Source organism: Georgenia satyanarayanai (genome assembly GCF_023715365.1).
Classification (GTDB): domain Bacteria; phylum Actinomycetota; class Actinomycetes; order Actinomycetales; family Actinomycetaceae; genus Oceanitalea; species Oceanitalea satyanarayanai_B.
On the sequence record NZ_JAMBNZ010000003.1, the window covers coordinates 277,943 to 335,129 of the forward strand.

49 protein-coding genes and 4 pseudogenes (2 of these 53 cut by a window edge) are annotated in these 57,187 nt (G+C 71.1%); 31 read left to right on the top strand and 22 right to left on the bottom strand.

Annotation, left to right across the window (positions count from 1 at the left end; genetic code table 11):
• The 5 genes in view from M3148_RS05505 to M3148_RS05525 are tightly spaced (at most 38 nt apart) and all read left to right on the top strand, a layout consistent with a single transcriptional unit that may run on beyond the window.
• Window positions 1–436 carry the final stretch of a GntP family permease gene (locus tag M3148_RS05505; RefSeq protein WP_251303787.1) on the top strand. Its footprint begins 938 nt before the window's first position, so 436 of the gene's 1,374 nt are visible here — the last part of the coding sequence; its start codon lies off the left edge, out of view; it ends in the stop codon at window positions 434–436.
• Between the two features lie 8 nt (window positions 437–444).
• On the top strand, window positions 445–1,218 hold the full coding sequence (locus tag M3148_RS05510; protein ID WP_251303682.1) for a glucose 1-dehydrogenase: 774 nt from the start codon (window positions 445–447) through the stop codon (window positions 1,216–1,218).
• A gap of 11 nt (window positions 1,219–1,229) precedes the next feature.
• Entirely contained in the window at window positions 1,230–2,243 is a 1,014-nt protein-coding gene (locus M3148_RS05515) for a zinc-binding dehydrogenase (protein ID WP_251303683.1), read from the top strand.
• Window positions 2,244–2,281: 38 nt separating this feature from the next.
• On the top strand, window positions 2,282–4,330 hold the full coding sequence (locus tag M3148_RS05520; RefSeq protein ID WP_251303684.1) for a S9 family peptidase: 2,049 nt from the start codon (window positions 2,282–2,284) through the stop codon (window positions 4,328–4,330).
• A gap of 24 nt (window positions 4,331–4,354) precedes the next feature.
• Window positions 4,355–5,536, top strand: coding sequence for a PP2C family protein-serine/threonine phosphatase (locus tag M3148_RS05525; RefSeq protein ID WP_251303685.1), 1,182 nt, complete (start codon window positions 4,355–4,357; stop codon window positions 5,534–5,536).
• A 60-nt stretch (window positions 5,537–5,596) separates the two neighbouring features.
• On the opposite strand, the gene M3148_RS05530 is transcribed toward M3148_RS05525, so the two are convergent.
• The 4 genes from M3148_RS05530 to M3148_RS05545 all read right to left on the bottom strand — a co-directional run bounded on the left by M3148_RS05530 (window position 5,597) and on the right by M3148_RS05545 (window position 9,922).
• Window positions 5,597–7,003, bottom strand: coding sequence for a dihydrolipoamide acetyltransferase family protein (locus M3148_RS05530; protein ID WP_251303686.1), 1,407 nt, complete (start codon window positions 7,001–7,003; stop codon window positions 5,597–5,599).
• A gap of 8 nt (window positions 7,004–7,011) precedes the next feature.
• On the bottom strand, window positions 7,012–8,028 hold the full coding sequence (locus tag M3148_RS05535) for an alpha-ketoacid dehydrogenase subunit beta (RefSeq protein WP_251303687.1): 1,017 nt from the start codon (window positions 8,026–8,028) through the stop codon (window positions 7,012–7,014).
• Window positions 8,025–9,170, bottom strand: coding sequence for a pyruvate dehydrogenase (acetyl-transferring) E1 component subunit alpha (gene pdhA / locus M3148_RS05540; protein WP_251303688.1), 1,146 nt, complete (start codon window positions 9,168–9,170; stop codon window positions 8,025–8,027). Before pdhA ends, M3148_RS05535 begins: the two co-directional genes overlap by 4 nt.
• A gap of 320 nt (window positions 9,171–9,490) precedes the next feature.
• Complete coding sequence (locus tag M3148_RS05545) at window positions 9,491–9,922, bottom strand: GNAT family N-acetyltransferase (protein WP_251303689.1); 432 nt, start codon at window positions 9,920–9,922, stop codon at window positions 9,491–9,493.
• 434 nt (window positions 9,923–10,356) lie between these two features.
• Between M3148_RS05545 and M3148_RS05550 the strand changes: the two genes are divergently transcribed.
• Window positions 10,357–10,578: a YlcI/YnfO family protein gene (locus M3148_RS05550; RefSeq protein ID WP_251303690.1), complete on the top strand. Its 222-nt coding sequence runs from the start codon at window positions 10,357–10,359 to the stop codon at window positions 10,576–10,578.
• Window positions 10,579–10,860: 282 nt separating this feature from the next.
• The gene (locus M3148_RS05555) at window positions 10,861–11,337 is read left to right on the top strand and encodes a hypothetical protein (protein ID WP_251303691.1); all 477 of its coding nucleotides are present in this window, start codon (window positions 10,861–10,863) and stop codon (window positions 11,335–11,337) included.
• Window positions 11,338–11,689: 352 nt separating this feature from the next.
• Here the strand turns inward: M3148_RS05555 and trxB (M3148_RS05560) are convergent, their stop codons facing one another.
• The 5 genes from trxB (M3148_RS05560) to M3148_RS05580 all read right to left on the bottom strand — a co-directional run bounded on the left by trxB (M3148_RS05560) (window position 11,690) and on the right by M3148_RS05580 (window position 16,889).
• Complete coding sequence (gene trxB, locus M3148_RS05560; RefSeq protein ID WP_251303692.1) at window positions 11,690–12,727, bottom strand: thioredoxin-disulfide reductase; 1,038 nt, start codon at window positions 12,725–12,727, stop codon at window positions 11,690–11,692.
• A 6-nt stretch (window positions 12,728–12,733) separates the two neighbouring features.
• Window positions 12,734–13,123, bottom strand: a complete 390-nt coding sequence (locus M3148_RS05565; RefSeq protein ID WP_110853543.1) for an arsenate reductase ArsC — start codon at window positions 13,121–13,123, stop codon at window positions 12,734–12,736.
• A gap of 32 nt (window positions 13,124–13,155) precedes the next feature.
• Window positions 13,156–13,830, bottom strand: coding sequence for an arsenate reductase/protein-tyrosine-phosphatase family protein (locus tag M3148_RS05570; RefSeq protein ID WP_251303693.1), 675 nt, complete (start codon window positions 13,828–13,830; stop codon window positions 13,156–13,158).
• Between the two features lie 49 nt (window positions 13,831–13,879).
• Complete coding sequence (locus tag M3148_RS05575; RefSeq protein WP_251303694.1) at window positions 13,880–15,337, bottom strand: arsenic transporter; 1,458 nt, start codon at window positions 15,335–15,337, stop codon at window positions 13,880–13,882.
• A gap of 163 nt (window positions 15,338–15,500) precedes the next feature.
• Entirely contained in the window at window positions 15,501–16,889 is a 1,389-nt protein-coding gene (locus M3148_RS05580) for an FAD-dependent oxidoreductase (protein WP_251303695.1), read from the bottom strand.
• Between the two features lie 117 nt (window positions 16,890–17,006).
• On the opposite strand from M3148_RS05580, the gene M3148_RS05585 reads away from it, so the two are divergent.
• The gene (locus M3148_RS05585) at window positions 17,007–17,384 is read left to right on the top strand and encodes an ArsR/SmtB family transcription factor (RefSeq protein ID WP_251303696.1); all 378 of its coding nucleotides are present in this window, start codon (window positions 17,007–17,009) and stop codon (window positions 17,382–17,384) included.
• Between the two features lie 153 nt (window positions 17,385–17,537).
• Here M3148_RS05585 and M3148_RS05590 read toward each other — a convergent pair whose 3' ends face one another.
• Window positions 17,538–17,915: an ArsR/SmtB family transcription factor gene (locus M3148_RS05590; RefSeq protein ID WP_251303697.1), complete on the bottom strand. Its 378-nt coding sequence runs from the start codon at window positions 17,913–17,915 to the stop codon at window positions 17,538–17,540.
• Between the two features lie 135 nt (window positions 17,916–18,050).
• On the opposite strand from M3148_RS05590, the gene M3148_RS05595 reads away from it, so the two are divergent.
• From M3148_RS05595 to M3148_RS05620, 6 genes are all read left to right on the top strand, one after another.
• Window positions 18,051–19,418 (top strand): NAD(P)-binding domain-containing protein, encoded by a 1,368-nt coding sequence (locus M3148_RS05595; RefSeq protein WP_251303698.1) that lies wholly within the window; start codon window positions 18,051–18,053, stop codon window positions 19,416–19,418.
• A 174-nt stretch (window positions 19,419–19,592) separates the two neighbouring features.
• Complete coding sequence (locus M3148_RS05600; protein WP_440136902.1) at window positions 19,593–21,041, top strand: arsenic transporter; 1,449 nt, start codon at window positions 19,593–19,595, stop codon at window positions 21,039–21,041.
• A gap of 48 nt (window positions 21,042–21,089) precedes the next feature.
• The gene (locus M3148_RS05605; protein WP_251303700.1) at window positions 21,090–21,764 is read left to right on the top strand and encodes an arsenate reductase/protein-tyrosine-phosphatase family protein; all 675 of its coding nucleotides are present in this window, start codon (window positions 21,090–21,092) and stop codon (window positions 21,762–21,764) included.
• 32 nt (window positions 21,765–21,796) lie between these two features.
• On the top strand, window positions 21,797–22,186 hold the full coding sequence (locus M3148_RS05610) for an arsenate reductase ArsC (protein WP_251303788.1): 390 nt from the start codon (window positions 21,797–21,799) through the stop codon (window positions 22,184–22,186).
• 6 nt (window positions 22,187–22,192) lie between these two features.
• Entirely contained in the window at window positions 22,193–23,227 is a 1,035-nt protein-coding gene (gene trxB / locus M3148_RS05615) for a thioredoxin-disulfide reductase (protein WP_251303701.1), read from the top strand.
• Window positions 23,228–23,291: 64 nt separating this feature from the next.
• Window positions 23,292–24,275, top strand: a complete 984-nt coding sequence (locus M3148_RS05620) for an arsenic resistance protein (RefSeq protein ID WP_251303702.1) — start codon at window positions 23,292–23,294, stop codon at window positions 24,273–24,275.
• A 40-nt stretch (window positions 24,276–24,315) separates the two neighbouring features.
• On the opposite strand, the gene M3148_RS05625 is transcribed toward M3148_RS05620, so the two are convergent.
• The 3 genes from M3148_RS05625 to M3148_RS05635 all read right to left on the bottom strand — a co-directional run bounded on the left by M3148_RS05625 (window position 24,316) and on the right by M3148_RS05635 (window position 25,806).
• Window positions 24,316–24,912 carry a cadmium resistance transporter gene (locus M3148_RS05625; RefSeq protein WP_251303703.1) on the bottom strand — a complete coding sequence of 199 codons (597 nt, stop codon included), beginning with the start codon at window positions 24,910–24,912 and terminating at the stop codon, window positions 24,316–24,318.
• A complete protein-coding gene (gene cmtR / locus M3148_RS05630; RefSeq protein ID WP_251303704.1) occupies window positions 24,909–25,268 on the bottom strand; it encodes a Cd(II)/Pb(II)-sensing metalloregulatory transcriptional regulator CmtR in 360 nt (119 codons plus the stop codon). Before cmtR ends, M3148_RS05625 begins: the two co-directional genes overlap by 4 nt.
• Window positions 25,269–25,416: 148 nt before the next feature.
• Window positions 25,417–25,806, bottom strand: coding sequence for a heavy metal-responsive transcriptional regulator (locus M3148_RS05635; RefSeq protein WP_251303705.1), 390 nt, complete (start codon window positions 25,804–25,806; stop codon window positions 25,417–25,419).
• Window positions 25,807–25,910: 104 nt separating this feature from the next.
• Between M3148_RS05635 and merA the strand changes: the two genes are divergently transcribed.
• Window positions 25,911–27,311 carry a mercury(II) reductase gene (gene merA, locus M3148_RS05640; protein ID WP_251303706.1) on the top strand — a complete coding sequence of 467 codons (1,401 nt, stop codon included), beginning with the start codon at window positions 25,911–25,913 and terminating at the stop codon, window positions 27,309–27,311.
• Window positions 27,312–27,559: 248 nt separating this feature from the next.
• Here the strand turns inward: merA and M3148_RS05645 are convergent.
• Window positions 27,560–27,646: pseudogene (locus tag M3148_RS05645) on the bottom strand (helix-turn-helix domain-containing protein); the annotation flags it as partial.
• A 39-nt stretch (window positions 27,647–27,685) separates the two neighbouring features.
• On the opposite strand from M3148_RS05645, the gene M3148_RS05650 reads away from it, so the two are divergent.
• Window positions 27,686–27,982 carry a GNAT family N-acetyltransferase gene (locus M3148_RS05650; protein ID WP_251303707.1) on the top strand — a complete coding sequence of 99 codons (297 nt, stop codon included), beginning with the start codon at window positions 27,686–27,688 and terminating at the stop codon, window positions 27,980–27,982.
• Window positions 27,886–28,224: a GNAT family N-acetyltransferase gene (locus M3148_RS05655; protein WP_285883289.1), complete on the top strand. Its 339-nt coding sequence runs from the start codon at window positions 27,886–27,888 to the stop codon at window positions 28,222–28,224. Before M3148_RS05650 ends, M3148_RS05655 begins: the two co-directional genes overlap by 97 nt.
• A 21-nt stretch (window positions 28,225–28,245) precedes the next feature.
• Here the strand turns inward: M3148_RS05655 and hisC are convergent, their stop codons facing one another.
• Complete coding sequence (gene hisC / locus M3148_RS05660; protein WP_251303709.1) at window positions 28,246–29,334, bottom strand: histidinol-phosphate transaminase; 1,089 nt, start codon at window positions 29,332–29,334, stop codon at window positions 28,246–28,248.
• A gap of 51 nt (window positions 29,335–29,385) precedes the next feature.
• On the opposite strand from hisC, the gene M3148_RS05665 reads away from it, so the two are divergent.
• On the top strand, window positions 29,386–29,760 hold the full coding sequence (locus M3148_RS05665) for a phage holin family protein (RefSeq protein ID WP_251303710.1): 375 nt from the start codon (window positions 29,386–29,388) through the stop codon (window positions 29,758–29,760).
• 1 nt (window position 29,761) lies between these two features.
• On the opposite strand, the gene M3148_RS05670 is transcribed toward M3148_RS05665, so the two are convergent.
• Together M3148_RS05670 and M3148_RS05675 are read right to left on the bottom strand one after the other, a co-directional pair.
• Window positions 29,762–31,288, bottom strand: a complete 1,527-nt coding sequence (locus M3148_RS05670; RefSeq protein WP_251303711.1) for a hypothetical protein — start codon at window positions 31,286–31,288, stop codon at window positions 29,762–29,764.
• The gene (locus M3148_RS05675) at window positions 31,285–31,566 is read right to left on the bottom strand and encodes a hypothetical protein (RefSeq protein WP_251303712.1); all 282 of its coding nucleotides are present in this window, start codon (window positions 31,564–31,566) and stop codon (window positions 31,285–31,287) included. The genes M3148_RS05670 and M3148_RS05675 overlap by 4 nt, the downstream gene beginning before the upstream one ends.
• Before the next feature lie 152 nt (window positions 31,567–31,718).
• Here M3148_RS05675 and M3148_RS05680 point away from each other — a divergent pair, with 152 nt between their 5' ends.
• From M3148_RS05680 to M3148_RS05705, 6 genes are all read left to right on the top strand, one after another.
• Complete coding sequence (locus M3148_RS05680) at window positions 31,719–32,219, top strand: low molecular weight protein-tyrosine-phosphatase (RefSeq protein ID WP_251303713.1); 501 nt, start codon at window positions 31,719–31,721, stop codon at window positions 32,217–32,219.
• A 67-nt stretch (window positions 32,220–32,286) separates the two neighbouring features.
• Entirely contained in the window at window positions 32,287–33,786 is a 1,500-nt protein-coding gene (purB, locus tag M3148_RS05685; RefSeq protein ID WP_251303714.1) for an adenylosuccinate lyase, read from the top strand.
• A gap of 122 nt (window positions 33,787–33,908) precedes the next feature.
• Window positions 33,909–34,535, top strand: coding sequence for a vitamin K epoxide reductase family protein (locus M3148_RS05690; protein WP_251303715.1), 627 nt, complete (start codon window positions 33,909–33,911; stop codon window positions 34,533–34,535).
• Between the two features lie 69 nt (window positions 34,536–34,604).
• Window positions 34,605–34,886, top strand: coding sequence for a metal-sensitive transcriptional regulator (locus tag M3148_RS05695; RefSeq protein WP_152188789.1), 282 nt, complete (start codon window positions 34,605–34,607; stop codon window positions 34,884–34,886).
• A 27-nt stretch (window positions 34,887–34,913) separates the two neighbouring features.
• The gene (locus tag M3148_RS05700; protein WP_251303716.1) at window positions 34,914–35,168 is read left to right on the top strand and encodes a heavy-metal-associated domain-containing protein; all 255 of its coding nucleotides are present in this window, start codon (window positions 34,914–34,916) and stop codon (window positions 35,166–35,168) included.
• A 22-nt stretch (window positions 35,169–35,190) separates the two neighbouring features.
• Window positions 35,191–37,575: a heavy metal translocating P-type ATPase gene (locus M3148_RS05705; protein ID WP_251303717.1), complete on the top strand. Its 2,385-nt coding sequence runs from the start codon at window positions 35,191–35,193 to the stop codon at window positions 37,573–37,575.
• A 72-nt stretch (window positions 37,576–37,647) separates the two neighbouring features.
• Here the strand turns inward: M3148_RS05705 and M3148_RS05710 are convergent, their stop codons facing one another.
• Genes M3148_RS05710 through M3148_RS05720 form a run of 3 tightly spaced genes read right to left on the bottom strand, consistent with a single transcriptional unit; the run spans window position 37,648 to window position 40,177 of the window.
• A complete protein-coding gene (locus tag M3148_RS05710) occupies window positions 37,648–38,499 on the bottom strand; it encodes a MetQ/NlpA family ABC transporter substrate-binding protein (protein ID WP_251303718.1) in 852 nt (283 codons plus the stop codon).
• Between the two features lie 23 nt (window positions 38,500–38,522).
• Window positions 38,523–39,200, bottom strand: a complete 678-nt coding sequence (locus tag M3148_RS05715; protein ID WP_251303719.1) for a methionine ABC transporter permease — start codon at window positions 39,198–39,200, stop codon at window positions 38,523–38,525.
• A complete protein-coding gene (locus tag M3148_RS05720; RefSeq protein WP_251303720.1) occupies window positions 39,197–40,177 on the bottom strand; it encodes a methionine ABC transporter ATP-binding protein in 981 nt (326 codons plus the stop codon). The genes M3148_RS05715 and M3148_RS05720 overlap by 4 nt, the downstream gene beginning before the upstream one ends.
• A gap of 360 nt (window positions 40,178–40,537) precedes the next feature.
• Between M3148_RS05720 and M3148_RS05725 the strand changes: the two are divergent.
• From M3148_RS05725 to M3148_RS05745, 4 genes and pseudogenes are all read left to right on the top strand, one after another.
• Window positions 40,538–41,270 (top strand): annotated as a pseudogene (locus M3148_RS05725) (transposase); the annotation flags it as partial.
• Window positions 41,271–41,463: 193 nt separating this feature from the next.
• Window positions 41,464–42,057 (top strand): annotated as a pseudogene (locus M3148_RS05735) (transposase); the annotation flags it as partial.
• 62 nt (window positions 42,058–42,119) lie between these two features.
• On the top strand, window positions 42,120–43,136 hold the full coding sequence (locus M3148_RS05740) for an IS30 family transposase (protein ID WP_285883429.1): 1,017 nt from the start codon (window positions 42,120–42,122) through the stop codon (window positions 43,134–43,136).
• Window positions 43,133–43,960, top strand: a pseudogene (locus tag M3148_RS05745) (IS1380 family transposase); the annotation flags it as partial. The gene M3148_RS05740 and the pseudogene M3148_RS05745, both read left to right, overlap by 4 nt.
• Window positions 43,961–44,191: 231 nt before the next feature.
• On the opposite strand, the gene M3148_RS05750 reads toward M3148_RS05745, so the two are convergent.
• Window positions 44,192–44,419, bottom strand: a complete 228-nt coding sequence (locus tag M3148_RS05750; protein ID WP_251303724.1) for a hypothetical protein — start codon at window positions 44,417–44,419, stop codon at window positions 44,192–44,194.
• 1,119 nt (window positions 44,420–45,538) lie between these two features.
• The gene (locus M3148_RS17755) at window positions 45,539–52,657 is read right to left on the bottom strand and encodes an RHS repeat-associated core domain-containing protein (RefSeq protein ID WP_308203215.1); all 7,119 of its coding nucleotides are present in this window, start codon (window positions 52,655–52,657) and stop codon (window positions 45,539–45,541) included.
• A 68-nt stretch (window positions 52,658–52,725) separates the two neighbouring features.
• On the opposite strand from M3148_RS17755, the gene M3148_RS05765 reads away from it, so the two are divergent.
• The 3 genes in view from M3148_RS05765 to M3148_RS05775 are tightly spaced (at most 46 nt apart) and all read left to right on the top strand, a layout consistent with a single transcriptional unit that may run on beyond the window.
• Window positions 52,726–53,490, top strand: coding sequence for a CPBP family intramembrane glutamic endopeptidase (locus M3148_RS05765; protein WP_251303725.1), 765 nt, complete (start codon window positions 52,726–52,728; stop codon window positions 53,488–53,490).
• 46 nt (window positions 53,491–53,536) lie between these two features.
• Complete coding sequence (locus M3148_RS05770; protein WP_251303726.1) at window positions 53,537–56,167, top strand: lysylphosphatidylglycerol synthase domain-containing protein; 2,631 nt, start codon at window positions 53,537–53,539, stop codon at window positions 56,165–56,167.
• A protein-coding gene (locus M3148_RS05775) for a DUF2079 domain-containing protein (RefSeq protein WP_251303727.1) crosses the window boundary here: on the top strand, window positions 56,164–57,187 show its 5' portion. Its footprint extends 380 nt past the window's final position; the window shows 1,024 of its 1,404 coding nt (coding positions 1–1,024); the start codon lies at window positions 56,164–56,166; its stop codon lies off the right edge, out of view. Before M3148_RS05770 ends, M3148_RS05775 begins: the two co-directional genes overlap by 4 nt.

Sequence of the window (57,187 nt, forward strand, 5' to 3'; positions counted from 1 at the left end):
CCCGGTCGCCTCCGTCATCCTCATCACCGGCGCCGGTGGCATGTTCGGCGGGATCCTGCGCCTGTCCGGCATCGGTGACGCCCTCGCCGACGTGCTGGGCGACACCGGCATCCCGGTCATCCTCGCCGTGTGGCTCATCGCCGTCATCCTGCGCGTCGCGCAGGGCTCGGCGACGGTCGCGCTCGTCACCGCGGCGGGCCTCATGGCGCCCGCCGTCCTCGCGGGCGGCTTCAGCGAGATGCAGATCGTCGCGATCACGCTGGCGACGGCGGCCGGCTCGGTCTTCGCCAGCCACGTCAACGACTCCGGGTTCTGGCTCGTCGGGCGGCTCATGGGGATGGACGTCAAGACGACCCTCAAGACGTGGACGGTCCAGCAGACCCTCCAGTCCGTCGTCGGCTTCCTCTTCGCCCTCGCCGTCTTCGCGATCTTCTAGGGCTCGCCATGAGCAGCTCCCTGTTCGACATCACCGGCCGGCTCGCGCTCGTCACCGGCTCCTCCCGCGGCCTGGGCCTCGCGCTGGCCACCGGCCTGGCCGCGCACGGGGCCCGGGTGGTCCTGCACGGGCGCAACCACGAGGCGCTGGCCCGTGCCCGCCAGCAGGTCGCCACCGCCGGGGACGCTGCCGAGGTGCCGGCCGTCAGCTTCGACGTCACCGACCCCGCCGCCGTGCGGGAAGGTGTCAGCGCGCTCGTGGCCGAGCACGGTGTGCCCGACATCCTCGTCAACAACGCCGGGATCCAGCGCCGAGCGCCGTTCAACGACTTCGACCCGGACGACTGGGACGACATCGTCGCCGCGAACCTCAGCAGCGCGTTCTACGTCTCCCAGCAGGTGACCCGCGGGATGGCCGAGCGCGGCTCGGGCAAGGTCGTCAACATCGGCTCGGTCCAGTCCCAGCTCGCCCGGCAGACCATCGCGCCCTACTCGGCGACGAAGGGCGGGCTCGTCATGCTCACCAAGGGCATGGCGGCCGACCTCGCCCGCTTCGACATCCAGGTCAACGCCATCTCCCCCGGCTACTTCGCCACCGAGATGAACCGGGCGCTCGTCGAGGACGAGGACTTCACCCGCTGGGTCGTGGACCGCACACCGGCCCGCCGCTGGGGCCGCGTCGAGGAGCTCGTCGGGACCCTCGTCTACCTGTGCTCGGACGCCGCGAGCTTCGTCTCGGGCCAGAACGTCTTTGTCGACGGCGGCATGACCGCCGTCGTCTAGGAGGGAGTCTCGTGCGCGCGATCGTCATCAGGGGCAGGGAGGACCTCAAGCTCGTCGAGGTCCCCACGCCTCAGCCCGGTCCCGGGGAGGTCCGCCTGCGGATGGCCTACGCCGGCATCTGCGGCTCGGACCTCCACTACTACTACGACGGCGCGAACGGGGCCTTCGTCGTGCGCGAGCCCCTCGTGCCGGGCCACGAGGTCTCCGGGACCGTGGACCTCGACCCCGCCGGCGAGCTCTCCCCGGGCACGCCGGTCACCGTCCACCCCGCGACCTTCGGCGAGGTGCGGCCCGGCGTGGAGGACCGCCCGCACCTGTGGCCGGGCGGCGCCTACCTCGGCAGCGCCTCGACCTGGCCGCATACCCAGGGCGGGATGAGCGAGTACCTCCTCGTCGACCGGTCGATGGTGCGGCTCCTGCCCGCGTCGCTGCCGCTGCGGCGCGCGGCGCTGGCCGAGCCGCTCGCCGTCGGGATGCACGGGATCGCGCTGGCCGGCGGCGTCGCGGGCCAGCGGGTCCTCGTCACCGGCGCCGGACCGATCGGGCTGCTCACCGCTGCCGCGGCCCTCGCCGGGGGCGCCGCCGAGGTGACGGCCACCGACGTGCTGCCCGGGCCGCTGGGGCGCGCCCGGTCACTCGGCGTGCACGCCACCGTCGACGTGAGCCGGGAGGAGGTGCCGGCGGAGGCCTACGACGTCGTCCTCGAGTGCTCGGGCGTGCCCGCGTCGATCAACGCGGCCTTCCGCGCGGCCCGCCGGGCCGGGGTGCACGTCCAGCTGGGGATGGTGCCGGACGAGCCGAAGGGCCTCAACCTCGCGCCGGTCATCTCCAAGGAGCTCACCGTCCACGGCTCCTTCCGCTTCCGGGACGAGATCGACGCCGCGGTCGCGCTGCTCGACGCGCAGCCCGGCATCGAGCAGGTCGTCACCCACGAGCTGCCCGCCGACCAGGCGCTGGAGGCCTTCGCCGTCGCCCGCGACTCCGAGGCGTCCGGCAAGGTGCTCGTCACGCTGTGGCCCGAGTAGCGTGCGGGGTGGCACGGGTCACGTGATAGGACAGGTCCGTGAGCGACACTCCCTTCCACGACCTCGACGACTACATCGCCCTGCCCCGCCTCGGCGGGCTGGCGATCTCCCCCGACGGGCAGCGCCTCGTCACCACGGTGAGCGCCCTCAACGAGGACCGCACGACGTACCAGCCGGCCCTGTGGGAGGTGGACCCGGCCGGCGAGCGCCCGGCCCGCCGTCTCACCCACGGCCCGAGCGGGGAGTCCCAGCCGACCTTCACCGCCGGCGGTGACCTCCTCTTCGTCGCCAAGCGCGGCACCGACGACGACGCGCGTCCCGCCGTGTGGTCCCTGCCCGCCGCGGGCGGCGAGGCGAGCATGGTCGCCGCACATCCCGGCGGGGTCTCGGGCGTGAGCGCGGCCGCGCGGGCCGCCGTCGTCGTCGTCATGGCCGACGCGCTGCCCTCCGCCGGGGACGTCGACGAGGACCACCGCCTGCGCAAGGAGCGCAGCGAGCGCAAGGTGAGCGCGATCCTCCACAGCGCCTACCCGGTGCGGTACTGGGACCACGACCTCGGCCCGGACCTGCCGCGGCTCTACTCGGCCGAGCCCACCGACGCGGACCCCGCGAAGGACGCCGCGCCCCGCGGCAGCCACGCACTGCGCGAGCTCACCCCCGCCGCGGGCGCCGCGCTCACCGAGGCGTCCACGGACCTCGCGGTAGACGGCAGCTTCCTCGTCACGACGTGGAACGTGCCCGTGGCGCGCGGCGCCGTGCGCACCCAGCTGTGCCGCGTGGACCTTCCCGACGGCGCGCGCACCGTCCTCGTCGACGACACCGAGGCGGAGGTGGGCGGCCCGCGGGTCAGCCCCGACGGCCGGCTCGTCGCCTACGTGCGCGAGACGCTCAGCACCGCCGAGCAGGCGCCGCGGATGTGGGTCGAGGTCGTCGACGCGGTCGGGGGCGAGTCCCGCGCCCTCACCCGCGAGTGGGACCGCTGGCCCGCGCAGCTGCGCTGGCTGCCCGACTCCTCCGGCCTGCTCGTCGTCGCCGACGACGACGGCCGCTCGCGCCTCTTCCACGTCGCCCTGGACACCGGTGCCGTCACCCGGCTCACCGACGAGGGCGCGCTCAGCGACGTCGTCGTCGCCCCGGACGGGACGGCCGCCTACGCGTTGCGCGCCTCCTACGAGTACCCCGCCGAGGTCGTGCGCATCGACCTGGGCGACCTCACCGGCGAGGCGGAGGTGACGGCGCTGCGCGGTCCCGCCGAGCGTCCCGCACTGCCCGGCACGCTCACCGAGGTGGAGACCACCGCCGCCGACGGCACGCGGGTGCGGGCCTGGCTCGCCCTGCCCGAGGGCGCGAGCGCGGACGCCCCGGCGCCCCTGCTGCTGTGGATCCACGGCGGGCCACTGGGCTCGTGGAACTCGTGGTCGTGGCGGTGGAACCCGTGGATCATGGTCGCCCGCGGCTACGCCGTGCTGCTGCCGGACCCGGCGCTGTCGACCGGCTACGGGCAGGACTTCGTCCAGCGCGGCTGGGGCGCGTGGGGCGAGGCGCCCTACACCGACCTCATGGCGGTCACCGACGCCGTGGAGGAGCGCGCGGACGTCGACGCCTCCCGCACCGCCGCGATGGGCGGCTCCTTCGGCGGGTACATGGCCAACTGGGTGGCCGGGCACACCGACCGCTTCCGCGCCGTCGTCACCCACGCGAGCCTGTGGGCGCTGGACGCCTTCGGCCCGACGACGGACGCCGCCTGGTACTGGGGCCGGGAGATGTCCCCGGAGATGGCGCTGGCCAACTCCCCGCACCTGCACGTGGGCAGCATCCGCACCCCCATGCTCGTCATCCACGGGGACAAGGACTACCGCGTGCCGATCGGCGAGGGCCTGCGGCTCTGGTACGAGCTGCTCTCCCGGTCCGGGCTCCCGGCGGACGAGGACGGCGCGAGCCCGCACCGATTCCTCTACTTCCCCGACGAGAACCACTGGATCCTCACGCCCCAGAACGCCAAGGTCTGGTACGAGGTCAACCTCGCCTTCCTCGCCGAGCACGTCCTCGGTGCGGAGCCGGGGCACCTGCCGCGCACCCTGGGCTGAGGCGCACCCCCGTAAGGTGGGGGCGTGAGTACCGACGACGACCTGGGCGCCGCACTGCGCTTCCTCACCTCCCTGCTGGACGGTGCGCACCGGGCGACGCCGGACGAGCTCATCGGCGCCGTCTCCCGGGCAGGACTCACGATGGGCTGGGAGGTCGACATCCACCTCGTCACCTTCGACCAGCTCCGGCTCGTCCCCCTCACACCCGAGCGGGAGGAGCTGGGCCTGGACACCCCCGCCGGTGAGGCGTTCCGCACCATGCGCGCGGTCCACGACGGCGACACCTCCTGGGTGCCGCTCGTGGACGGTGTCGAGCGGCTGGGCGCGCTGCGTGCCGTCGCCCTGACGCCCGACCGTCGCCCGTCCGAGCACCCCGAGACGCTGCGCTGGGCGTCGATACTCATCGGTCACCTCGTCGCCGTCGTCACGCCCTACGGGGACGTCATCACCCGGGTCCGCGGCGGCGCGAACCGCACCGTGGAGGCCGAGCTGCTGTGGAACCTCCTGCCGCCGCTCACCTACGCGACCAACGACGTCGTCATCGCCGGGCTCCTGGAGCCGAGCGAGAAGGTAGCCGGGGACGCCTTCGACTACGCCGTCGAGGACGGCTGCGCCGACATCGCGCTCTTCGACGGGACGGGCCACGACCTCAGCTCCGGCCTGCTCACCTCGGTGGCGCTGGCCACCTACCGCAACCAGCGGCGTCGCGGCGCAGACCTCATCGACTGCGCCCGGGAGATCGACCGCGTCCTGCTCGAGCACACCGACGCCGCCGGGTACGCCACCGGGGTGCTGGCCCGGCTCGACATCGTCACCGGCGTCCTCGACTACCTCAACGCCGGGCACCCTCACCCTCTCCTCGTGCGCGACGGGACGGTGCACGAGGCGCTCGACCACTCCGGGCGTCCCCTCTTCGGCCTCGGCGGCCGGGAGGCGACGGCCGGCCGGCTCCAGCTCGAGCCCGGCGACCGGGTGCTTCTGTACACCGACGGCATCACCGAGGCACGCGACTCCGACGGCACGTTCTTCGGGGTGCCACGTCTCGTGGCACTGCTCGAGGAGCACGGGGGCACGCCCGCGCCCGAGACGCTGCGCCTCGTCGTGCGCGACGTCCTCGCCCACCAGCGCGGCGTTCTCCAGGACGACGCGACCCTGCTCCTGCTCGAGTGGTCCCCCGGCGGCGGTCTGGACCTCCTGCCCGTCTAGGACGTGCGCCCTGGACGGGCGGCCGTCCCGACCACGACGACGGTGCGATGGGGACCTGGGTCAGCTCCAGACGAGGCCCATGTCGGGGTTCTCCAGGAGGCGGGCCACGTCCGCCAGCACTCGCGCACCGAGCTCGCCGTCGACGAGCCGGTGGTCGAAGGACAGCGCGAGCTGGGTGACCCAGCGCGGCTTCACCTTGCCCTTGTGGACCCACGGCTGCTTGCGGATCGCCCCGAAGGCCAGGATCGCCGACTCCCCCGGGTTGAGGATCGGGGTGCCGGTGTCGATCCCGAAGACGCCGACGTTCGTGATCGTCACGGTGCCGTCGGTCATGTCCTGCGGGGTCGTGCGCCCGGCCCGCGCGGTGGCGGTGAGCCCCGCGATCGCCGTCGCCAGCTCGTGCAGGTCCAGGCGGTGGGCGTCCTTGATGTTGGGCACCACGAGGCCACGGGGCGTGGCCGCGGCGATGCCGAGGTTGATGTAGTGCTTGTAGACGATCTCCTGGCTCTCGTCGTCCCACGAGGCGTTGATCTCCGGGTGGCGGCGCACCGCGAGGAGCAGCGCCTTGGCGGCGAGGAGGAGCGGGGTGACTCGGACGTCAGCGAAGGCGCGGTCCTCCTTGAGCCTCGCGACGAGCGTCATCGAGCGGCTGACGTCGACCGTGTGGAACACCGTGACGTGCGGGGCGGTGAAGGCCGAGCTCACCATCGCCTCGGCGGTGCGGCGGCGCACCGAGCGCACCGGCACGCGGGTCTGGCGCCCGTTGGCGGACACGACGCCGTCGGCGAGCCACGGCTTGTCGTCGTCCGGGTAGGTCGCCAGCTCCTGCGCCTCCGAGCGCTTGGTGTGGGCGAGGACGTCCTCGCGGGTGACGATCCCGCCGGGGCCCGTCGCCGCGACGGCGGTGAGGTCGACGCCGAGGTCCTTGGCGAGCTTGCGCACCGGCGGCTTGGCCAGCACCGCGGGCGAGACGGCCGCGCGGCTCGCCGCGGGCGTGCCCTGGCCGCGGTCGGGACGCGCGGCGGGCGCGGTCGCGGCGGGCGGGGCCTGCGGGGCGGGGACGCCCGGGGCGGCCGCGGGGTCCTGGGCCGCCGGCTCTGCGGCGGGGGCGGAGCGGCGGCGACGGCGGGTGGTGGAGCCCTCCTTCGTCCCCGAGCCCACGAGCACGTCACCGCTCGCCGACGACGCGGCGGGAGCGCCGTCGTCGGCGGCCGCACCGCCGGGGTCGACGTCGATGACGACGATCGGCGTGCCCACCGGCACGGTCTCGCCCTCGCGGACGAGGAGCTCGGTGACGACGCCCGCCCACGGGACCGGCAGCTCGACGAGGGACTTGGCCGTCTCGATCTCGACGATCACGTGGTTGACGTCGACGGTGTCGCCGACGGCGACCCGCCACTCGGCGACGTCGGCCTCGGTGAGGCCCTCACCGACGTCGGGCAGCTTGAACTGCTGGTACTTCGGCACCGGTCCTCCTAGTACGCCAGGGCGCGGTCGACGGCGTCGAGCACCCGGTCGAGCCCGGGGAGGAACTCCTCCTCGTGCGCCGACGCCGGGTAGGGCGTGTGGAAGCCGCCGACGCGGAGCACCGGTGCCTGGAGGCTGTAGAAGCACTCCTCGGTGACGCGGGCGGCCAGCTCGGCGCCGGGGCCGAGGAAGGTCGTGGCCTCGTGGGCGACGACGAGGCGGCCGGTGCGGCGCACCGACTCGGCGACGGTGGGGACGTCGAGCGGGGACAGCGAGCGCAGGTCGAGGACCTCGAGCTGCTGCCCGTCGGTCGCCGCCACGTCCGCGGCCCGGAGCAGGGTCTTGACGGTGGGGCCGTAGCCGACGAGCGTCGCGTCCCGGCCCGCGCGCACCACCCGGGCGCCGTGCAGGCCGGTCGTGATGCCGGCGGCGCTGAGGTCGACGGGTGCCTCGACGTCGACGTCCTCCCGGTCCCAGTACCGGGCCTTGGGCTCGAAGAAGAGGACGGGGTCCGGCGAGGCGATGGCCTGCTGGATCATCGTGAAGGCATCGGCGGCCGTGGCGGGCGCGACGACCCGCAGCCCGGGGGTGTGCGCGAAGAGCGCCTCGGGGGACTCGCTGTGGTGCTCGATGGAGCCGATCCCGCCGCCGAAGGGCACCCGGATGACGACCGGCACCTCGACCCGGCCGCTCGACCGGTAGCGGAGCTTGGCCAGCTGCGTGGTGATCTGGTCGAAGCCGGGGAAGATGAAGCCGTCGAACTGGATCTCGCAGACGGGCCGGTAGCCGGCCATCGCCAGGCCGATCGCCGTGCCGACGATGCCGGACTCGGCGAGCGGCGTGTCGACGACGCGCTGGGAGCCGAACTCCGCCTGCAATCCGTCGGTCACGCGGAACACCCCGCCCAGGGCGCCGATGTCCTCGCCCATGAGCATGACCGTCGAGTCACGCCGCATGGCCGCGCGCAGCCCCGCGTTGACGGCCTTGGCGAGCGGGAGCGGGGTGGCGGTCGTCGTCGCCGTCATCGGTCGGCCTCCGCGAAGGACTGCTGGTAGTCGGTGAACCAGGCGCGATCGGCCTCGACCTGCGGATGGGGGGCGCCGTAGACGTGGTCGAACATCGTCTCCGGGCCGGAGGGAGTGAGCGCGCGGCAGTACTCGCGGGTCGACTCTCCGAGCTCGTCGGCCGCGACCGCGACCTCGGTGAGGAAGTCCTCGTCCGCGTGGCCCTGCTCGGTGAGGTAGGTGCGCAGGCGGGCGATCGGGTCGCGCTCGCGCCAGTAGTCCTCCTCCGCGCTCGTGCGGTAGCGCGTGGGGTCGTCGGCGGTCGTGTGCGCGCCCATCCGGTAGGTGTAGGCCTCGATGAGGGTGGGCCCGCCGCCGCTGCGCGCGCGCTCGAGGGCCTCGGCGGTGACGGCGTAGCTGGCGAGGACGTCGTTGCCGTCGACACGCACGGAGGGGATGCCGACGCCGGTGCCGCGGCGGGCGAGCGGGACGGTGGTCTGGCCGCTCGCGGGCACGGAGATCGCCCACTGGTTGTTCTGGCAGACGAAGACGACCGGTGCCTTCGTCACGGCCGCGAAGACCATGGCCTCGTGGACATCACCCTGGGAGGTGGCGCCGTCGCCGAAGTAGACGACGACGGCGCGGTCCCGCTCGGGATCCCCGGTGCCGACGTCGCCGTCGCGCTGGGCACCCATGGCGTAGCCGGTCGCGTGGAGCGTGTGGGAGCCGATGACGAAGGTGTAGAGGTGGAAGTTGTGGGTGGCCGGGTCCCAGCCACCGTGCTCGACGCCGCGGAAGACCCGCAGCAGCTCGCGCATGTCCATGCCGCGCGCGTGGGCGACGGCGTGCTCCCGGTAGGAGGGAAAGGCGAAGTCCTGCGAGCGCATGGCTCGGCCGGAGCCCACCTGCGCAGCCTCCTGGCCCAGGCTGGGGGGCCACAGGCTGAGCTCACCCTGACGCTGGAGCGCGGTGGCCTCCGCGTCGAAGCGGCGGGCCAGCACCATGTCGCGGTAGAGCCCCCGCAGCTCGGCGGGGCCCAGCCCGGCGACCCACCGGTCGTAACGGCTGTGGTCGAGGCGACGACCCTCCGGGTCGAGAAGCTGGACGAGCGTGTCGGGATCTGCCGGGCTGCTCGCCTCAGGCCGCGGTGTCAGTGTGTCCATGGTGGTGACCACCTCCATCGGTCCTGCCTCCTCTGCGCCGGGGGTCGGCCCCGAACCTACGCCAGCGTAGGCTACGGAACCGTAACTTACGCTTGTAGGGGGTCTACAGAACCCCGGCTCGGCGGTTGTGCGCGGCCCGCGAGGCCGCTGCCGAGGACGATAACGGTTGAGCACCGGACGTCCGGCAGCTGCCGGACGTCGCAGCGACTGAGGACCGACGGCGGTCGTTCAGCCTGGGCGCGCTCATTGGTCTCATCGCCTGGCGTGACCGCCGCAGACGGCACCACCAGGGGATCGCCCACCTGGACGTGCTTCGCCGGTCAGCCGTCGAAGCGAACGAATGCTCGCAGGGAGCCAGCGCCGTGGTCTCGGGTTTCCTCGTACCCCAGGGACTCGTAGAAGGCGCGTTGCCCGGGCTCGTCATCGGTCAGCAGGACCTTCTGGCGAACCGAGCCGTACGGTTCTAAGGCGGCGAGGACAAGGGCGCGACCCACACCGGCCCGCTGGGCGTCAGGGTGAACGAGTACGTCTTGCAGGTAGCAAATGGTGGCTCCGTCAGAGATCACTCGCGCCAGCCCGATGAGGCGCCCATCGCGCCGAGCCGCCACGACGTGTGACGAGCCGGCCAGAGCTGCCTCGAGTGTCACGACATCGTCGGCGTACGTCGTCCAGCCAACCTCGCGGTAGAGCGCTTCGACCTCGTCCATGCTGAGCGCCGGCGATGCTTCCACGGTGTTCCCTGCGGTGTGCATGTCGACCACAGTAGAGGGCGTGAGCCGTCCACCGATGCCCGACGTCGAACCGCGCCACAAAGGGGATCCACGACCGCACACTGCTGTAGTCATCGGTGAGTGGTTGTATTACGATGTGTGCGTGGACAGGTTCGACGTCGATCGGCTCGATGACGACTGGCCGCTCGAGATCGATCGGCAGGCCAGTCACCTCTTCAAGCATCCCCACCTGGGGTTGGATGACGTCAACGATGTCTGGACCAGCGAGCCCTTGTTCTATCCAGCCAAGCCACCTGCCCACTGGCTCATGGTCGCCGAGGTCTTCGGGCAAGTTCTGACTGTGCCGCTTGCGCCATCGCACACCGGTGACCCCAGCAATGCCGTCCCATCGGTTGCTACATCGCGGCCGACCACCTCGCCCGCCGGTACCGGGAGGACCGATGACGAACAGGAACATGACCCCCGAGCAGGAGAACGCCTTTTACGCCGACCCGGACAATCAGGCGCCTCAAGGGCCACCGGTTCGCCGTCGGGCCAAGCTGAGCCAGCCTGTGCCGGTGAGGTTTCCAGAGGACCTTCTGAACGAAGTCCGAAGTCGTGCCGCCGCAGATGACCGCTCGGTCTCCAACTGGATCCGACGGGCGGTCGAGCACGAACTCGCTCGCGGCGCCAACTGATCCCCGCTGTGGGATCGACGCACGGCGAGCCCCGGTGGACGATCCTTCACCGGGCCGGCAGCAGACCGGAGGAACAGGCGTCGCGTTGGGGTACACCCTGCGCGACAGATGTGTTGAGCGGCAATTTCGTGATCGCTGAAAGCCGTACCTGCAAGGATAACCGGCGGACACGCCGTGAAGCAGCCCCGCTTAACGCACGCTGAGGTCTTGTGGTGCACGCCGCCTTGCGCTTGCCCGCGGTGTCGGCGCGACGCCCGACCAAGGCGCTGCCAGACTGGCGCGATGGTGGACGACGGCGACATTCCTCCGGGCGGCCAGCCGCCCCTGCCGTCGTCGCAGACGTGGTACCCGCCCCGTCAGATGCGCTGGTTGCCCGCCGCCGCCGTCGTCATCGCCGTACTGGCCGCTGCCATGGCCGTGTGGCACCTCGTCAGCAGCGAGAAGGACACCGGTGAACGAGTCGTCAACGTCGTCGTCTACGTCCTCATGGCCGTGACTTTCGCGGGCATGGCCTGGTCCCACCGTGAGTCCTCGGCCACTGCAGACAGCGAGGGGCTAAGCACGCGCATCGGGCGGGTCAGCGAGACTTACCCGTGGCAGGACATCGTCGAGATCCGCCCGAGCATCGCACGCGGAACGCGACACACCATGCTTGTGCTCGTCCTCGCTGATGATCATCGCACGATCGACCTTCCGGTGACCGAGGAGCACCTCGGCGAGCTGCGAGGCTGGCATGCGGCCGAGCTCGGGCGCGGTTGAGCCATTGGCGAGAGGCTGGGCGGTGGCGATGTGACGGCCGAGTCCGACTGTCGCTCTGGGGTGCACCCCACGCAACGGTCCGCGGACGGGTAGACCGCTGTTGCACCAAGTCCACTCTCAAGCACCGCAACACGCACCGGACGGTCCGTCCGACGTTGTTGCACGATGCTTAGACCCATTGCCGCGGATGTGGCAAGGCGAACCCGGCGCGGTGCCCGTGCGCAGGTCTCAGCAGCCGCGCTGACGACATCCCGCGGGGGATCCCCACCCGGCGACGCCGCCCCCCCGGCAGTGTCGTTCTGCTCGTCCTGCGGCACGTTCCTCTTACGGGAAGTCTTCAACGCGTCTCGCGTCAGAACGCGACGACCGCTCCTTGTGGGGTCTGGGAGGCGTCGGTGTCCGGCTCGGCGGCCTGGCCGAGGGCGGCGAGGTAGCGCTCGGCGTCCAGTGCGGCCGCGCACCCGGTGCCGGCGGCGGTGATGGCCTGGCGGTAGGTGTGGTCCACGGCGTCCCCGCACGCGAACACCCCCGGGAGGGTCGTGGCCGTGGATGGCGAGGTGACGACGATGTAGCCGTTCTCGTCGAGGTCGACCTGCCCGGCGAGCATGTTCGTGCGCGGCATGTACCCGATGGCGACGAACACCCCGGTGGCGTCCAGCTGGCGCTCCTGGCCGGTGAGGGTGTCGCGCAGGGTGATGCCGGTGACCTTGTCGGTGCCGTGGATCGCGGTGACCTCGCTGTTCCAGGCGAAGTCGATCTTCGGGTTGGCCATGGCGCGGTCGGCCATGATCTTGGAGGCGCGCAGTTCCTCGCGGCGGTGGACGACGGTGACCTTGGAGGCGAATTTGGTGAGGAAGGTGGCCTCCTCCATCGCGGAGTCACCGCCGCCGACGACGATGATGTGCTGCTCGCGGAAGAAGAACCCGTCGCAGGTGGCGCAGTAGGACACTCCGCGGCCGGTCATCTCGCTCTCGCCGTCCAGGCCGAGCTCCTTGTAGGCCGAGCCGTTGGCCAGGATCACCGCCCGGGCCCGGTAGATGTGACCCTCGGCGGTGGTCACGGTCTTGACATGGGCGGCGAGGTCGACGGAGGTGGCGTCGTCGTAGATGACGGTGGCGCCGAACTTCTCGGCCTGGGCCTGTATCTTGTCCATGAGCTCGGGGCCCATGACGCCCTCGGGGAACCCTGGGAAGTTCTCTACCTCGGTCGTGTTCATCAGCGCTCCACCGGCCGTGACGGCGCCGGCGATGATGACCGGGGCGAGGTTCGCGCGGGCGGCGTAGATCGCCGCGGTGTAGCCCGCCGGACCGGAACCGACGATGACCACTTCGTGCACGCGACCGGAGTCGGTCTGCTTGGCGGCGGGGGTGAGGCTGCTCAGCTCGATCATCGGGGGTCAGGCCTTCGCGGGGAGGAGCTCGGCCAGTAGGCCCTCGATGCGGCCGCGGATGTCGTCGCGGACCTGGCGGACGGTCTCGATGCCTTGGCCGGCGGGGTCGGTCAGCTCCCAGTCCTCGTAGCGCACACCGGGGAAGTAGGGACAGACGTCCCCGCAGCCCATGGTGATGACGACGTCGGAGGCTTCCACGGCGTCGGGGGTGAGGATCTTGGGCTTGTTGGCGGTGATGTCGATGCCGACTTCCTTCATCGCCTCGACGGCGACGGGGTTGATCTGGTCGGCTGGGGCGGACCCGGCGGAGCGGACCTCGACCTGCCCCTGGGACAGGGCGGTCATGAAGCCGGCGGCCATCTGGGAACGGCCGGCGTTGTGGACGCAGACGAACATGACGCTGGGACGCTGGGACACGGGGGTCTCCTTCAGTGGGTGGGGGTCAGGCGGGGGGCCAGGGTGGTGACCCGGCGGGTGAGGTCGGCCAGTGCCTCGTCGAAGGCCTCGGCGTCACCGGCGGCGACCGGGTCGGGCACCGACCAGTGGATGTCGATCGGGGTGGTGAGCTCCTCGTGGGCGCGGTCGCACACGCTGATGACCAGGTCACCCAAGCTCAGCACGCCGTCGACGTGCTGGGGGGCCACGCGCGGCAGGTCCAGGCGGTGGCGGCGGGCCACCTCGAGGGCGACCGGGTGAATCGCCTCGGCGGGGTGGGTGCCGGCCGAGGTGACGGGCACCGCACTAGCGCGGCGCCACAGCGCCGCGGCCAGGTGGGAGCGGGCGGAGTTGCGGGTGCAGACGAACACGACGCGGGCCACCGCGCGCTGGTCGCGCGGGGTGATGTGGTCCAGGGCGCCGGGCACGAGCTGGACGTAGTTCCGGCGCCGGTCGGCCTCGGACCTCTTGCGGCTCACGATGCCCTCGCGCTCCAGGACACCCAGGTGGTGGGCCACCAGGTTCGACGGCGCGCCCAGGATCTCGGCGAGCTCGGAGGGGGAGGCGTCCCCCAGGCTCAGCACATCGACGATCCGCAGCCGGGCGGGGTCGGCCAGCGCGGCGTGCAGCCGCGCCCGCCCCTCCACGTCACTCCAGTCAGCGTTCATTGACTCAATGATGACTGACTGATTCGCGATTGTCTAGCCCCGGTGCGGCTCAGGGGCCGAGGAGGGTGAGCCAGCCGGCCAGGGCGAGCAGCGTGACCGCGAGGACGGGGATGGTGAGGACGATGCCGACCTTGAAGTAGGTGCCCCAGCCGATTTGCATGCCCTTGCGGTCCAGGACCGAGAGCCACAGGAGGGTGGCGAGTGACCCTATGGGGGTGATCTTGGGGCCGAGGTCGGCGCCGATGACGGCGGCGTAGGCCATCATCTGCTCGGTGAGCCCGCTGGTTGCGGCGGCCTCGATGCCCAGGGCGGCGATGAGGGTGGTGGGCATGTTGTTCATCACCGAGGACATCCCCGCCACCAGGAAGCCGGTGCCGGCCGCGGTGGCCAGGCCCCCGTGCTCGGCGATGCCCGCGAGGACCTGACCGAGGTAGTCGGTCAGGCCCTCGTTGCGCAGGCCGTAGACCACCAGGTACATGCCCAGGCTGAACAGCACGATCTGCCACGGCGCGGACCTCACCACCGACCACACCGCGATCGTCGGCTCCGAGGTGGTGATGGTCCCCGCCGGTGCGGGGGTGGTCCTGCCGCCAGGAGCAGAGGTGGTGCCGGGCGAGGGCCGGCCACCACCACCGCGCACCGGGACCGTCACCAGGTCGTCGTCGGTGGCGGCGGGACGGATCTGGGCGCGCCGGAAGAGCGGGCGCGGGCGGCGGGCGGCGATGAGCGCCAGGACGACGGCACACAGGGCGGCCACGGCGGCCACGGGGATCCCGATGGCGTCGGCGGCGAAGTAGCCGACCAGCAGCGCGCCCAGGACGACGACGCCCGCGCGGAACGTCGTCGGGTCGGTCACCGCCTCGGGCGGGCGACGCAGCGCCGTCACGTCGTAGCGGCCGGGGATGGACTTGCGGAAGAACAGCCGCAGCACCACCAGGCTCGCGCCCAACGAGACCAGCGCCACGGGCACCATGACCAGGGCGTAGCGGGCGAAGCCGATGCCGAAGAAGTCGGCGATGACGATGTTGACGAGGTTGGACACCACGAACGGCAGGCTGGTGGTGTCGGCGATGAAGCCGGTGGCGATGACCAGCCCGAAGGCCACCGCCGGGAAGAACCGCAGCGCCAGGATCATCTGGAAGACGATCGGGGTCATCACCAGGGCCGCGCCGTCGTTGGCGAACAGCGCCGCCACCGCCGCCCCGAGGACGACGATGAGGTTGAACAGGGCGCTGCCGTTGCCGCGCGCCCAGCGTGCCACGTGCAGGGCGGCCCACTCGAAGAAGCCGGCCTCGTCCAGGATCGAGCAGATGATGATGACCGCGACGAAGGTCAGCGTCGCGTTCCACACGATGTCCCACACCACCGGGATGTCACCGAGCTGGACCACCCCGGCGATGAGCGCGACCGCCGCGCCGCCCAGCGCGCTCCACCCGATACCGAGGCCCTTGGGCTGCCAGATCACCAGGACCAGGGTGGCGAGGAAGATCCCCACGGCTAGCAGCACGGCGCACCCCCGACCGCAAAGCGGGAGGTCCCGGCCGGCTGGGCGCCGGGTGCCTCATGTCGAGAGTCGAGTGCGGGTGTCACCGTCTGGTGTCCTTCCGTCGCGCGGGCGAGCCCTGCCCTCAGGGGGAGGGCAGGGCTCGACCTGTGATCGTTAAGTTCGTTCAAAGGGCGGTGCGGCCGTGGGCGAAGCCGGTGGGGAAGCCGATGAGCGCGGGCTCGGCCGGCGCCCCGCAGCAGTCACCGGCCGCCTCCGGGGCGATGCTCAGGCTGCCGTCGGCCTCCACCACCGGGGTCGCGGTGGAGCACACCCCGGTCTCGGGCAGTGCCAGCTCCAGCGTGGACGCGGCGGCGCTGTCCCCGGCGAGCTGGGCGACGATCGATCGCACCTGCTCATACCCGGTGGCCAGCAGGAACGTGGGGGCGCGGCCGTAGGACTTCATGCCCGCGATGTAGAAGTCGGGCTCCGGGTGGGCCAGCACGTCCGCGCCGTGCGCGGGAACCGTCCCACAGGAGTGGAACTCCGGGTCGATGAGCGGAGCGAGCCGGCTCGGTGCCTCGACTCCCGGGTCCAGGTCCAGGCGCAGCTCACGCAGCATCGCCAGGTCCGGGCGGAAGCCCGTCGCGCCCGCGACGGCGTCCACCGCCAGTCGGCACTCACCCTCGCGCGTGGTGAGTGTCAGCTCCAGCCGGTCCCCGACCGGCCGCATCGCGGTGATCGTGGCCGACGCCATGAGCTCGACCTCACCGGCCTCCACCGCCCGCCGCAGCTGGGAGCCGAGCATGCCGCGGGCCGGCAGCCCATCGGCGTCACCGCCGCCGTAGGCCCGCTCGACCGAGGAGCCCCGCACCAGCCAGGTCACCCGGGTGCCCGGCTCGGCGCGACGCAGCTGGGCCAGGGACAGCAGCGTGTTCGCCGCCGAGTGCCCGGCGCCCACGACCACGACGTGCTTGCCGGCCGCCCTCTCCCGGTCCCGCCCGAGCACGTCGGGCAGTGGGCCGAGGAGGAAGGAGGCGGCGTCGGTCTCGCCCAGGGCGGGCAGCCCGGCCGTGCCCAGCGGGTTGGTCTGGGACCAGGTGCCCGAGGCGTCGATCACGGCCCGGGCCCGGTAGTCCACCACCTCGCCGTCGACCGTGGCGCGCACAAGGAACGGGCGCTCGGCGCGGCCGCGGCCGTGGGTCTTGTCCAGGCCATCGCGGCTCACCGCCACCACCCGTGCCCCTGTCACGATCCGCCCCTGCAGGGCGGCCGTTCGGGCCAGCGGCTCGAGGTAGTCACTGACCAGCTCGCCACCGGTGGGCAGGCGCTTGGGGGCCGGCTCCTGCCAGCCCGCCTCCTCCAGCAGGCGGCGCGCGGCGGCGTCGACGTTGAACTGCCACGGCGAGAACAGCCGAACGTGGGCCCACTGCCGCACCGCCGCGGCCACCGAGTCCCCGGCCTCCAGCACCAGCGGCTCCAGGCCCCGCTCGACCAGATGGGCGGCGGACGCCAGGCCCACCGGGCCGGCGCCGATCACGATCACAGGCAGCGACGTCGTTGTAGTCGAGGACATGGCTGGTCCTTCCCCAGAGGGCACGCCTCGCGCCCTCACATTGATGGTTATCGATGAGACCAGCGCAGCATGGCAGATCGTATCGACAGACGTCAATGTGTAGGGAATGATGGTGTCATGACGGCGATCCAGGGCACACCCGAGCTTGAGGCAGCCTGCTGCGCCCCGCTCATCCGCGAACCCCTCGCGGATGCTGAGGCCCGCGATCTCGCGACGATGTTCAAGGCGCTGGCCGACCCTGCTCGCCTGCGTCTGCTCTCCCTCATCGCCTCTCACCAGGGGGGCGAGGCGTGCGTATGCGACCTCACCGAGCCGGTCGATCTGTCCCAGCCGACCGTCTCTCACCATCTGAAAATCCTCACCGACGCCGGGCTACTCACTCGCGACAAGCGCGGCAAGTGGGCCTACTACGCCGTCGTCCCCGACGCCCTCGACGCCCTCGGCGAGATCCTTCGGGTCGAACACCAAGGCAACCGTCCCACCAGCTGCTGCTAACGACGCTCCGTCCCGGTGAAGGATCCTTCACCGGGATGGAGGCAGGCAGCAGACCGGAGGAGCAAGCGTCGTGTTGGGGTACACCCTGCGCAACAGATCTGTGGCGAGATGTCTTGGATCTCAATGCAGTGGTCCGGGCGGCTTTGGGCGTCGCTAGCAGCAGCTGGCGGGGCCGCTGGCCTGGTGTTCGACGCGGAGGACCTCGCCGAGGGTGTCGAGGGCCTGGGGGACGACGGCGTAGTAGGCCCACTTGCCGCGCTTGTCTCGGGTGAGCAGCCCGGCGTCGGTGAGGATCTTGAGGTGGTGGGAGACGGTGGGCTGGGACAGGTCAACTGGCTCGGTGAGGTCGCAGACGCATGCCTCCCCTCCTTGGTGGGAGGCGATGATGGAGAGCAGGCGCAGGCGGGCGGGGTCGGCCAGGGCCTTGAACATCGTTGCGAGGTCGCGCGCCTGGCCGTCCGCGAGGGGCTCGCGGATGAGCGGGGCGCAGCAGACCGCCTCAAGCTCGGGAGTGTCCTGGATCGCCGTCATGACACCATCATCCCCCACAGATTGACGTCTGTCGATACGATCTGCCATGCTGCGCGGGTCTCATCGAGAACCATCAATGTGAGAGTGCCTGTCGTGCTCTCTGGGGAGGGACCAGCTATGTCCTCGGCTACAACGATGTCGTTGCCGGTGATCGTGATCGGCGCTGGCCCGGTGGGCCTGGCGGCCGCTGCTCACCTCGTGGAGCGAGGCCTGGAGCCTCTCGTGCTGGAGGCCGGGGACTCGGTGGGCGCGGCGGTGCGGCAGTGGGCCCATGTTCGGCTGTTCTCGCCGTGGCAGTTCAACGTCGACGGCGCCGCGCGCCGCCTGCTGGAGGCGGAGGGCTGGCAGGAGCCGGGCGCCAAGCGCCTGCCGACCGGTGGTGAGCTCCTCAGCGACTACCTCGAGCCGCTGGCCGGCACGGCCGCCCTGCAGGGGCGGATCGTGACCGGGGCGCGGGTGATGGCAGTGAGCCGAGACGGCATGGACAAGACCCACGGCCGCGGCCGCGCCGAGCGCCCGTTCCTGGTGCGCGCCACGGTCGACGGCGAGGTGGTGGACTACCGGGCCCGGGCCGTGATCGACGCCTCGGGCACCTGGTCCCAGACCAACCCGCTGGGCACGGCCGGACTGCCAGCACCGGGCGAGGCCGAGGCCGCCGCCTTCCTCCTCGGCCCGCTACCCGACGTGCTCGGGCGGGACCGGGAGCGGGCGGCCGGCAAGCACGTCGTGGTCGTGGGCGCCGGGCACTCGGCGGCGAACACGCTGCTGTCCCTGGCCCAGCTGCGTCGCGCCGAGCCGGGCACCCGGGTGACCTGGTTGGTGCGGGGCGCCTCGGTCGAGCGGGCCTACGGCGGCGGTGACGCCGATGGGCTGCCGGCCCGCGGCATGCTCGGCTCCCAGCTACGGCGCGCGGTGGAGGCGGGCGAGGTCGAGCTCATGACGTCGGCCACGATCACCGCCATGCACCCGGCCGGGGACCGCCTGGAGCTGACGCTCGCCACGCCCGAGGGTGAGCGCCGCCTGGTGGTGGACGGGGTCGCGGGCGCGACGGGGTTCCGGCCGGACCTGGCGATGCTGCGCGAGCTGCGCCTGGAGCTCGACCCGGGAGTCGAGGCACCCAGCCGCCTCGCCCCGCTCATCGACCCGGAGTTCCACTCCTGTGGGACGGTTCCCGCCCATGGCGCGGACGTGCTGGCCCACCCGGAGCCCGACTTCTACATCGCCGGCATGAAGTCCTACGGCCGCGCCCCCACGTTCCTACTGGCTACCGGGTATGAGCAAGTCCGCTCGATCGTCGCCCAGCTGGCCGGCGACACGGCCGCCGCGACGACGCTCGAGCTCGAGTTGCCCGAGACCGGGGTGTGCTCCACCGCGACCCCGGTGGTGGAGGCCGACGGGAGCCTGAGCATCGCCCCGGACGCGGCCAGTGACTGCTGCGCCGCGCCGGAGCCCCAGCTCATCGGGTTCCCTACCGGCTTCGCCCACGGCCGCACCGCCCTCTGACCCACCGCAACCCCCAGGCTGAGCCCTGCCCTCACCCGCGAGCACAGGACTCAGCCGCGCGACGGAAGGACACCAGACGGTGACACCCGCACTCGACCCTCGTCATGAGGCCCCCGGCGCCCAGCCGCTCGGGACCTACCCCTTCGCGGTCGGCGGTGCGCCGTGCTGCTAGCCGTGGGGATATTCCTCGCCACCCTGGTCCTGGTGATCTGGCAGCCCAAGGGGCTGGGCATCGGGTGGAGCGCGCTGGGCGGTGCCGCGGTCGCGCTGGTCGCCGGGGTGGTGCACCTGAGCGACGTCCCGGTGGTGTGGGACATCGTGCGGAACGCGACGCTGACGTTCGTCGCGGTCATCATCATCTGCTCGATCCTGGATGAGGCCGGCTTCTTCGAGTGGGCGGCCCTGCACGTCGCGCGCTGGGCGCGCGGCAACGGCAGCGCCCTGTTCAACCTCATCGTCGTGCTCGGCGCGGCGGTCGCTGCGCTCTTCGCCAACGATGGCGCGGCCCTGGTAATGACCCCGATCGTGTTCCAGATGATCCTGGCGCTGAGGTTTTCGCCCAAGGTTGCCTTCGGGCTGGTTATCGCCACCGGCTTCATCGCCGACACCACCAGCCTGCCGTTCGTGGTGTCCAACCTCGTCAACATCGTCATCGCCGACTTCTTCGGCATCGGCTTCGCCCGTTACGCGCTGGTCATGGTGCCCGTGGCGCTGGTGTCGTTGGGCGCGAGCCTGGTAGTGCTGCGGCTCTTCTTCCGCAAGTCCATCCCGGGCCGCTACGACGTCACGGCGCTGCGCCGCCCGCCCGAGGCGGTGGTCGACCCGACGACGTTCCGCGCGGGCGTCGTCGTTCTCGTCGCGCTGCTGGTCGGCTACTTCGCCGCCGACGCCATCGGGGTGCCGGTCGCGGTGGTGGCCTCCCTGTGCGCGGCCGTTCTGGCGCTCGTTGCCGCCCGCCGCCCACGCGCACTGTTCCGGCGCCTTGGTGCGCAGATTCGTCCCGCCGCAACGGACGACGACCTGGTGGCGGTCCAGCTGAGCGGTGGTGGCCGGCCTTCGTTCGGCGCCACCTCCTCTCCTGGCGACGGGGTCACGTCCGCCCCGACCGGCACGATCACCACTGCCGAGCCGGCGATCGCGGTGTGGTCGGTGATCAGGTCCGCGCCGTGGCAGATCGTGCTGTTCAGCCTGGGGATGTACCTGGTGGTCTACGGCCTGCGCAACGAAGGCCTGACCGACTACCTCGGCCAGCTCCTCGCGGGCATCGCCGAGCACGGCGGCCTGGCGACCGCGGCCGGGACAGGCTTCCTGGTGGCGGGGATGTCCTCGGTGATGAACAACATGCCCACCACCCTCATCGCCGCCCTGGGCATCGAGGCCGCCGGAACCAGCGGGCTGACCGAGCAGATGATGGCCTACGCCGCCGTCATCGGCGCCGACCTGGGCCCCAAGATCACCCCCATCGGCTCCCTGGCCACCCTGCTGTGGCTCTCGGTCCTGGACCGCAAGGGCATGCACATCGGCTGGGGCACCTACTTCAAGGTCGGCATCGTCCTGACCATCCCCGTCCTGGCCATCACGCTGCTCGCCCTGGCCGGCTGGCTCACCCTCCTGGGCCCCTGAGCCGACCAGGACTAGACAACCATCGGCCAGTCAGTGATCATTGAGTCAATGAACGCTGACTGGAGTGACGTGGAGGGGCGGGCACGTATGCACGCCGCGCTGGCCGATCCCGCCCGTCTGCAGATCGTGGACGTACTGAGCCTGGGGGACGCGTCCCCTTCCGAGCTCGCCGAGATCCTCACCGCGCCGTCGAACCTGGTGGCCCACCACCTGGGCGTGCTCGAGCGCGAGGGCGTCGTGAGCCGCAAGCGGTCCGAGGCGGACCGTCGGCGCAACTACGTCCAGCTCGTGCCCGGCGCCCTGGACCACATCACCCCGCGCGACCAGCGCGCGGTAGCCCGCGTGGTGTTCGTCTGCACCCGCAACTCGGCCCGCTCCCACCTGGCCGCGGCACTGTGGCGCCGCGCTAGTGCGGTGCCCGCTACCTCGGCCGGCACCCACCCCGCCGAGGCGATCCACCCCATCGCCCTCGAGGTGGCCCGCCGCCACCGCCTGGACCTGCCCCGCGTGGCACCCCAGCACGTGAGTGAAGTGCTGAGCATGGGCGACCTGGTCATCAGCGTGTGCGACCGCGCCCACGAGGAGCTCACCACCCCGATCGACATCCACTGGTCGGTACCCGACCCCGTCGCCGCCGGCGACGCCGAGGCCTTCGACGAGGCGCTGGCCGACCTCACCCGCCGGGTCACCACCCTGGCCCCCCGCCTGACCCCCACCCACTGAAGGAGACCCCCGTGTCCCAGCGTCCCAGTGTCATGTTCGTCTGCGTCCACAACGCCGGCCGTTCCCAGATGGCCGCCGGCTTCATGACCGCCCTGTCCCAGGGGCAGGTCGAGGTCCGCTCCGCCGGGTCCGCCCCAGCCGACCAGATCAACCCCGTCGCCGTCGAGGCGATGGCCGAGGTCGGCATCGACATCACCGCCAACAAGCCCAAGATCCTCACCCCCGACGCCGTGGAGGCCTCCGACGTCGTCATCACCATGGGCTGCGGGGACGTCTGCCCCTTCTTCCCGGGTGTGCGCTACGAGGACTGGGAGCTGACCGACCCCGCCGGCCAAGGCATCGAGACCGTCCGCCAGGTCCGCGACGACATCCACGGCCGGATCGAGGGCCTGCTGGCCGAGCTCCTCCCCGCGAAGGCCTGAGCCCCGATGATCGAGCTGACACCGCTCACCACTGCCACGCCGCAGACCGACCCGGGCGAGCTGCACGAGGTCCTCATCGTGGGCTCGGGCCCGGCCGGCTACACCGCCGCCATTTACGCGGCGCGCGCGAACCTGGCCCCGGTGGTCATCGCCGGCGCCGTCACCGCTGGTGGGGCGCTGATGAACACCACCGAGGTGGAGAACTTCCCCGGCTTCCCCGAAGGCGTCATGGGCCCCGAGCTCATGGACAAGATGAAGGCCCAGGCCGAGAAGTTCGGCGCCACCGTCCTGTACGACGACGCCACCTCGGTCGACCTGGCCGGTGAGGTCAAGACCGTGACCACCGCCGAGGGTCACGTCTACCTGGCCCGGGCGGTGATCCTGGCCAACGGCTCGGCCTACAAGGAGCTGGGCCTGGACGGCGAGAGCGAGATGACCGGGCGCGGGGTGTCCTACTGCGCGACTTGTGACGGGTTCTTCTTCCGCGAGCAGCACATCATCGTCGTTGGCGGCGGGGACTCCGCGATGGAGGAGGCCACCTTCCTCACCAAGTTCGCGTCCAAGGTCACCGTCGTGCACCGCCGCGAGGAGCTGCGCGCCTCGAAGATCATGGCCGAGCGCGCCATGGCCGACCCGAAGATCGACTTCGCCTGGAACAGCGAGGTCGCCGCGATCCACGGCACCGACAAGGTCACCGGCGTGACGCTGCGCGACACCGTCACCGGTGAGGAGCGCGAGCTGGACGCCACCGGGGTGTTCGTGGCCATCGGGCACGTGCCGCGCACCGAGATGCTCGCCGGCCAAGTCGCGCTGGACGAGAACGGCTACATCCTCGTCACCTCGCCCTCGACTGCCACCAGCGTGCCGGGCGTCTTCGCCTGCGGTGACGCCGTGGACCACACCTACCGCCAGGCCATCACCGCCGCCGGGACCGGCTGCGCCGCCGCACTGGACGCCGAGCGCCACCTCGCCGCCCTCGGCCAGGCCGCCAAGCCCGCCACCGCCGCCTCCCAAACCCCACAGGGAGCCATCGCGCTGTAAACCACGGCGCTCGGTACCCGGGGCGGGCGCGGGCGGCGATGAAGGGTCTTCGTATGCTGGCGCGGTGTCGTTGCCGCCCTTGATCCGAGCGATAGAGCGCCACCAGGTCGTTCTGTATCTGCTGGCGATCGCTGGTGGAGTCGTCCTTGGCTGGTCGCTGCCCGATGTTGCCGAACCTCTTGAGTACGCCATCACTCCCGTGCTCGGGCTGTTGCTGTTCGCCACGTTCCTGGGGATCCCGTTCTCGGCGATCGGTCAGGCCGTGCGCGATACGCGCTTCATGGCCACGATCCTGATCCTGAACTTCGTCATCGTTCCCGCCGTGGTCTTTGCCCTGTCGCGGTTCGTGGCCGACAGCCCGGCCCTGCTCGTGGGCGTGCTGCTAGTGCTGCTGACGCCATGCATCGATTACGTGATCGTCTTCGCCGGGCTGGCCGGCGGCTCCAGTGAACGTCTGCTCGCTGCAGCGCCATTGCTCATGCTGGCCCAGATGCTGTTACTGCCCCTCTACCTGCTCCTCTTCGTCGGCCCGGAGCTCGTCTCGGGCATCGAGCCCGGCCCCTTCCTCGAAGCGCTCATCGGGCTCATCATCGTCCCCCTCACCCTGGCGGCCTTAATTCAGTGGTGGTCCCGAAAGCAGGCAGCCGGCAAGGCATTCACGGCCGTTGTGCAAGCGATGATGGTTCCGTTGATGATGGCGACGCTGGCTGTGGTGATCGCATCGCAGATCCACGCAGTGGGACAAGAAGTCAGTGCGCTGCTGGCGGTCGTCCCTCTCTACGTGGCCTTTCTGGTGGTGATGGTTCCCGTCGGGATGGCGTGCGCGCGAGTCGCACGGCTCGATGCAGGAAGCACCAGAGCGGTGATCTTCAGCGGCGCCACTCGAAACTCGCTGGTGGTACTCCCACTGGCACTAGCACTGCCGGCGCCCCTGGCTCTGGTTCCGCTCGTCGTGGTCACCCAGACCATGATCGAGCTCCTCGGCATGGTGATCTACGTGAAGGCCATTCCACGACTGGTCACCTCGGAGCCGATCCTGCGGAACTGAGCATCGAGCCTGGTGACCTCTCACGGTCGTTCTGGTTTCGTCAGAGACCAAACGCTCCGCCGCTGACGAGGATGAAGATGCCCAGGCCGATCAGGACGATGGGGAACAGGATGTGTTCCCAGCGTTCGAGGACTTCGGCGATCGGCGGGCGGGTGGCGACGAACCTGGCGAGTACGACCAGGACCGCGACGAGCGCGAGGAAGACGAGGCAGTAAGCGACCACTGCGAGGGGCTCCACGCTCAGGAAGACGGGGACATAGACACCGATGTTGTCTCCGCCGTTGGCGAAGGTGACTCCTGCGACAGTCCACGCGCTGACCTTCTTGCCCGCGACCTTGGCGTCATCGTCGTCATCGCCTCCGCGCCAGGCTTGCCATGCGGCCCAGAACCCGAGCGCTAGGGGAATGAGCCCGAAGTACGGGATAGCTGCTGAGGGCAGGAATGCTCCGGCCCCGATAGTCACCAACACAGCAGCCCCGAGGATGCCGGCGAACCCCAGGTACTGGCCGACCAGGATGCGGGTGGTCGTCCCGCGTTGGCCCGCGCCACGGGCGAAGAACAGGGAGAGCACGATGATGTCGTCGATGTTGGTCGCGATGAACAGACCGATTGCCTGCAGGGCCGTAGCCAGGATCACGCGCCCGCCTCTGCGTCGTCGCATCCGGGCACCGAGCAGGCGGGATCGATGCACGGGGCGTTCTCGTCCACCGCGAGGGTGACGTCAACCAGGGCGCTCAGCGCCCGCGCTAGGTGCGGATCGGCGATTTCATAGCGCGTCTTGCGGCCCTCGGGTTCGGCGACCACGATCCCGCAGTCGCGCAGGCACGCCAGATGGTTGGACACGTTAGAGCGTGTCAGGTCCAGATCGCGGGCCAGCTCTGCCGGGTAGGTCGGCCGGTCGAGCAACGTCAGGATGATCCGGGACCTGGTCGGGTCGGCCAGTGCGCGGCCCAGCCGGTTCATCACGGCCAGGCGAGAAGCAATAGTCAGCACACGCTGAACTATACAGCAGAGACTGAACCGTTTTCAGTGAGGTCCGAGGCGGTCAGGCGCCTCTGATCTCGCATTCCGCATGCCAGCATCGCTCACCGGGACACTCTTCGGCATTTGGAGCGTAGGCACTGCGCCAGGTCACGTGCGCTCACAGATAGTGGCAGACGGTCGTGGCCTTGCAGTTGCTGGGGTCGATGATGGCGGCGCCGTCGCGAAGGTGGGCGACGGTGTGTCGCAGTGCCTGCAGGTCGGCGATCTGGCGGTCCAGATCGCCCAGGCGGGTCTCGAGCAGGTCTTGCACGTGCTGGCAGGGCGCGACTCCGGCGTCGCGGATGTCGAGCACCTCACGGATCTGGGCGAGAGTGAGCCCAGCGGTGCGGCTGCGGCGAATGAAGTCCAGCCGCGTCAGGGTCTCAGGGGCGTAGTCGCGGTAACCGTTGGGGGTGCGCTCGGGCGGGGGTAGGAGGCCGGCCTTCTCATAGAAGCGCAGCGTCTTGGTCGTGGTGCCACTGGCCTCGGCCAGCTCACCGATCCGCACAGTGACCCATTGCTCTGCTCTTGTCCATGTTCACCTTGACCTTCCCCTGCACTGGAACGTCCAGTGTGGTCGCTGAAGACGTGTAACGCGAAGGAGGGTGCGAAATGGGTGAGGACTACGACATCGATCTGGCCGTGATCGGGTCAGGAGGCGCGGCCATGTCGGCCGCCATCGCGGCCAGCCAGGCCGGTAAGAGCGTCGTGCTGATCGAGCGCGGCGTCCTGGGCGGTACGTGCGTGAACATCGGCTGTGTGCCGTCCAAGACACTCCTGGCGGCCGCCGGAGCGCGGCACGCCGCGCTCACCAACCCTTTCCAGGGCGCCCCAACGTCAGTCGCGCCGGTGAATCTCGGCGATCTGGTGGCCCAGAAGGACGCCCTGATCGAGCGCCTGCGCGATGCGAAGTACGCCGACGTGGCCGCCGCCTATGGCTTCGAGGTCCGCCCGGGCCAGGCCACCTTTCTGGACAGGGAGCACCTGGCCGTCGACGGCCAGGTGCTGCGGGCCCGGGCCTATCTGGTCGCTACCGGCTCCACCCCCGCTGTCCCGGACGTGGCCGGCCTTGATTCCGTGGACTGGCTGACGTCCACCACGGCGATGCAGCTGACCGAGCTGCCCGAGTCCCTGGTCGTTATCGGTGGCGGGTACGTCGGGATGGAGCAGGCCCAGCTGTTCGCCCACCTCGGCGCCCGGGTGTCGGTGGTCGGGCGTCTGGCGCCCCACGCCGAGCCGGAGCTGGCCCAGGGCCTTCGGGAACTCTTCGCCGACGACGGCATCACCGTGGTGGAAGAGCACGCTAGTGCGGTGGCCCACGAGACCGGCACCACAGGAGAGGTGGTGGTGACCACCGTCTCGGGCGAGCAGCTGCACGGCGCGCGGGTCCTGGTGGCCACCGGACGCCTGCCCCGCATCGACGGCCTGGACCTGGCCGCTGCCGGTGTGGACGTGGACGAGCGGGGCTTTGTCGTGGTCGACGAAGCCCAGCGCACCTCCAACCCCCGCGTCTACGCCGCCGGTGACGTTTCGGGGGCTCCCCAATACGTCTACGTCGCCGCAGCTGGCGGTCGGGCCGCTGCGCTCAACGCCCTGACCGATGACGGGGACCCGCCGGCAGCTCGAGTCGACTACGCCGGCTTGCCAGCGGTCGTGTTCACCCGCCCCCAGCTGGCCTCGGCGGGACTGACCGAGGACGAGGCCCTCGCCCGAGGGTACGCGTGCGACTGCCGCGTCCTGAACCTGTCCGACGTCCCCCGGGCGCTGGTCCAGCACGACACCCGCGGCGCGGTGAAACTCGTCGCCGACGCCGAGAGCGGCAAGGTCCTGGGCGTGCACGCCCTGGCCGACGGCGCCGGGGAGATCATGCTGGCGGCCACCTACGCCATCAAGTCCGGCATGACCGTTGACGATCTGGCCGACACCTGGGCGCCGTACCTGACCATGGCCGAGAGCCTGCGCATCGTGGCCGGCCTCTTCCGCAACCAAATGCCGACGTCTTGCTGTGCCTGAGACCCGCGGCCCACAACGCGGCAGCCGCCCGGCCTTCAGCGCCGGTACAGCCGCTCCGGCACCCACGTCGCCGGGCTGGCCACAGCCCCATAAGAGGAACCGCCACCGGGACGGAGTCCGGCACCGCCCGCCCTCAGGGGCACGACCCCGACTCCCGTCCCGTAAGACCTGCCCGCTGGCATGCCCGGTGAGGGCTCGCTATCCGGCACGCTGACTGAGCCCCGGAGGGCGGGTCGTGCCCTTCCGGTTCAACCGGCGGCCGCGAGGTAGCGGTAGACCGTTGCACGCGACACCCCAAGCGCCTCGGCAATCTGTGTTGGGCTCTCGCCATTGGAACGGCGGGCGCGGGTCCCTCACGTGGTGCAATGGCGCCCATGACAGCCCAGCCCCACGCGTCGACCACGCCCCGGTTGGACCTGGAGTGGTTGCGCGTCGAGCACGCGGAGGAGATGGCTCCCCTCCTGGACGACGTCCTTCTGCACACCTACATCGGCGGCACCCCAGCAACGCTGTCCCAGCTGCAGGCGCAGTACCGGCGGCAGGTCGTCGGCCGGTCAGCGGACGGCACGGAGCGTTGGCTCAACTGGGTGCTGCGTCGACGCGAGGACGGCACGTCGTCGGCACGCTGCAGGCGACCCTCACCGAGGGGACGAAGGAGCAGGGCGGCGTGACCGCCGAGGTCGCCTGGGTGGTCGCCGTCCCCTACCAGGGACGGGGCTACGCCCGCGAGGCTGCGCAGCGCCTGATGGGCTGGCTGCGGGAGCAGGGTGTCACGGCGGTCGTCGCACACGTGCACCCCGAGCACGCCGCGTCGAGCGGGGTCGCCCGAGCGATCGGCCTCACCGAGACCACGGCCGTCGTCGACGGCGAGACTCGTTGGCACGGCTCCATGGAGCCCGACGGCGCACCATAGCCGTCCGCTGGCAGCGCCGTCTCAGGCGGTGCGCGGTCCCACGAGCTCGCGCCACTCCCGCGCGACGTGGAGCACGACGTCGTTGCCCTCGACCTCCCCGATGCTCACCCGCACCCCCTCGCCGTCGAAGGCCCGCACCATCGCGCCGCCGCGGGCGGTCTCCCGGGCGAACGCGGCCGTGTGGCGGCCGATCCCCAGCCAGTAGAAGTTCCCGTGGGACTCCGGGACGCTCCAGCCCATCTCGCGCAGGGCGGCGAGCAGACGGCTGCGCTCGGTGACCACCCGGTCGCAGCGCTCGGCGACGGCGTCGGCCTCCCGCAGGACCGCGAGGGCGGCGGCCTGGGCGAGGGCGTTGACGCCGAAGGGGGTGGAGGCGGTCTGCAGCCCGCGCGCGAGGCGCGGCCGGGCGACGGCGTACCCGACGCGCAGGCCGGCGAGGCCGTAGGCCTTGGAGAAGGTGCGCAGGACGAGGACGTTCTTGAACTCGGCCGCGAGCGCCAGCCCGTCCGCGACCTCCTCGTCGCGGACGTACTCGACGTAGGCCTCGTCGAGGACGACGAGCACCTCACGCGGCACGCGGGCGAGGAAGGCGCGCATCTCGTCCTCGCGGACGACTGTGCCGGTGGGGTTGTTGGGGCTGCACACGAGGACGACGCGGGTGCGCTCGGTGACGGCGTCGGCCATGGCGTCCAGGTCATGGCTGCCGTCCTCTCGCAGCGGGACCGGGACGCTGCGGGCACCGGCGACCTGGACGGCGATGGGGTAGGCCTCGAAGGACCGCCACGCGTGGACGACCTCGTCGCCGGGGCGGCACGCCGCCTGGAGCGCCGTCTCGAGGACCGCGACCGAGCCGTTGCCGACGACGACGCGCTCGGCGTCGATCCCCACGTGCCGGGCGATGGCGGCGGTGAGCGCGGTGGCCGCCATGTCCGGGTAGCGGTTGAGGTCGGCGGCCGCGTCGATGACGGCGCTGAGGACCGCGGAGGACGGCGGGAAGGGGTTCTCGTTGGACGAGAGCTTGTACGCGGACCGTCCCGCTGGCGGGCGCTGGCCCGGGACGTAGGCCGGCAGGGAGTCGATGTCCGCGCGGAAGCGGAACGCTGGAGCCATGCCCCCATGATCGCACTCCCGGCGAGGGGCCCGCCGTGGCACCATCGCCGCATGCGCTTCCTCGTGCGGCTCGTCGTCAGCTCGGTGGCCATCTGGCTCACCTCCCTCCTCCTCGACGGGGTGACCCTCACCCAGGCCGAGGGCTGGGAGCAGGTGCTCGTCATCGGCGTCGTCGGCCTCGTCTTCACGCTCGTCAACCTCGTCGTCAAGCCGGTGGCCAAGCTCCTCACCCTGCCACTGACGATCCTCACGCTCGGCCTGTTCCTCCTCGTCGTCAACGCGCTCATGCTCATGCTCACGAGCTGGCTGACGAGCTTCACCGAGTGGGGCCTGGACGTCGACGGCTTCTGGTGGGCGCTGCTGGCGGCGCTCGTCATCTCGGTCGTCAGCGGCATCCTCAACGCTGTCCTGCCCGGCGAGCGCTGACTCACCCCCTCTCCAGCGTGAAGCGGGTGGCCGTCACGCGGGCGCCCGGGCCGCCCGTGACGTCCGCGAGCCGCTCCGCCAGGTGGGCGACTGACCGCTCCCCGGCGTCCAGGGCCAGGCGAGCGGTGCGGGTGTACTCGGTGATCGAGTGCGAGTCCGAGGGCGGGACCTCCAGCCGGGTGAGTCCGGTCGTGCCGGTGGCCAGGGAGCGGCTCACCGTGGTGCGCGCGTCCTCCGCGGGGTTGGAGGTGCCGTCGAGCCCGACGAAGGGGTCCTCGAGGTGCTCGAGGTGGAGCACCTCCGTGCCCGCGGGCGTGGGCAGGTGGCCGACGGGCGACCCAGCCGTGACGACCGTGGTGATGCTGTAACGCAGGCGGACGAGCGGGTCGGCCGCCAGACGCATCGCCACGAGGCCGCCCTGGCTGAAGCCGACGACGGCGACCGCCTCCCCGGGCCGCACGCCTGCCAGCCGCAGCGCCTCGGCTGCCCCGATCTCGACGTCGCTCACCATGCCGCCGTAGGTCTCGACGTTCGTGAGGTTGTCCACGGGGTTGCGCCCGCCGGGGACCATCGCCTGGGTGCTCGGCAGGAGGAGGACCCACGAGCGCGTGCCGTCCGCGTGCTCGACGCGGCGCACCTCGAGCGTGCCCGGATCGGCGCCGTGGTCCTGGTGGATGCCGTGGAGACTGTCGACGACGGCGGGCAGGTCCGGCGGGGCCGGGACCTCGCTCGGCGGGGTCACCGTGAGCGTGAGGTCGTCGGCGGCGCGGGGGCGCCGGCCGGTGAGGCCGTGGAAGGCGGCGACGACGGGGATGACGAGCCGCTGGGCGCCGGTGAGCGCGGCGGGGTCGATCTTGCGGCCGTCGTAGACGAAGGGGCCGGGGACGAGGAACCAGGGGAAGACGTTCTGCCCGTGCTCCCCGAGCTCGCGAACCGCGACGTCCAGGGCGATGCCGTCGGGTGGCAGGTCGTCGTCGCCGTGGATGACGTTGACGATCTCGCCGAGCGCGTCGAGGGCGTGGCCGAACGCGGTGGTCGGCTCCATGCCGGGCAGGCGGCCCACGAGGGTGAGCCGGTCCGCCACGGAAAACACCGCCTCGTGGGGCATGAGGAGCATGCGCAGGAACCCGACCAGCGACGGGCCAGGTGGTCGGGCGTGGGCGGCGAGCTCGGCCTCCTCGTACAGGAGCCGGGCGTGGCGCAGCGACAGGAGGAGCTCGAGGACCTCCTCGCCGAGCCGGCGCGCTCCCCACCCACCGTCGAGCGCGTCCCCCACGGCGGACTCGGCGGCGGCGGCGAGTGCCGGGGACCAGGTGGCGTCCAGGGCGAGGTCGCGCCGGGCGGCGCTCAGGGTGCTCTCGAGGTGGCCGACCTCCCCGCGCAGTCCGTCGAGGAGCGCGTCAATGGCCAGGAGCTCCTCGACGTCCACGCGGGTGGCCCCCACCCCTCCGCGCACGTGGACGGACGTGCGGTGGCGGGAGTCGCCCACGGCGCCGTCGGCGTCGTGGCTGTGGAGGAGCGCGGTCACTGCTCCTCCCAGGCCTCGGCGACCGCGGCGGCGAGCGCGGCGGACCGCTCCTGCGCGGCCGCGAGCAGGTCTCCGAGCCGGTACGCGTGGTGGAGGAGGTCGCCGAGGCGGGCCGCGAACTCGTCGGCGGCCGGCGAGCGCCACTGCTCGGGGTAGGCGGCCCGCAGCGTGTCCTCGATGGTGGCGAGGACACCCGTGGCGCTCACGACACTCGCGCACCCCTCCCCCGCCCCGCCCCACCCCTCCACGGCGACGGGGGTGCAGCTGCTCGTGCTCATCTCGCCCTCCTGCGGCTCGTCCTGCCCCGAACCTAGGGGCGCCGCCCGACGGCGGGACGGGCCGCCGTCGTCGGCTGGGGACGCGCCGGGCGCGTCGCGGACCTGTTGCGCACCCGGTGGCTCTCCCCGGCACCCCAGGCGAGAATGCGGTCATGTCCCCCTTCACCGTCTCCTTCGTGTGCACCGGCAACATCTGCCGCTCCCCCATGGGCGAGGTCGTCCTCCGCGACCTCCTCGAGCGGGAGGGGCTCGCGGACCGGGTGCGGGTCGTGTCGGCGGGCACCGGGGACTGGCACGTGGGCGGCCCGGCCGACCCGCGCGCGGTGAGCACCCTCAAGCAGTACGGCCTGGATGGCGAGCAGCACCGTGCGCAGCAGTTCGCGCGGGAGGGCTTCGCCGAGGTCGACCTCGTGCTCGCGCTCGACCGCGGCCACGAGCGGGCGCTGCGCACCCTCGCCCCCACCCCGCAGGACGCGGACAAGGTCCGGCTGCTGCGCAGCTTCGACGAGGACGCCGTCGCCGCCGGTGAGCTCGAGGTGGACGACCCCTACTTCGGTGAGGACGCGGACTTCGTCGCCACCTACGAGGAGGTGCTGCCGGCCTGCGAGGGCGTGGTGGCCCACCTCAGGGAGCGCCTGTCCCTCACCCGCTGACGCCGGGGGCCGCACGCCGAGTGGACGGGGCGGCTCGTGGTGCCCGGGCTCTGGGAGACTGGGAGCCATGAGCGAGCAGCCCAGCACCACGTCGTCCGCCAGCCTGTCGGCCGGAGCAGCTCCGGGCCGGCACCGCGTCCCCCTCGCGGAGCTCGAGCCGCCGATCGCGCTCGGCCCGCTCGACGGGCGCTACCGCGGCGTCGTCGCCCCGCTCGTCGACCACCTCTCCGAGGCGGCCCTCAACCGGGCCCGGCTCGACGTCGAGGTCTCCTGGCTGGTCCACCTCACCACCTCCGGCGCCCTCCCGGGGGCCCCGCAGCTGAGCGACGTGGACGTCGCCTACCTGCGCGGCGTCGTCGACTCCTTCGGGGCGGAGGAGATCGCCGAGCTCGCGGAGATCGAGCGCGAGACCCGGCACGACGTCAAGGCCGTGGAGTACTTCCTCAAGCGGCGGCTGGCCGCGGCCGCCGAGGCGGTCGGGCCGGACAGCCCGCTGCCCGCCGTCGGGGAGATTGTCCACATCTTCTGCACGAGCGAGGACGTCAACAACCTCTCCTACGCCGTCACCATCCGTGACGCCGTCCGCCAGGTCTGGCTGCCCGCGGCGATCGCCCTCGTCGGTGACCTCGCCGAGCTCGCCCGCGAGACGGCCGAGGTGCCCATGCTCTCGCGCACCCACGGCCAGACGGCCACGCCCACGACGCTCGGCAAGGAGGTCGCGGTGCTCGCCGCCCGCCTGCGCCGCCAGCTGCGCCGGGTCTCCGCGGCTGAGTTCATGGGCAAGATCAACGGCGCGACGGGCACCTACGGCGCGCACGCCGTCTCGGTCCCGGACACCGACTGGCAGGCCGTCTCGCGCTCCTTCGTCGAGGGCCTGGGCCTCACGTGGAACCCGTTGACGACGCAGATCGAGGCGCACGACTGGCAGGCCGAGCTCTACGCCGACATCGCCCGCTTCAACAGGATCCTGCACAACCTGTGCACGGACGTGTGGACCTACATCTCCCTCGGCTACTTCCGCCAGCGTCTCGCGGCCCAGGGCTCGACCGGCTCCTCGACGATGCCGCACAAGGTCAACCCGATCCGCTTCGAGAACGCCGAGGCGAACCTCGAGATCTCCTCCGCGCTCCTCGACACCCTCGGCGCCACGCTCGTCACCTCCCGTCTCCAGCGCGACCTCACCGACTCGACGACGCAGCGCAACATCGGTGTCGCGCTCGGGCACTCGCTGCTCGCCGTCGACAACGTCCGCCGCGGCCTGGCGGGCCTCGACGTCGACGCCGCCGTCATGGCTCGCGACCTCGACGACTCGTGGGAGGTGCTCGGCGAGGCCGTCCAGTCCGCGATGCGTGCCGCGTCCGTCGCTGGCGCCGAGGGCATGGCCGACCCGTACGAGCGGCTCAAGGAGCTCACCCGCGGGCGCCGCGTCGACGCCGACGGCATGCGCGGCCTCATCGCCGGGCTCGGGCTCCCCCGCGACGTCGAGGAGCGGCTCCTCGCGCTCACGCCGGCCACCTACACGGGGCTGGCCGCCTCACTCGTCGCCCACCTCGACGACGTGGGCTGACAGACCGCCGCTCCCTCTCGCGCCGAGAGCCGGATTCCTCCGCCGAGGAATCCGGCTCTCGGCGTCAGGCGGTGGGACCTTGGTCCGTGGGATTCGTCCGAATTGGCCCGGACGATGAGCGGGTGAACCTCACCGAGACACGGCCGGGCCTACGGCAGATCCGGCACACCGACGGGTGGATCTTCGCCACCATGCTGCTGTCGGCCTGCCTCAGCCTCACCGCCTCCTTCGTGCTGTCGGTCGACGCGGTCACGCTCGCGGCCGACCCGAACGCCCAGCTGACGTGCAACATCAGCTCGGTGCTCAGCTGCGGCGCGGTCGGGGTCTCCTCGCAGGCGGCCGTCTTCGGCTTCCCCAACGCCTTCCTCGGCCTGGTCGCGGAGCCGGTCGTCATCACGATCGCCGTCGCCGGGCTGGGCGGGGTCCGGTTCCCGCGCTGGTTCATGTTCTCCGCGCAGGTCGTCTACACGCTCGGGGTCGTCTTCGCCTACTGGCTCTTCTACCAGTCGATGTTCCACATCGGCGCCCTGTGCCCGTGGTGCCTGCTCGTCACGCTCTCGACGACGCTCGTCTTCGCCACGCTCCTGCACTACAACGTGCGCGAGAACAACCTCTTCCTCACCCCCCGCGCCCACGAGCGCGCGCTCGCCTTCATCCGCGCGGGCTGGGACGGCGCGGTCGTCATGGCCTGGGTGGGCGCCGTCGTCGTCGCCGTCATCGTCAAGTACGGCGCCGACCTCCTGCCCTGACACTCCCCTCCCCGTGGCGGGAATACCCCTAGGGGGTATACCGTTGACGATGTCGGAAGGGAGCATCACATGGCCGGCTACAGCGGCACGAAAGAGGACTACGCCCGGCGCCTGCGGCGCATCGAGGGCCAGGTCCGCGGCATCGCCCGCATGGTCGACGAGGACACGTACTGCATCGACGTCCTCACCCAGATCTCCGCCGTCACCAAGGCGCTCCAGGCGGTCGGCATCGGCCTTGTCGAGGACCACCTCGGCCACTGCGTCGTCGACGCCGCCCGCTCCTCGCACGAGGAGGGCGCCGAGAAGGTCCGCGAGGCGAGCGAGGCCATCGCCCGGCTCGTCCGGTCATAGATCCCTACCCACCCCCAAGGAGTACCCATGAGCACCGACCCGTCGCCCATCGACCGCACCACCGTCCTGGACGTCCAGGGCATGACCTGCGGGCACTGCGTGTCCGCCGTGACGCGTGAGCTGGAGGACGTCAAGGACGTCTCCAAGGTCAGCGTCATCCTGCGCAACGGCGGGACCTCGGAGGTCACCGTCGTCTCCGACGCCGTCCTCGACGAGGACGCCCTGCGCGCCGCCGTCGACGAGGCCGGCTACACCGTCACCGCCGTCCACGTCGACAACTAGAACCAGCCCGAAGGAGGCCGCCATGTCATCCCCCACCCAGACCAGCACACCATTCGGTGAGATCGACCTCGCCGTCGAGGGGATGACCTGCGCCTCCTGCGTCGGCCGCGTGGAGAAGAAGCTCAACGCGGTCCCCGGCGTCAGCGCCACCGTCAACCTCGCCACCGAGTCCGCACACCTCACCCTCGAGGAGCAGGTGGCGGACGAGGACGTCGTCAAGGCCGTCGAACGCGCCGGGTACGCCGCCACCGTGACCCGCCGCCGGACCGCGGACGCCCCCCACGGGCACGGGCACGACGACGGCGGGCACGACGGCGAGCACGGCGGCGACGGCCACGGCACCGAGCACGCCCTCGCCGGGCACAGCCACGGCGCCGGGGACGACACCTCCTCCCCCGCCGAGCGGCGCCAGGCGGACCTGCGACGGCGCCTGCGGGTCGCGGGTGTGCTCAGCGTGCCGATCGTCGCGCTGTCGATGGTCCCGCCGCTCCAGTTCCCGGGCTGGCAGTGGGTCGTCGCGCTCCTGTCGCTGCCCGTGGTGACCTGGGCTGCCTGGCCCTTCCACCGCTCGGCGGCCAAGGCCGCCCGGCACGGCGCCTCGACGATGGACACCCTCGTGTCCGTCGGTGTCATCGCGGCCACGCTGTGGTCCCTGTGGGCGCTGCTGCTCGGCGGCGCCGGGGAGATCGGGATGCGAATGACCCCGCACCTGTTCCCCGCCCAGGGTGCACTGGGTGAGGTCGGCATGCCCGAGCTCTACTTCGAGGTCGCGGCGGTCGTCACGACCTTCCTCCTCGCCGGCCGCTACGCCGAGTCACGCTCCCGCCGCCGGGCGGGTGACGCGCTGCGCGCCCTGCTCTCCCTCGGCGCCAAGGACGTCGCGCGGCTCACCGTGGACGACGCCGGGCGGCGCACCGAGGAGCGCGTGCCCGTCGAGCAGCTCGCCGCCGGGGACCTGTTCGTCGTCCGCCCCGGGGAGAAGGTCGCCACCGACGGCGTCGTCGTCGAGGGCAGCTCCGCGGTGGACGCCTCGATGCTCACCGGGGAACCGGTGCCCGTCGACGTCGGTCCCGGTGACACGGTGACCGGCGCGACCGTCAACGCCTCCGGGCGCCTGGTCGTGCGGGCCACCCGCGTGGGCGAGGAGACGACGCTCGCCCAGATCGGCCGCCTCGTCACCCGGGCCCAGACCGGCAAGGCCCCGGTCCAGCGGCTCGCGGACCGCATCTCCGCCGTCTTCGTCCCGGTCGTGTTCGTCATCGCGATCGGCACCTTCGCGGTGTGGATGCTCTCCGGCGCCAACCTCCAGGCGGCCTTCACCGCCGCCGTCGCCGTCCTCATCATCGCCTGCCCCTGCGCCCTCGGGCTGGCGACCCCCACCGCCCTGCTCGTCGGCTCGGGCCGCGCCTCGCAGCTCGGGATCGTCATCAAGGGCCCGGAGATCCTCGAGTCCACCCGCCGCATCGACACCATGGTGCTCGACAAGACCGGCACGGTGACCGAGGGACGCATGGAGCTCGCGGACGTCACCACCGCCGCGGACCGCAGCCTGGTGCTGCGGCTCGCGGGAGCGGTCGAGGCGGCCAGCGAGCACCCGATCGCCCAGGCCGTCGCGGCCGGCGCCCGCGCCGAGCTCGGCGACCTCCCCGAGGTGACCGGCTTCGCGAACCACGCCGGGCGCGGGGTCAGCGGCACGGTCGAGGGCCACGAGGTCCTCGTCGGCCGCCCCGCCTGGCTCGTCGAGCAGGGCGTCACCGTGCCCGACGGCGTGACCCGGGACCACCGGGACGCCGAGCGGACCGGGGCGACCGCCGTCGTCGTCGCCTGGGACGGCACCGCCCGCGGCGTCCTCGCCGTCCGGGACACCGTCAAGGCCACCTCGGCCGAGGCCGTCTCGCGGCTGCGGGAGCTCGGCGTGCGGCCGATGCTCCTCACCGGCGACAACCGGGCCACCGCCGAGGCCGTGGCCCGCGAGGTCGGGATCCCGGCCGAGGACGTCATCGCCGAGGTGCTGCCGGAGGACAAGCTCGACGTCGTCGCCCGCCTCCAGGGCGAGGGCCGGGTCGTGGCGATGGTCGGGGACGGCGTCAACGACGCCGCGGCCCTCGCGCAGGCCGGGCAGCAGGGCCTGGGCCTGGCGATGGGCACCGGCACCGACGTCGCGATCGAGGCCAGCGACATCACGCTCGTGACGGGCGACCTACGCGCCGCCCCGACGTCGATCGCCGTCTCCCGCGCCACCCTGCGGGTGATCAAGCAGAACCTCTTCTGGGCCTTCGCCTACAACGTCGCCGCGATCCCGCTCGCGGCGCTCGGGCTGCTCAACCCGATGATCGCCGGTGCCGCGATGGCGGCGAGCTCGGTCATCGTCGTCGGCAACTCCCTGCGCCTGCGCCGCGCCGGCTGACCCCCGCTAGAGATGCGCCGACAGCCGGATTCCTCCTGGAGGAATCCGGCTGTCGGCGTACATGGGGGTGGGTTAGAAGGCGGGGATGATCTCGCCGGCGGGCCAGCGCTCGGCGATGAAGTCGCGGACCGCCTGGGAGTGCAGCGCCTCGTCCAGGGCGAGGATCGCCTCGTTCTCGGCGTCCTCCGCGCGCACGGCGAGGAGGTTGGCGTAGGGGTTGCCCTCGCCGGACTCGAGGAGGATGGCGTCCTCGGCCGGGTTGAGGTCGGCCTCGAGGGCGTAGTTGCCGTTGATGACGGCGGCGTCGAAGTCCTGGAGGCTGCGGACGAGCTGGGCGGCCTCGAGCTCGGCGAGCTCGACGTTCTTCGGGTTGTCCGCGACGTCGAAGATCGTCGGGTCCTCGACGTCCTCGGCCAGGGTGAAGATACCCTCGGCGGCGAGGAGCTCGAGCGCGCGGGCCTGGTTGGCCGGGTCGTTGGGCACGCCCACCTGGGCGCCGTCGGGCAGCTCGTCGAGCGAGGTGAGGGAGTCGGAGTAGACGCCGTAGGGCTCGATGTGGACGCCCTCGAAGTGCGCGAAGTCGTAGCCCTTCTCCTCCACCTCGGCCTCGTAGTACGGCAGGTGCTGGAAGAAGTTCGCGTCCAGCTCCCCCTCGGCGAGCTGGACGTTGGGCTGGACGTAGTCGGTGTACTCGACGATGTCGAGGGTGAAGCCGGCGTCCTCGGCGAGGTTGTCCTGGACGAACTCGAGGATTTCGGCGTGCGGGGTGGGGCTGGCGCCGACGACGATCGTCGCGACCTCGCCCTCGGAGCCCGACGTGGTGCCGTCGGTGGTGTCGTCCGCGGCGTCACTGCAGGCGGCGAGGGTGAGGGCCGCGACGCCGACGAGGGCCGCGATCCGGGTGGAGGTGCGGAGGGTGGTCATGGGACTTCCTTTCGTGGGGACGCTCAGCGGTGGTCGACGAGTCGCACGACCCGGTCACCGAGCATCTGGACGAGCTGGACGAGGACGATGATGACGACGACGGTCACGACCATGACGTCGGTCTGGAAACGGTTGTAGCCGTGGTTGACGGCGAGAGCGCCGAGCCCGCCGGCACCCAGTGCGCCGGCCATCGCGGAGTAGCCGACGAGCGTGATGACGGTGACGGTCGCACCGCCGACGAGGGCGGGCAGCGCCTCGCGCACGAGGACCCCGCCGACGATCGCGAGCCGGGAGGCGCCCACCATGCGCGCCGCCTCGACCTTCCCCGCGCTCACGTCGCGGACGGCGTTCTCGACGAGCCGCGCGAAGAAGGGTGTGGCGGCGAGCGAGAGCGGGACGACGGCGGAGAGCCACCCGTAGGTGGTGCCGGTGATGAGCCGCGTGAGCGGGAGGATCGCGATCATGAGGATGACGAAGGGGAAGGAGCGCCCGACGTTGACGACGGTCGCGAGCGCCGCGTTGACCGCGCGCGCCGGGCGCAGGCCCCCGGGCGCCGTCGCGACGAGCGCGAGCCCGAGCGGCAGACCGAGCACCACCGTGGCGAGCGAGGACAGCCCGGTCATGTAGAGCGTCTCGAGGGTGGCCTCGGGCAGCTGCTCGGTGATGACCCGGTTGCTCAGCGCGTCCTGCAGCCAGCTCACGGCGCCACCTCCTCGACGTGGACGCCCTCGACGCGCAGCCGGGCGGTGGAGCTCGCGACGGCGGCAGCCGGGACGGTGATGCGCAGGCGCCCCACCCGGGTGCCGGCGAGGGTCTCGATCGTGCCGGAGGCGACGTCGACGTCCTCGCCGAGGGTGGCGACGGCGGCGAGCACCCGGTGCGCGGGCGTCCCCCCGCCGAAGGCGAGCTCGAGGGTAATGCGGCCGGCCACGCCGGGCTCCGGCGGGAGCGGGACGAGGGAGCGGGCGAGCCGCGAGCCGTGCTCGCCGGCCACCTCGGCGATCGGCCCGGTCTGGGCCACCTTCCCGTGGTCGAGGAGCGTGACGGAGTCGCAGACCTCCCGGACCACGGACATCTCGTGGGTGATGATGAGGACGGTCAGCCCCAGGCGGTCGCGCAGCTCACGGATGAGCCGCAGGATCTGGCGGGTGGTGTCGGAGTCGAGGGCCGAGGTGGGCTCGTCGCACAGGAGCACCGCCGGCTCGGCCGCGAGCGCCCGGGCGATGCCGACACGCTGCTTCTGCCCGCCGGACAGCTGCGCGGGGTAGGAGTCACCGCGGTCCCCGAGGCCCACGAGCTGGAGCAGCTCGGCCACCCGGACGTCCCGCTCGGCGCGCGACACCTCCGCCACCCGCAGCGAGTAGGCGACGTTCTGCGCCGCCGTCCGGGCGTCGAGGAGGTTGACGTGCTGGAAGACCATGCCGATCCGCCGCCGCTGCCGGCGCAGCTCACGCTCGCCGAGGCCGGTGAGGGTGACGCCGTCGATGGCGACGGTCCCCGAGCTCGGCTCCTCGAGGGCGGTGAGGCAGCGGATGAGGGTCGACTTGCCCGCGCCGGACTCCCCGACGATCCCGTGGACCTCGCCGCGGGGGACGTGGAGGTCGATGCCGTCCAGGGCGACGACCTCGCGGTCACCGCGGGTGCGGTAGACCTTGCGCAGGTCGCTGAGGCTGATCACGGGGTTCCTCCATCGGTCCTGGCGGGAGCACCCGTTGGAGCGGGTTGCTGCAGCGTCGACGAGCCAGGTCTCTCGGCTGCTCTGGATGGTCCCGCCACGTTAGATTCGCCGCCTCCGAAACAGCCGTGGTGTCCACGTTCCGAGATGGAGTGGATAGCGCCTCCCGCGGCCCGCTTGACCGCCTCCGCCAGCAGCCGCCAGGCCGTATGCACGACGACTTCCGCACGATCATCAGCGACTGGCGGCTCGACGCGCTCAACGGGCAGCTGCGCTACTCGCTCACCCATCGCACGCCGGGCGGTGTCATAGCGTCGTAGCGACAGTGCTGGGCCGCGCGAGGGGTTGCACGTGGTGCGCAGGATGCTGACGGCGACGGATCGGGCGGAGATCTCTACAAAGCTGGAAGCGGGGTGGACTGTCCGCAGGATCGCCGAGCACCTCGACCGTCCCCGTCAGTGATTTCCCGCGAGATCCGGCGTGACTCGAACAAGACGCGCGGCTACAAGGTGGTCACCGCGGACTGCCGCGCCCAGCGACGCCGGTCCCGCTCCCAGACCGGGAAGATCGGGGCCGACCCGGTCCTGTGCACCCGGGTCCTGGCCGATCTGAAGCACTCGCGCACTCCGCGCCCAATCGCCGGACGCTTGCACCCGGAGGCCCGGGACGACAGCGTGAGCCCGATGAAGGGATCGATGCCGGCGGACGGCAAGACGGTCAGTCACAACGCGATCTACCGGTTCATCTACGCCCTGCCCAAGGGCGAGCTCGCCGCGCACGGGGTGACGCTGCGCTACAAGCGCACCAGACGCCGCGCACCCAGACCGCTGGGCCAGCCAGACGCCGCGCACCCAGACCGCTGGGCCAGCGCGGGGCGCCAATCGTGGGCATGGTCAGCATGGATGACCGCGAGGACCTCCCCGCGCGACGCGTACCTGGCCACTGCGAAGGCGACCGGGTGATCGGCGCTCAAGGCCGGTCCGCCGCCGCGACCCTGGTCGAGCGCACCACCCCGTTCACCACCATCCTGGCGCTGCCGGCTGGCAAGGACAGCGAGCATTTCGCCGACGCCCTGAACGACAACGCCGACGAGCTGTGAACCGCCCCCGGTTCGATGGAGAGTCAGTTGTTGGCTGTGATAGCTGCCGTCGCACGAGGGCTCTGGCTAGCCCGGTGCTTTCACGGCAGGGCGGCGATGGTTCGTGTCGTTGACGTAGAAAGTGCTCCTGACCTGGGACGATGTGGTTTGTCTAGGACCAACCGCAACCAGTTCGAGGAGCACCTTCAAGGTGAAGACTACCCGCGCCTATCCACGTGTCGAGGTCGACACGGCCAGCGTCCCGGCGGTCGGTCAGGCCGGCGGGGTGCTACTGACCGAAACCATCGCGGCCACCGGTCTGGGAGCGGAGCTGTCGGAGGCGCTGGCGCCGTGGCGCAAGCCGCTGGCCGTCCACGACCCCGCCAAGGTCATCACCGACCTGGCGGCGTGTCTGGCGCTGGGCGGGGACACGCTCTCAGACGTCGCGTTGCTGCGCGCCGAACCCGACCTCTACGGGCCGGTGGCCTCTGACCCGACGGTCTCGCGCACCATCGACGCCCTGGCCACCGACGCCACCGCGGCGTTGCGGGCGATCAACACGGCGCGGGCCGCCGCCCGCACCAGGGCATGGTCGCTGGCCGGTGAACACGCCCCGGACCACGAGACCAGCGCCAAGTCGCCGTTGATCATCGATGTGGACGCCACCTTGGTGACCTCTCACTCCGACAAGGAGCGCGCTGGGGCGACGTTCAAACGCGGCTACGGCTTCCATCCGTTGTGCGCGTTCCTCGACCACGGTCACGAGGGCAGCGGGGAACCGCTGGCGCTCATGCTACGGGCCGGGGCGGTGTCATAGCGTCGTAGCAACAGTGCTGGTCGGGTGAGGGGTTGCTGGTGGGACGCAGGATGCTGACGGCGACGGATCGGGCGGAGATCTCCACGGGGCTCAAGGCGGGGTGGACGGTGCGCAGGATCGCCGAGTACCTCGACCGTTCCCCGTCGGTGGTCTCGCGTGAGATCCGGCGTAACTCGACGAAGACGCGCGGGTACAAGATGGTCACCGCGGACTGCCGCGCCCAGCGACGCCGGTCGCGTCCCCAGAAGGGGAAGGTCGAGGCCGATCCGGTGCTGCGCGCCCGGGTGCTGGCCGATCTGAAGCACTCACGTACTCCGCGTCAGATCGCCGGACGCTTGCACCTGGAGGCCCGGGACGAGAGCGTGAGCCTGATGAAGGGATCCGTGCCGGCCGGTGGCAGGACGGTCAGCCACGAGGCGATCTACCGGTTCATCTACGCCCTGCCCAAGGGCGAGCTCGCGGCGCACGGAGTGATGCTGCGCTCCAAGCGCACCAGACGCCGCGCACCCAGGCCGCTGGGCCAGCGCGGGGCGCCGCTCGTGGGGATGGTCAGCATCGATGACCGCGAGGACCTGACCGAGCGGCGCGTGCCGGGCCACTGGGAGGGCGACCTGGTGATCGGCGCCCACGGCCGCTCTGCGGCGGCGACGCTGGTTGAGCGCACGACGAGGTTCACCACGATCCTGGCGCTGCCGGCGGGCAAGGACAGTGAGCACCTCGCCGACGCGTTGATCGACAACGCCGATGAGCTGCCCGCGATGATGCGCAAGTCGCTGACCTGGGACCAGGGCTCTGAGATGGCCAAGCACGCCGCCCTGACCCTGGCGACGCAGATGCCGGTCTACTTCGCTCACCCGCACTCCCCGTGGGAGCGCGGCACCAACGAGAACACCAACGGCCTCATCCGCGAGTACCTGCCCAAGGGCACCGCGATCCCGGCACACCAGCCCTACCTGACCTCGATCGCCGAAGAGCTCAACGAACGCCCCCGCGCCGTCCTGGGCTACCTCACTCCACGCGAAGCCTTCGAACGCCTCCTCACCGACAGCGTTGCTACGACGCCTTGACACCGCCCGGGAATGCCGGCTCGAACACCGCGGCCGACCACATCACCGTCATCCGTGACGCGCTGCGTCAGCTGCCTGGTTACCGGCGCGGGACCCGCCCGGGCAGGAAGGTTCTTATCCGTACCGACGGCGCCGGCTGTACCCACGACGTCATCAAGTGGATGCACGGCCAGCGACTGTCCTACTCAGTCGGGTTCACGCTGCCCGCCGAGACCCCCGAGCTGCTGGAGCTGATCCCCCAGGACGTGTGGCAGCCCGCCCTCGACGCCAACGACCAGATCCGTGACGGGGCCTGGGTCGCCGAGCTCACCGACCTGCTCGACCTGACCGGCTGGCCGCCGGGGATGCGCGTCATCGCCCGCAAGGAACGTCCCCACCCTGGTGCTCAGCTGCGCATCACCGACATCGACGGACACCGCGTCACCGCGTTCGCCACCAACACCCGCCCCGGCGGTCCCGGCACTCAGCTCGCCAACCTGGAGCTGCGTCACCGCCGCCGGGCGCGCTGCGAAGACCGCATCCGCACCGCCAAGGACACCGGCCTGCGCGCCTTCCCGCTGCACGACTTCGCACAGAACCAGATCTGGCTCGCCATCGTCGCCCTCGCCGCCGAGATCACCGCCTGGATGCAGATGCTCGCCCTCACCACACACGATGCCCGCCGCTGGGAGCCCAAGCGACTACGGCTGCGGATCTTCACCATCCCGGCCACCATCGCCCGCCATGCCCGGCGCACAGTCCTGCACCTGGCCGACACCGCGCCCTGGGCAAGCCTCGCTCACCAGGGCCTCCAGCGTCTTCGCCGGCTCGCTGCTCCAGGCTGAGACCCCGAACTTCCTGTCCCGACGACCTTTCAGCAAGCCCCCCGGCCACGGAACCGGCGCCCACCCGAGACGACACTCGGTCCTTCTGTCGCACCTCGATGTCAGAATCGACTCAGCCACAGACACCGACGAGGCCACCACCCCGCCCGGCCGCCCCATGAAAGATCCGGGCTAGCTAGCGAGGAGGTTCGCCCAGCCAGTCCGTGTCACGGCTTCCGGCTGATATTGCATTCATCGGGCGGATGATGTCAAATCTGCACTGATGCGAGAGCGGTTATGGCGATTACCACCAATTCGCTCGGGAAGCTTAGCGTCCACCGCCAGAAGCTGTGCTTCTGCGATTTCGGAGAGCACACCGCGAAAATCACCCAGAACAAATGGTACATCAGTATGACCATTGACAGGTTGAACAGGTATGTGAACAGCCAAAACTCTTCGGACGCGGAAGTATCCTGCCATGCGTACACAACCTGGACGGCTAGCATCGGAAGAATAAGGAACGCGGCCGTACCCGCAGAAAGCCCGTGTTGGACCACGGGAGGATGAGCTAAGGGGCTGTCCGTCCAGTAGTCCTCGAACGCTTCCAAGTCGTACATGTAAAAGCCGAGCTTGCGCCTGTACATGTAGACGATGCCGTAAGTTATCCATGGGGTCCTGAAGAATTTCTCCATCCTAGCGATACCGCCTGGCCGTTTTCGTGCCATATCGCCACGACGAGTTGGCAACACTGACCCGATCGTATGTCGTTCCCCAAGTCCTGCTGCGATCCGTCCAGTTGTTGGCACGCCGATTCGCTTGGATCGCCCTACGCCCACGTCCCAATTGTTGAAACTTTCCTGAGAGTAGGCGGTTCACAACCGCGCCACCCCAAGCAACATTTCGTAAACCGGGCGTAACTGATCCGCGCGAAGCTGTCCATCCGGACATCACGGGGCGTCTTTATCCTCCTCCTCGCCAAACGGCGTAGCATCCCGCCTCACAGAAGTTCGAGGAGAGTCACGAAACTCGGGCGTATCACTGGCGCCAAAGCATACAGGGCTAACTGGTACGCCAGAGCTGACGCCACGCAAATCGGCAGCCCTACATACCACCATCGGCGCAGGCGGACTCTAATCAGGGTCGGCTCACAGGACGTGCTCGGATGTGCGGCTAGCCACTGCTCGACCGTGTGCCCCGCAGATTGAACTGTTCTGCTCTCGAACAGAATTTGGAGTGCGGACTGACCGTAAGCGCTCGAATTATACCGTTTACCAGTGTGTGCAACCACCGCTAGACCGTTCAACGTGTCGATGTAATCGACTGCATGTCGCGGTATTACAACATCTACGAACGCATTGCGAAGAATGAGACGGTCACCCTGACCTATCACACGAGAACTAGCTATCGCGAGGAGCAGAGCGGCGAAAATACCTAGATACGCCCCAAACTCCACGTGGTACGCGGGAGATTCAGGATTCGTGACCGGAACTCCGGTGCACACGAACGCTACGATGAGCAGACTCACTGCGACCATCGCCTGGATCGGCCACCGGGGTGGCGCCAACACAACGCGCGCCTGTGCGGCTTGCATAAGTACTCCTATCTCCCCCGCCGCGTCACGCTAGCGCCTGCGGCTCCCGCCGTACCCAGAACTAGGTTCGCGCCCATATTTCTCCGTGTTTGCCGCCAGTCGATACGAGTGACGTGGCCGCGGGGGTCATGGCGTGCGCTGTGTCGAGGTGCCGGGCGCCTGTAGCGCGAGATCGCGGAAAGTCGCAACGAACCTGATAACGCTCTGCCGGCAGCGCCACCTGCGACAATCCATGCGGCGTCATTTATAAATCCCCGCCTGTCGAACGAGAAGTGTCCGCGCCTTATTCGCGAGTTTGATACAAAAGCCGCGCCGACGCTAATTGCGCCACATACGAACACGGACGCTACGACACATGCCGCGATGGTACCCACCGTGAGGACCTTCCCGCCGTGGCGCTGCCACCACGTAGGCTGCTTCGAAATGCTGCGAGGCCGCCTTTTTTGTCCGTCGAGGTCATGATTGTTGATGGGGTCTTGTGGGTACGCGTAGGCGGTCGTGTTGCCCCCGGGAATCGGGTCACGGGAGGTAAAGAGTCCGGTGACCGGGTTGTAGAGGCGGACGCCCATGAGGGAGAGCCCAGTGGTGTCGGTGGCACGTTCGTCCTTCCCGTGCCAGGCGTACGGCAGCACGCCCGTTGCCGAGGGGTGCGTGTCGAGCGGGTTGCCGTACTCGTCGGTGCGCTGCCAGGGGGTGCTGGCGGTGGTATAGCTCGAGCTTGTGGTGGGGATGGGGATGGTGGTGGAGGTGGTGCCGTGGGGGTCGCTCACCAGCAGAGCGGGGTCGGTGCCGGTGATCTCGAGGGCGAGGCCGCCGGCGAGGCCGGGGAGGTACCGGGTGGTTTCAGTCCCGGTGGGTGTCGTCTTGGTGGCCCAAGCGGGGTTGTCGCTGGTGTCGCCGTAGTGCCGCACCGTGGTGGTCGTGCTGGTACCGGTGGTGTGTGTGGTGGTGGAGCGGCGTGCGGCGGGGTCGAGCTGGTAGGTGGTGGTGGCCCCGTTCTGGGTGGTAGTGCGCACGAGGTCGGTGTCGTAGTACCCGACCTGGAGGTTCCCCGCGGCGGGGCCGGTGGGGGTGTCCACGCCGGGCAGGGTGGTCTGGCGCCCGAGCGGGTCATAGACATAGCTGCCCGTGCTGTTCGCGCCGGACAAGACCCTGTCGGCGGTGTCATGGACCCAGGTCCGAGAGGTGGCGCCCTGCGTCGGGCAGGCGTCGACCGCCCCGGTGGCGGTGGTGGTGGTGCGGTTGCCGTTGGCGTCGAAGGTGTAGCTGCGGGTGGTGCATGTGCTCGCGTCGTCGACCGTGTCGATGGTGTCGGTGACGTGGGTGAGGCGGTCGGCGCGGTCGATGGTGAAGGTTCGTGCCCGTCCGGGTGCGGTGTCACCGATGATGTTGCCGTCGGCGTCGCGGGTGAGGTTGAAGGCGAACCACTCGAAGCGCCCCTCGGCCCCTTCGCCGGTGTAGGTGAGGTCGGTGAGCTGCCCGGCACGGTCATAGGTGTAGTTCTGCTCGATCCCGCCGGGCAGGGCTTGCCGGGTGAGGTTCCCGCCGGCGTCGTATGCGGCGGTGAGCCTGAGGGAAGGCTGGTCGGCGTTGGTGATGCTCATCGCGGTGGTCAGGCCCCGGAACTCTGGCCGGCCGTCGGCGTCGAGACCGTTGTAGGTGTAGGCGATGGTGCCGGTGGGGTCATTGATGGTCTGCACGTCGCCGGTGGCGGTGTAGGTGGTGGTCGTGGTCTGACCGTCGGTGTCGGTGTACGTGGTGGCCCGTCCCCAGGCGTCGTAGCCAGTGGTGATCCGTCCGGTCTCCGCGCCATTCTTGAGCGAGACCGCCGCGGTGGGCAAACCGGTGGCCGGGGCGTATTCGGTCTTGGACGTCGGCACCGCGCTCGAGCCGGGGAGCCCGCTGGTTGTGGTGGCGGCTGTGGAGATGCGCCCGTCAGCGGTGTAGGTGGTGGTCGTGGTCCGCACGGCCGTACCGAGGGTCTCGGTCACGGTGCGGGGGGCCAGGTAGAGGGTGTAGTTGGTGGTGCGGGTCGTGGCGATCGTCGGGGTGCTCTCCCCGGTGCGGGTGGCGCAGGGCAGGCCGGCGTACTCGGGCCGGTTCCCGCAGGCGGCGTCGGCGGGGTTGGCCACGGCGGTGTAGTAGATCTGGTTGGTGGTGCCCGCGTCGGTCCCGGTGGACTTGGGCTGGCGGGTCTGGACGGTCTGCCCGGCGCTGTTGTAGGCGGTGCGGGCGGTGATGTCGCTCTGGCCCTGGCCCATGACGGTGGTTGTGGTGGTGGCCATGCCCAGGGTCCATCCCGACGTTGGCCCGGTGGCAGTAGCGCCGTCGATCGGGTCATACCCGGTCTTGACCTGAGCGGTGACCTCCTCCCCCGTGGGCAGGGCATGGGTGGGGTCGGAGCTACCCGAGTCGGGGGCCGCGATGGTGGTGGTGACCGTGGTGGGCAGCCGGTAAGCGATGCCGGTGGCGGGGTTGACCCCGCTGTTGGGGGCGCCCTGGTCGTAGTCGGTGTGGGTGTGGACGCGGACGAGCTCACCGTCGGGGCCGGCCGGGGTGGCCGGTTCCCACACGTCGGTGACCAGAGTCCCGGCGGGGGTGAGCACAGTGCCGGCGGGAATCGTGCCACCGGCGTGCGTGATCGCGGCCGGGGCGGTGATGGCGGCGTTGTAGCGGGTGATGGTGGCGTAGGTGTTGGCGTCCACGCTTCCCCCGCCCGCGAGGGTCTCGCGGATGTGGGCGATGGCGCCGGTGTCCAGGGAGCGCACCACCCGTCCCTCGGTGTCGTAGTCGGTGGCGCTGATCTGCCAGTCACCGGCGCCGTAGGAGGCGGTGTTGATGACCCGGCCCTGGGCGTCGGTGTACTGCAGGTCCCCCTGGCGCCAGTCGGTCACACCCGCCCCGGCGGGGCTGGTGATGGAGGCGGCGTGGTCGGCGTCGAAGACGGCCGCGCCCCACGTCGGTGCCGCTTCCTGTCCCCAGGTGGCCACGGTGTCGGTGTCCACGGCGGGCAGGTCGGTGCCGGTGAGCGGGATGTTGTACACGAACGCCGACTGCGCCATCGACGTGCCGGTGCCGGTCGCTGGGGCGCGGCTCACCGTGGCCAGCCCGTGAGTGCCTTGAGGCGTGTCGGCGTACGCCAGGTGCCAGGGGGCCAGGCCCGGTGGGGTGATCTGCGTGAGCTGGGGAGCGCTGAGCCCGCTAGGAACAGCGTTGTAGGAGTAGGAGGTCTTCAGGCTCGTGCGGGGGTCGCTGGCCGTGGCCAGGTAGCCCTGCGCCGTGTAGGTGTAGGTCGCGACCTCGACGGCTTCCATCGCCGGCTGGGCCCTGTCGGGGTTGAAGGCGCGGTAGCGCACCCGGACAAGACGGTCGATGTAGTCCCCAGGCGTGGCTGCCGTCGCCGTCGTCGTGGTGGCGTACACGAGCTCCAGGGCCCGGCACCCGGGGACCAAGTCGCCGGTGGCTGAGCACGCGACCCCGTCAGGGGCGGGGGCAAGGATCCGGGTGATGCGGCCCTTGCTGTCCCGACTGAACGTGGTGGTGCCAACGTTCCCGGCCTGGGCGATCCGGTCGACCACCCAGGTGGGTGATCCGCCGGCACCTGCGGGGCCGGGGGTCCAAATCGTGACGGTCCCCTCGTCCTCGGTCAGCGACACGGATCGGGGGGTCGTCCCGCTCGCCGCCTTCAGCTCCAGGCGGGCGCCTTCAGCGGAGGTCTCCTCATCGACGGCGACGTATACCCCGGTCTTGCCGGCGGTGCGGGTCGCGCCGGGCTGGCGGTAGACCAGCGCCTGCCCGTCCCCGTCGACCAGCGCGATGGTGCCGTCGATACCGGTGGAGTCCACGACCTCATACCCCGCGGCGCCGAAGTCCGACCCGTCAAGGTTCGCGACCCACCCGGGGCCGAACACGGCGCTAGCGGGAGAGACCGCCGGGCCGGTGAAGGAGGCGTAGGTGCGGGAGATCGACAACGTGTCCTTCGGGGTGGGCACAGAGACGTCGGTGGCCGAGGTGGAGAACTCACCCGTCCACAACGCGACCTTGCCCGGGCCCGCGTCGGCCTCAGGGAACGCGTCACCAAAGGCGTGCGGGACCCGCAGCACCGAAGTGTGCGAGGGATGCGCGGCGTCGTCGCTGACCCAGGTGCACCGCGTGACACCGGTAGCGGCATACGTGAAGCAGACCTGGACATCGATCAGCGCCGGTGTGCGGGGCTGACCCATCGCCGAGGCCGCAGCCGCGGCCGAGAAGGAATCGTTGACCGACACCGGCTTGCCGGCTGCGACGGGGTGCAGCGTCTTGGCCAGCGTCCACCCCGTGGTCGACCCGGTGGTGGTGTTCCACCCACTCGCATCCGCTGTCCCTGCCGTGCGCCAGTAGATCGCCGCAATGACCTCACCCGACGCGGCCGGCGGAGCAGCGGCGCTGACCGTGAAGGTGTCAGTGGACTTCGCGCCGCTGGCCGGTGATGTCATCGCAGCGCCGCCGGAGCCGAATGTGAAGGTCGTGGCTGGTGATCTCCTATTGGCCTTGTCCACGGCCGTCACCTTCAACGAGTGCGACCCGGGCCCCGGGTTCCAGAGGTGCGTTGCTGTCCGTGCCGTGCCATCGGTCTTAGCCGTGATGGACCGCGCGGAGCCACCGTCCTCCTGGACCTCGAACTTCATGACATCGGAGGAGGCAGAGGAGAAGGCGAACGTGTTCGACGCGGGGGCTGCATCGCGCCACTGCCCCGCGCTGTAGCCGCTCGCTGCGACCGTCGGGGTGGCGGGGTTGGTCAGGTCGGTGGTGAAGGTCCATGTGCCGTCCGTCGAGGTCTTCGACGTCAAGGACCCGTCATACCCCCATGCCCTGACGCTGTAGGTCCTCCCGTCGACCAGGGCCGGAGTCGAGCTGGTGGGCGTGAAAAGCGACCGGTTCCCCGACGCCACCTGAGCGCCCTGCACCTTGTTCCACACCGCCGTGGAGCCCTGCTGCACGTCAAAAAGTGCGCGCACTGCGCCACCGTCAGGGTCAGAGACCACCGCGGATAGCCCAGGCTTAGCAGTCCGAACGTACAGGGTGCTTGCCCCGGTTACCGGGTCCACGCCCCTGTAGGTCTCCTGCGACGCGTGCTCCCGCCCCACTGGCGTGTTCGGGTAGGAGTTGTACGTCACCCACAACGAGGGGATGTTCGCGCCGTTGTCCGCGGCATAGAACCGCTTCCACCCGTAGCTGTCGGCCTCGTTCTCCGCTCGCACGCCCACGGTGAGCTGCTTGTCGGACTTCGCCGCCCCGGCCGCGACGATGTTCTTCACATCCACATACGCCCACGAGTCCGGGCACCCAGAGCCATATCCGGACGTGGCCGAAGACGTCGCCTGCAGCGTCTGCCACGACGGCTGAGAAGTCCACCGGGTAGCCGACGACACCGAGAACGTGTGCCACACCTGCCAGTTGCGCGGCGTGCAGGAGTAGGAGTGGAACGCGTACATCTCCAGCCGGGCCGAGGTGACGGCCTTCCCGGCGATCGCGGTGGTGTTGAACTGCAGGAACGAACGCGCCACATTCGCGCCGCTGTCCCAGGTCCCCACCAACAGCTCCGTCGCCGCCGACCAATCCGTCGTCGAGCCCTTCTTGACGTAGGTGTCGAACCCCACCCTGATAGACACCGACGGGTCGACCACCACCGGGAACTGCGTGTCGGGGTCGGCCAGGAACTCCTCACCGGGAACAAGAGAGACCTCAGCGACCCCTCCGGTGACCTCGACCGTCCGCTCGACCACGACCGCCTCAGCCATGGGGTCAGGCACCAGAGCCGGCTCGCCCTCCGGCCGGTCGGCTGCCTCCACACTCGTAGTGTCAAAGGCGGTGGCAGCGGTGGACTCCTCGGGGTTGTCGAAGTCCGGCATCGGGGACAGCGCCCGCTCACCAACCGGCTCCGCGGGCCGCTCGGCCGTCAACGGGAAATGCCGGCCCCCATCGGCGGCCGCATCCCACATCAGCGGGGTGCCCGAGCTCGCCAGGACCTGCCCGCTGTCGTCGGTGACGGCCAGAGTGTCTTCCGGCACCTCCTCGATCTGGGCGCCCTCGGCGGCCAGCGACAAGCCCGTGCCCGCCAGAACCTGCGCCGCGGCGGCGTCCCGCAGGATGAAGAACTCCTCGAACCCCATACTGGTGGCTTCCACCACCAGATCAATCCCCGGCTCGACATCCTCGTACACCGCCCGGCGGCCCTCGAGCCGTGGAGTAGGCAGCGGCCCGTCCCAGCCGCTGCTCGTCACCACACCGGTGTCCGGGTCTGTCACCGTGGCGACCACCGTGTGCTCATCGTGCACACCCTCCGGAGAGACAGTGCCCCCCGACAGGACCAGGTCGGCGACCTGCGCCACCGGACGCACCAACCCGTCCTCATCCAACTGCAGCGTCAGGTCCACCGGCGCCCAGTCCTCCGGCGCGGTGCCGTCCCCGCCCGTGAACTCCATCCGCGGCACCCATACCGGTCCCGAGCCCACACCCGTGGCCCAGGTCCCGTCCGACATCGCGAACGTCGAGGACTCCATCGTCCGCTGCGACAAGTCCTCCACCGCCCGGCCCTGCGCCCGGGCCTGCACCACTGCGGTGATCGCGTCAGCCGCGACTGCCGGACCTGTCAGGTCAGGGCCTTGCGGCTGCGCCGCAGGGCGCGCAAGCGGCGTCGGCGCCGCCGGCGCCGCGGCCGCGGGCACACCCTCCACGATCAACGTCATCGCCGCGAGCACTCCGACCGCGACAGTCAGCCTTGACCACCGCTCCGGCACACCGAACCACTCGAGCACCGAACGCCCCACAGGGCGCGCCAAATAGAGCTCGTCAACAACCACGCCAGACTCCCTGACCCAAGCCCCATCGCCGGGGCATCCAAAGCCGGACCCTCCCTCGTGGGAGCCCGGCCCCAGACAGTTCGCGATCCGTCGCGCTGTGCGTGGTGGCAAGAAAGTAGCGCACACACACGGCACCGCGAAGCACGCTCGATGAGCGACAGCCCTCGAAGGAGCACGACGACCAGCTCGGACCGCATGTCCAAGCCAGTCGCCAGAGCCGAAAGTCCCGGCCCGAGCCGACTGGAATCCGACGTTCGCGGAATCTCCGTCCGACAGTGGTCCCACGAGGCTCGTTGCCCACCGTGCCGGTGTCACGGTCCGAGGCCTGGCGGCCCGGCTGCTACAACTGCCCCATGGAGACGACGGCCCGACGCCGCCTGCGCGCGGAGGTGTGGATCGTCCTGGGTCTGTCGCTGGGCCAGTCCGCCGTCTACGCCGTCGTCAACCTCGTCGCCCGGCTCACCGCCGAGACGCCGCTGCGTGACCAGGCAACCGCGCTCAACCCCTCCCGCTCCCCGCGGCCCTACCTCGACCTCACCTACCAGCTGCTCAGCCTCGACTTCGCGCTCGTGCCGGTGGCGCTGGCGCTCTTCCTCCTCAGCGAGCCCGGCCGCCGTGCCACCTCACGGATCGGCCTCACCCTCTCCCGCCCCGGCCGGGACCTGGCCGTGGGCGCCGGGCTGGCCGCGCTCATCGGGATCCCCGGGCTCGGTCTGTACGCGCTCGGGCGGGCGCTGGGCGTCACGGTCGAGGTCCAGGCCGCGACCCTGGACGCCGCGTGGTGGGCCGTGCCCGTCCTCGTGCTCGCGGCGCTGAAGAACGCCCTGCTCGAGGAGGTGGTCGCCGCCGGCTACCTCGTCGAGCGGCTCCAGCAGCTCGGCTGGCGGGCGCCGTCCGTCGTCGCCGCGAGTGCGCTCCTGCGCGGCGCCTACCACCTCTACCAGGGCATCGGGCCGGGGCTGGCGAACGTCGCGATGGGCGTCGTCTTCGCGGAGTACTACCGCAGGCGACGGCGGACCATGCCGCTCGTCGTCGCTCACACCCTCCTCGACGTCGTCGCCTTCGTCGGCTACGCCCTGCTGCCGGCCGAGCTCCTCGCGTCCCTCGGTCTCGGCTGAGCGCGGCTCCGGGGAGCGGCCTGGGGCACCGCCTACACTCGGGCGCATGACCGATCGGCCCGGTGAGCGCACCCCCGTGGCCGACAGCCCCACCCGGCAGGCGCCGCGCCGGAAGGTGCTGCTCGTCGACGTGCCCGAGGCGCGCGTCCGCCGCCCGCGCGACCTCCTCGAGCTCGTCCTGTCCGTGCTCGGTATCGGCATGGTCCTGCTCCTCGCGGTCTACGCGCACGCGACCGCCATCGGTGTCACCGAGGACGTCCAGTCCGCCGCCGCCCTCGTGCTCCGGGAGATCCTCCTCCTGCCCGTCACGGTCCTCGAGGGCGTCGTCACCTTCTTCCTGCCGCTGTTCGTCGTCGTCATGCAGCTCGTCCGGCGGCGCTGGCGGGCGGTGGCGGAGGCCGTCGCGGCCGCCGTCGTCGCCTGGGGCGTGACGACCGGCGCCGTCCTCCTCCTCGACACCTACGGGCCCACCGCGCTGTCCGTGGGCCTGACGATCACCTCCGAGGGCGACGCGGTCATCGCGATGAACCCGCTCGTGGCGGCGCTCGCCGCGCTCCTCACGACGGTCGGGACCCGCGCCCACCGCCCCACCGTGCGCTGGTCGTGGAACCTCCTGTGGGTGGTCCTCGTCCTCACCGTCATCCGTGGTGCGCTCACCCTGCCCGGCGCCGTCGTCACCGTCCTCATCGGCCGCGCGATCGGGCTGGCCGGGCGGTACGTCGTCGGCGTCTACAACGAGCGTGCCGAGGGCATCGCCCTGGTCCAGGGGCTGCGGCACGCCGGGCTCGACCCTGCCCGCGTGGTGCGGCTGGACAGCGGCGACGAGGGCGTCCAGGCGTGGACCGTGACGACCAGCGCGCCCGTGGGTTACACCGCGCGGCCAGTGGAGCCGGTGGACACGACGGCGGCCCCTACCTGGCCCGGCTCCTCCGGACGCCCGGCCGACTCGATCGTCCCCGACGTCCTCACCGACCCGCACGCCGTCGTCGCCGCGTCCACGAGCCCCGACGGCGTCACCCTCGACCCCGTGAGCGCCCACCGCGTGTACTCGGTGTGGGACGCCGGGGGCCGCCGCTGGTACGTCAGTGTGCTCGACGGCGATCGCCAGGTGGTCGGCTACCTCTCCTCCCTGTGGGCGCGGCTGCGGGTGCGGGGACTGCACCGCCGGCGGGCCACCACCGTGCGCGACGCCGCCGACCGCGCCGCCCTCCTCGCCTACGCGACAGAGCGCGCCGGGGTCCGCACGGCGCCGCTCACCGGGATGGCCGAGTCGCGCGACTCCGTCCTCATGGTGAGCGCGCACATCGGCGGCGCGCGCCGGCTCAGCGACATCCCCGCCGAGGAGGTGGGGGACGAGCTGCTCGACGAGCTGTGGCGCCAGCTGGGCACCGCGCACGCCGCCGGCATCGCCCACCTCGACCTCAGCGCCGACGCCGTCCTCGTCACGACCGAGGGCGAGGTCCTCCTCCTCGACTGGGAGAACGGGGAGATCGCCGCCTCCGAGCTCTCCCGCCGCCTCGACCTCGCCCAGCTCCTCGCGGCCACCGCGGCGCACGTCGGCGAGGACCGTGCCCTGGCCAGCGCCGCGCGCTCCCTGGACGGCGAGGAGCTCGCCTCGGTGGCGCCGCTGCTCCAGCCGGTCGTCCTCACCGCGCACACCCGCGCCGCGGCCGAGCGCCCCCGCGAGCTGCTCAACTCCCTGCGGGCCCGGCTCGTGGACCAGAACCCGGCGGCCGACGTCGAGCCGATGCGGCTGGCGCGGTTCAGCATGCGCACGGTCGTCATGGTGACGATCGCCGTCGTCGCCGTCTGGCTGCTCCTCGGCACGCTGAACTTCGAGCAGGTCGTCGCCACCACCCGCAACGCCAACCCGTGGTGGCTGCTCGCCACCTTCGGCTTCGGCGTGCTCACCTTCCTCGGCAGCGCCATGGGCCTGGTGGCCTTTGCGCCGGAGAAGCTCGGGCTGTGGCGCACCACCCTCGTCCAGGTGGCTGCCGGTGTCGTCTCCCTCGTCGCGCCCGCCGGGGTGGGGCCGGCGGCCCTCAACCTCCGCTTCCTCAACCGGCAGCGCGTCGCCACCCCGCTCGCCGTCGCCACGGTCGCCCTCGTCCAGGTCTCCCAGTTCGTCACGACGGTGCTGCTCCTCGCGACGATGGCCCTGGTCACCGGCAGCGCCGGCACGCTGTCGGTGCCCTCCGGTGCGGTCAACGCGGTCGCGATCACCGCCGTCATCATCCTCGGCGTGCTGCTCGGCGTGCCGCCCGTGCGCACCTGGCTGTGGGAGAAGCTCGGACCCACCCTGCGCCAGGTGTGGCCCCGGGTGCTGTGGGTGGTCGGCAGCCCGCGCCGGCTGCTCGTGGGGCTGAGCGGCAACGTCATCATGACGCTCGGCTACGTCGCGGCCTTCGGCTGCGCCCTCGCCGCCTTCGGCTACAGCCTGCCGCTGACGACGCTGTCGATCACCTACCTCACGTCCAACACCGTGGGCGCGGCCGTGCCCTCCCCCGGCGGCATCGGCCCGGTGGAGGCGGCCCTCACCGGTGGGCTCACCGTCGCCGGCATCCCGGCCGGCGTCGCCTTCTCCGTCGCGCTCGTCTTCCGGCTGCTCACCTTCTGGATCCGGGTGCCGCTCGGCTGGGCGGCGCTGCGCCACCTCCAGCGCCGGGGAGCGGTGTGACCGCGCCCGTCGCCACCACCCGGCGGGCACGGCTGCGGCAGCCGGAGGCCTGGGTCGTGGCAGCGGCGGCCGGCGCGCTGTACGTGCTCGTCGCCGTCCTCCAGTGGCGCCGCCTGGAGGCGCCGTCGTGGGACCTGGCGATCTTCACCCAGCTGGCCAAGGCCTACGCGGGCCTCGACGCGCCGATCGTCCCGATCAAGGGCGACGGCTTCAACCTCCTCGGCGACCACTTCCACCCGATCCTCGTGCTCCTCGGTCCGGTCTACGCTCTCGCGCCCTCCGGGCTCACCCTGCTCGTCGTCCAGGCGCTGCTCGTCGGGGTGTCGGCGTGGCCGCTGACGGCCCTGGCGGTGCGTCGGCTGGGACGGTGGCCCGGTGTCGCGGTCGGGGCCGCCTACGTCCTGTCCCACGGCATTCAGGGCGCCGTGCGCAGCCAGTTCCACGAGATCTCCTTCGCGCTGCCGCTCCTCACCTTCGGCCTGTGCGCCCTCCTGGAGAGGCGGTGGCGGGCGAGCGTCCTGTGGCTCGCGCCGCTCGTCCTCGTCAAGGAGGACCTCGGGCTGCTCGTCGCCGTCCTCGGCCTGGTCATCTGGTGGCGGGGTGCGCGCCGTCCCGGCCTCGCCCTGGCCGGCTGGGGCCTCGCGTGGTTCGTCCTCGCGACCGCCGTCATCCTGCCGCTCCTCAACCCGCGTGGCCAGTACGACTACACCGACCGGCTCACGCTCGGTGACGTCCTCGGCGATCCGCTCGCCGCCCTCGCCGGGGTCCTGGGCCCCGGGGAGAAGGTCGTCACGGTGCTCCTGCTCGTCCTCGCGGCCGGGATCGTCGGGGTCCGCTCGCCGATCCTCCTCGCCGCCGTGCCGACGCTCGGGTGGCGCTTCCTCGGGGACGTGTCGTTCTACTGGACCTGGGTCTGGCACTACGACGCCGTCCTCATGCCGCTCGCCACCGCCGCGCTGCTCGACGCGCTCGGGCCGCGGCCCGCGGAGCCGGACCGCCACCGGCCGCTGCGCACCGCCG

Excerpts from the sequence above, each read along its gene's own strand:
- M3148_RS05510 (WP_251303682.1), top strand. The coding sequence starts at position 445 with ATGAGCAGCTCCCTGTTCGACATCACCGGCCGGCTCGCGCTCGTCACC.
- M3148_RS05535 (WP_251303687.1), bottom strand. The coding sequence starts at position 8,028 with ATGACGGCGACGACGACCGCCACCCCGCTCCCGCTCGCCAAGGCCGTC.
- pdhA (WP_251303688.1), bottom strand. The coding sequence starts at position 9,170 with ATGGACACACTGACACCGCGGCCTGAGGCGAGCAGCCCGGCAGATCCC.
- M3148_RS05545 (WP_251303689.1), bottom strand. The coding sequence starts at position 9,922 with ATGCACACCGCAGGGAACACCGTGGAAGCATCGCCGGCGCTCAGCATG.
- M3148_RS05550 (WP_251303690.1), top strand. The coding sequence starts at position 10,357 with ATGACCCCCGAGCAGGAGAACGCCTTTTACGCCGACCCGGACAATCAG.
- M3148_RS05555 (WP_251303691.1), top strand. The coding sequence starts at position 10,861 with ATGGTGGACGACGGCGACATTCCTCCGGGCGGCCAGCCGCCCCTGCCG.
- trxB (WP_251303692.1), bottom strand. The coding sequence starts at position 12,727 with ATGATCGAGCTGAGCAGCCTCACCCCCGCCGCCAAGCAGACCGACTCC.
- M3148_RS05565 (WP_110853543.1), bottom strand. The coding sequence starts at position 13,123 with ATGTTCGTCTGCGTCCACAACGCCGGCCGTTCCCAGATGGCCGCCGGC.
- M3148_RS05570 (WP_251303693.1), bottom strand. The coding sequence starts at position 13,830 with ATGAACGCTGACTGGAGTGACGTGGAGGGGCGGGCGCGGCTGCACGCC.
- M3148_RS05580 (WP_251303695.1), bottom strand. The coding sequence starts at position 16,889 with ATGTCCTCGACTACAACGACGTCGCTGCCTGTGATCGTGATCGGCGCC.
- M3148_RS05585 (WP_251303696.1), top strand. The coding sequence starts at position 17,007 with ATGACGGCGATCCAGGGCACACCCGAGCTTGAGGCAGCCTGCTGCGCC.
- M3148_RS05590 (WP_251303697.1), bottom strand. The coding sequence starts at position 17,915 with ATGACGGCGATCCAGGACACTCCCGAGCTTGAGGCGGTCTGCTGCGCC.
- M3148_RS05595 (WP_251303698.1), top strand. The coding sequence starts at position 18,051 with ATGTCGTTGCCGGTGATCGTGATCGGCGCTGGCCCGGTGGGCCTGGCG.
- M3148_RS05605 (WP_251303700.1), top strand. The coding sequence starts at position 21,090 with ATGAACGCTGACTGGAGTGACGTGGAGGGGCGGGCACGTATGCACGCC.
- M3148_RS05610 (WP_251303788.1), top strand. The coding sequence starts at position 21,797 with ATGTTCGTCTGCGTCCACAACGCCGGCCGTTCCCAGATGGCCGCCGGC.
- trxB (WP_251303701.1), top strand. The coding sequence starts at position 22,193 with ATGATCGAGCTGACACCGCTCACCACTGCCACGCCGCAGACCGACCCG.
- merA (WP_251303706.1), top strand. The coding sequence starts at position 25,911 with ATGGGTGAGGACTACGACATCGATCTGGCCGTGATCGGGTCAGGAGGC.
- M3148_RS05650 (WP_251303707.1), top strand. The coding sequence starts at position 27,686 with ATGACAGCCCAGCCCCACGCGTCGACCACGCCCCGGTTGGACCTGGAG.
- hisC (WP_251303709.1), bottom strand. The coding sequence starts at position 29,334 with ATGGCTCCAGCGTTCCGCTTCCGCGCGGACATCGACTCCCTGCCGGCC.
- M3148_RS05665 (WP_251303710.1), top strand. The coding sequence starts at position 29,386 with ATGCGCTTCCTCGTGCGGCTCGTCGTCAGCTCGGTGGCCATCTGGCTC.
- M3148_RS05675 (WP_251303712.1), bottom strand. The coding sequence starts at position 31,566 with ATGAGCACGAGCAGCTGCACCCCCGTCGCCGTGGAGGGGTGGGGCGGG.
- M3148_RS05680 (WP_251303713.1), top strand. The coding sequence starts at position 31,719 with ATGTCCCCCTTCACCGTCTCCTTCGTGTGCACCGGCAACATCTGCCGC.
- purB (WP_251303714.1), top strand. The coding sequence starts at position 32,287 with ATGAGCGAGCAGCCCAGCACCACGTCGTCCGCCAGCCTGTCGGCCGGA.
- M3148_RS05695 (WP_152188789.1), top strand. The coding sequence starts at position 34,605 with ATGGCCGGCTACAGCGGCACGAAAGAGGACTACGCCCGGCGCCTGCGG.
- M3148_RS05700 (WP_251303716.1), top strand. The coding sequence starts at position 34,914 with ATGAGCACCGACCCGTCGCCCATCGACCGCACCACCGTCCTGGACGTC.
- M3148_RS05705 (WP_251303717.1), top strand. The coding sequence starts at position 35,191 with ATGTCATCCCCCACCCAGACCAGCACACCATTCGGTGAGATCGACCTC.
- M3148_RS05710 (WP_251303718.1), bottom strand. The coding sequence starts at position 38,499 with ATGACCACCCTCCGCACCTCCACCCGGATCGCGGCCCTCGTCGGCGTC.
- M3148_RS05740 (WP_285883429.1), top strand. The coding sequence starts at position 42,120 with ATGCTGACGGCGACGGATCGGGCGGAGATCTCCACGGGGCTCAAGGCG.
- M3148_RS05750 (WP_251303724.1), bottom strand. The coding sequence starts at position 44,419 with ATGGCAGGATACTTCCGCGTCCGAAGAGTTTTGGCTGTTCACATACCT.
- M3148_RS05765 (WP_251303725.1), top strand. The coding sequence starts at position 52,726 with ATGGAGACGACGGCCCGACGCCGCCTGCGCGCGGAGGTGTGGATCGTC.
- M3148_RS05770 (WP_251303726.1), top strand. The coding sequence starts at position 53,537 with ATGACCGATCGGCCCGGTGAGCGCACCCCCGTGGCCGACAGCCCCACC.